Source organism: Stutzerimonas stutzeri, assembly GCF_013522825.1.
In the GTDB taxonomy this organism is placed as follows: domain Bacteria; phylum Pseudomonadota; class Gammaproteobacteria; order Pseudomonadales; family Pseudomonadaceae; genus Stutzerimonas; species Stutzerimonas stutzeri_AK.
The window spans coordinates 1-57,671 of record NZ_JAAMQZ010000017.1; the positions used below are offsets into that span (position 1 = coordinate 1).

The window sequence follows — 57,671 nt, forward strand, 5'->3', positions numbered from 1 at the left end:
CCCGGTTGAGTGGCCGGATGGCCGTGGAATCAGTGGCCGGATGCGCGTGGAATGGGTGGCCGGATCAGCGTGGAATCGGTGGTCAGATGCTCATGGAATGGGTGGCCAGATGACCGTGGAATCCGCAACGTAAAGCACTGATAGACCTTCCACTGGGTGTTGAAGACCTCAGAAGAGGCGGTCTTGGCCCGGATGTAGTGCTTTTCGCGCACCTCATTGACATCGCCTTCAAAATCGCAGCGATTGAGCTCTTCTACGTAGTCTTCGATGGAAAGGCTATGAAACTGAGTGCCACCACCGCCGAAGCCATTGTAGTGGAGCAGGCAGCCTTCCTCGTAGTTCAGTACCTCAGGTGGCGCCATGTGAAGGTCGCTCTCACCACCAGCACGCAGGGTCTGCAAGGCCTCAAACAAGCGATCATCCAGGGCCTGAATCGTGTCTTTGTCCCTGACAGTCTGCATGTTGTCGACCCACGCATAATCCTCCTTGTACGTATCGGCGCCGTACGCATCAAGGATCTCTTCACACTTATCTAACAGATCGTCGGAACCAACTCGGCATGTGATCGAAAGACTGTCCCGCCCGGCTAGGAATTTTGCAAAGTCGGAATTGAGAGGCGTACCGCCGGCGACGCGCGCCAAGTCACGGAGCATATCGACGCCGAAATCCTGGATGTCACTATCGCGGCTAGCCTGTACTCGTTTTTGAAAGGTCACCGCGTCGGGAGTAGCCAAATCCAGCGTTCGAATCCCATCCCGGGGTACCGAATTGAGCGTTACCTTCAGGCCGAAGTGGCGCTCAAATGCGTCGTCATCTAGCGCAAGGTGGATGTGGCCAAAGCAGATCGCCATAAGGCGATCTCGCACAGGAAGTATCAGGAGCGCACCTGCGCCACTCGAGATGATCTGATCCGCGTTGCCATCCATATGCTCCGCCACAAATGGAAGCCAGGAAGGCGGATTCGTATAGAGCTGGCCAACAAAGAGCACAGCCTCCTCGATCCCTATCCAAGCGTACTGCCGCAACGCACCCTTTCCACCGTCAGGCATGTAGGCAATCTTCAGAGCGGCATCAAGCCCCCGCTCTTCTCGCATAAGGCGTACCGACAGAGTTCTTGTTTTCTCTGGACTTGACATCGCGTCTCTCCGTGAGCATGACATGTCCTGCAGAAAATACTAACAGGTGCGTGGCTAACTGCTACTCTGAACGTCCTATGGACCGACAAGGGGAAGCGGATATCCGTAAGCAGCAGCTACCGGCCAAAAGCGAACTGATTTGCTCAAGACTGAAAGGGGCTCACAGGCGCCTCGAAGGTCCTGGCCCTATGGGCCTATGGCATCAGATCATTTTGCTGGAATGTATCTACCCGTACCGATGATGGTGAGGGACTTCGACCCACGCGTCATCGCGACATACAGATGCTTAGCGTCAAGCGAGTCTGCATCAAGGACGACGGCATGGTCGTATTCCAGGCCTTTGACAAGCAGCGTTGTCCCAATGAGCTTCCTGTGGCTGAGAGGCCGCCCCGTATGCCTCATCTCGCGCTGGTACAGGTTTGCGGCCTCTAAGAGAGTTGCTCCTTCTCCATCGATGTGTAGCTTCAGCACGTTGAGTAAGCGATAAAGGAGGTCACGGCGATAGGGCGACGTTTCTGGATTTGACTTCAACGCCAGAAAAAACGACTTGAGGTGACTGCTCGATGGGTTGTTGAGGTAGTCATTCGCCGCATGCAGGATCAAGGGGTACTTTGTGGTTTTACTAAGTTTCGCCACCTCGCCTCTTTGGGTTCCAGCAGTCAAAGCCTTGGTCACGCCAGTAAAACACTTCTTCGCAAAATCCAAGGCGAGAAGAAATCCTGCTTGGGCAGTCTTCGCGGCTCCGAGCTTCTTGATGAATATGTGAAGGTCTTTGCCTTCAACTTCCTCGATAGAAGAAAATCGACCTGCCATGCTTCGGGCTAAAAGGTGGGTCTTGCTCTTGGACTTGGGATCCCCACCATGCAGAGCAATCACGCTCTCGTTGTGACCTAGCTGGCCGTAGAGCGATGAGTACTGTTTTGCCTCCAGGAACGCGGGATCGGTTTCAACTCGAATCACGCCGCGTGGCAGTCCACCAACCAGATCAATTTTCTGCCCTGCCTCAATCTTCTTCCGCGCCTCCTTCAGCCAGGCGCCCAGCTCATGAGCTTCAGCCTTCTTCCAACGCCAAGGGGTCTCTAGCTCGCCCAGGCAGTCGAAGGTGGGATACACGCTTGCGTTCCAGTCCACAGGCTTACCCTCTTCAAAGTCAAAGATGGCCTGCAGGGGATCGCCCAGGATCCGGCAGGGAAAGAAATCTGCTAAGGCGCAGACCAGCGAGTGCTGCGAATCGGAGCAGTCTTGGTACTCGTCTACATAGACTCCCGTGTAAGTGGCCGATACGACATGGCGAATGAACTGCTTCTTTAGCAATCCCAAGCAACTTTCATAGAGCTCGCTCCACTGCTTGCTGGTCGGATTTTCAGTCGCCCAGCCGGAGCTTTTGGGGTAGGCCAAGCAAAGTCGTAGAGCCCAGCTTGCAATCGTATCCACCTGATATTTGAAGGCAGGAACGCCTAGAGACGTCATCTTGGTTTTTATCGAGTTCACGCCCGCAAAGGTGTGAGTCAGGATCAGTTGCCGGCCGCCAGCGGCCCGCACTGCCAACGCAATGAGGTGCGTCTTGCCGTATCCAGCAGGTGCGATAACGTACCCCCGGTTTGGGCAGTTGCTCAGCTTGGTTGCTAGCTCCTCAGACATATTCTGCCCATGCCCAAAGCTTGCCGAGTTCAAGTGCAAGGTTCTTTTTGGCAAAATTAGCGTCGAGGAAGGCTTGGTTTACCGCCTTAAACCATAAGTCACCTCTGGTGGTATCCTTGAACCAGCTGGACTTCTTCGCCGCGACACCTATGGCAGTACGCAGCTCAGGACTGTCTTTCCAGGTGCCAGTGTCCTTTTCTAAATCTCCTGCCAAGAACCTACAACGCACATGGTCGTACACCGGAAATTTCAGTTCGTCTTGAGCGAGCTTTAAACTAGCTAGCACGCTTGGCCACGGAAGATCCTGAAAGGCCCGCTCCTCCAGTGAAAGCTTGTCGCTCCACATCACAACTGGGATGTTCAGATCCGCTAGCTCTTTCTCATCCTTTGGAGAGAACTGATCTTCGGCGTCGCCATCAGCGAGCACCGTCACGTCATAGCCAAGCGATTTGAACGCCTTCGCAAGTGCCTTTACCTTGCTGCCTCCCTTTGCATCTAGCAGCGCAACACCGTGGAAGGAAAATGGATCCTTCTTTCTCTCCATCTGGAAATCGTCAAAGCCTCTCAGGAAGCCGACCTCTGTTGCGCCTTCGCAAACCACCACCTTCTTTGCCAGAAATGCTTCGGTGCTTGATCGAATCTTCCCCTGAACCTCGTGATCCTCGAGGCCTTCTTTGGCAGCGGAAATGATCTGAACCACACCGTCGGTGTTGTGAACTATGTGAAGCTCATTCACGGTGAGTTCGCGCAGCACGACTGGAGAGTGTGTTGTGAGGAAGTACTGCCCTCGTTTGTCATCTCTCACATGCTTGATGAGGCGAGTGATCCGGTGTGGCTCCAGGCCAAACTCCACCTCATCAAACAAGGTGATGTGGCCTTCTTCTAGCCCCACAGTCTGAATGCCACACAGAAGCATGCGGCGCGATCCAAGGCCCAGCTGACGTAGTGGCATGTCGCCGTCGTGCAGCGACAGCCCGCCCACTTTCAGATTTATGGAGCTCAGGTCAAGGTGAGCTTTGTAGGCATCCACCACAGGTACGCCGAGCAGCTTGGCCATATCTTGTGATTTCGCCGCCGCAGCATCGAAGTTCGCAAGATTGACATCACGATCACTGTCCAGCGATGTCCTGGCGTTTCTGGAGACATTCGCCAGCAGCTCATTCAGGCTCTGTGCTTCCGTGATCTTGGCCAGCGCGGTTCCATTCGCCCAGGACAGTTGTTTCTCACTGTACGCGCCGATGAGGCCCACACTGACTTTGTTTCTGTCAGCTTGCTTGAATGGTGTCCCCTCGGGGTTGCGATCGCAGACCACGATCCACTTCGGTTCCAGGTCCTTTTCGACCGTGAGCCGTACGGTCAAAACATTCTCCAGATGGTCGTCCGGCTCGTCCGTGAGAGCCCGAGCTGCCGCGTCCCAGCCCCGGAGGTAGGGGCCGTACTTGTGTAGTGAGCAGAACTCTTCAGCCAGATTGCCAATCGTGACTTCTAAGGTGATGGTGTTCTCGACCTTGCATTGATAGAAGTCTGAATCGCTGAGCGTGAGATTCCACTGCGGGTAGAATGTAAATCGGATTGCCTCCAAGATCGTCGACTTGGAGGAGTCACCCTTCCCTATGAGGCAGAAGATGTCGGATGCAGGAAGGGCCCAGTCAAGCTCTTTCACCCCGCGAAAGTTCTTGATCGAAATTTTTCTGATTTTCACCGAGCAACGTTCTCCATAACTTCGTATATGAAACTGGGGACTCTACTCATGTCACAGTCGCGACAGCTCGTCCTTGGTGGTGCTATTCGCCTTTTTACTCTCTACTCGCAGCATAAGACACCCGACATTGAAAGGAACAATGTGTAGTGGTCAGGCCATGTTCTGAAGGCTTGGGGTAGTCAGGTAATGGTGACAAGGCGAAGGATGCGGTCGACCGGGCGGTACTCCAGGGCCACTACTACACGTTCCGGGTGGCCGCCAACTCGCGGGAACTCAAGCAGGATGTTGAATTTGCTGAGCTGGTGGGTCGGTTGGCTAACCCACTCGAGGTTGTACAGGTAGTTCATCCGCAGCTTGCCTCGGATTGCGGTCTCAAGCTCGGCCTTGGTCAGTTCTGCCAGGCCGGCCTTTTGCAGTTTTCCTAACTTCGTGGTCTGAAGGTACTTTTCGAACTTGGCATCCTCAATGAGGACCGTGAACTCTGCCAGCGGTGCTACAGCAGGCGACATGGCCCTGACCGCGATCTCCAGGTCGTCGTCGATGAGACCGAGCAGCAGGCGTTCAGGCTTGTATGAGAGGAATGTGCCGAAGTAGATCGACTGAATGCTCCTGAGTCGGAAACCCTGTGTCACGTAGTCATGCTGGTGGAGGTTGAAATCCTGCGTGTTCGGTCGATCATCTTCGTGCCCCATGATGACTGTGCCGCCATGCTTGATCAGATAATTCATCAGGTTCAGCGAGGTGAAGGTTTTGGCTGCGCTTGAGTAAGTGCACGGCAAGTAGCCTACGTAGGCAGGAAGCTGCTGGAGTTTGGAGTCGACAGCAGCAATAGCACCTGCGGACAGGTTGTTCACGTACAGGACGAAGCACGTATCGGGCAGATGAAAACTCGGTTTTGTGCTGACCACTGCGGGATCCAGCAGCTTGCGCGCAAGCTTATCGCTCGAGCCGAAAAGCTCTCCACCCAGGATGCTGTGTGTCGTTTGGGCATCCAGCGCGCTAAATAGCGCTTCGGCGCACTCCACTCCAGGCGCGAAGCTACGGGCACAAAGATCCGTATCGAAAAGGAACGCCGCCTCGTGCTTTGTTGGTTGCGGGGTCAGGGCTGTCCTGAGCAAGGCGTAGTCGATGCCCTTGGCTTTAAGGATGCTGACGCACTCACCATGAAAATTCTGTATTTCAGCAAAGGTACGTGCATCGCTGAGGGAAAAGCACTCACGCATTACAGGGAGCAGAACGTTGCCGCGAGCGTTCAGGGTATGAATTGAGGGCATGTCGTAGTACCTACAATGCGAGTGCGTAAGCATACGCTTTCAGGCATCCCATTCCGGAAGCTTGCTCCCGTTACAAACAGGCAGCTATTGGCCGGAAGCTGCCCGTGGGCCTCCACTTTCGTAGCCCAGCCACCCAACAGGTACGCAAGAATTCCGGCGTGAGCGCGGCAAAGCGCTCAAACTATAGGTAGCTACAAGACCACTCCTATTGCCTCACAGGCCATCAGCCGAGCTGCATCTGAACGGTCAAACCAACAGGAGGTACCTCAGCCGTCGGCTATTTCAGACCTACGCTCTCTGTCTCGCTTAACACTAAGGGCCAGCTCAACCGCACGCATTCGCGTGGGCACTGTATCTCTCACCTTTGAGAAATCAGCATCGCTTGCGGGCTTCACCTTAACAGCCTCTGCTCGTCCGGTTCGTTTATCGCCGTACCGGCTAATCGAATCGGTCGCCTGGTGACCCATGACATACGCCATCTCAACCGCAGACATGCCTGAAGCTTTCAAATTTGCTCCGAACTGGTGACGAAGCGTGTACATGCTCGGCACCTTCCTCCTACCGAATAGCTCAGTAGCGACTTGGTGAAGCGCAACGCGTATTGAATCCATACTGCGCGGCTGACATTTGAAAGCAGCGAGAGCATCTCTCAAGATGTTACAGACACCATCGTCAGCCTCGAGCGCTCGGCTAGCGCCGCGTAAACCGTTGTGGCTAAGCTTTGCACCGGATATATGGACGCGCCGGCCATCGATGGAAATGCCGTTAAGCTCGCATGGTCGCGCTCCGGTAAGAGATATCACCATTAAAGCTCCCGCTTCGACAGGCATATCTCGTTCAGCCAGACACCGTAGCCACGCCTCGAAATCAGCGGTAGAAAGCTTCTGCGGACGTCGCTGCTTTTTCTTTCGCGGCAGATTTAACACAGTGACCGGATTGAGCGTCCGATTGATTTCTTGGGCAGCCCAGAAATTTCCTCGACGCTTTTGATCAAACGCCAAAGCGTTACGTAGGCGCCGGTAATAATCCGGGCGGTAATCAGGGGCCGCCCGTAGCAAAGCACCAATAATATTGAGCTCATCAAGCTCAACGCCCTGCATTCGAGTCGCATAGAAATTACTGGCCAAACTAATGTAGGCGCTTTGAGTCTCTGCATTCATACTACTCTTCTTATTATTATTTGCGTGACACATGCCACACAATCAATTATTGCAAATACGAAAACAAAAAAACAACAGCCAGAACATTATTTTTTATATAACCCCAAAAGCCAAATATTGCAAAAATGCAAAAATTCTATTCTTTCTATATTGCATTCCGGACTTTGGTTCGTTGGCCAAGGACGCACCATGTTACCTGACCCCACAAGACGACCCGCCGGGAGCAGCACATAGACCAACTGAACAGCGCTGGGTATGAGCAGGTGCTTCCACTCTTTCAGCCGATTCACATTTTAAAATGCGAGAACCAAGTAGAGTAATTTTAAATTGCGCTCACAGCCTGGGGCGGCGACGGACTGGCGCAATCGCTTACCGAGACACCACTGCCCACGACATACTGCTTATGCCACTGTTAAATTATGGGTTTTGGGCCGGACACTCACTAGATAGCCAGCCGAACGGCCTCCGGGGCGTTAACCATGGACTGTATAAAAATACAGTATAGCCTATTGCCTTTTTTAAGCGGAGCAACTTAGAATAATGAACAGAACAACAACCTGAGGAAAAAACATGTCTATCCTAATTCTTAACCGCGAGCGCGACGAAGTCGGCGGTCAATACCTAGTAGCAAGCATTCACGGTGTGGAACACTGCGTATCACTTGATGATGACTATCCGGAGCAAATCCCAGATTCAGATGATATAGTCCACCGCATTAATGCAGATGACTTCAATGAGCTTTCAGAGAAGGTACGCTCCTACGTGCGCAAGCACAGCATCGCCCCCATTCACTCACTCGATGACGTTAGGCTGCTTGCGATGCAGCTCGGCGATATGAAAGCAAAGACCTACGAAATCGACGAAGAAGGTCTTGGCCTCACGCTCCGCGACTGTAACATAGATAAAGGTGTACGCACCCTAGTTCGTAAATTTAATAGCACATATCAGGCATATCGCTGGCTGACCGAGCAACTGGATATTTTGGATTTCAATGTGCCACGGTAAGCGTGCAAGCGCTAATGTCCCGCCATTGCATTCCTAATCAAAAGCCGCATGCAACCGAGGCGCGCTATAGATAAAGACGTTTACTGACTAAATTGGCTTCAATGCGACTCGGTTAGACGTTGGCTTTATTGTAGCTCGCCTGATTAACTTGAAGGCTGCTCACTTCAAACCTTTACTGTCTCGGTAGCCTTTCATTTACTAATGCCCGGCAACCGACGCACGCTTAAAGATTGCACCAACAAAAGCGCATGGATTATGGTTCATCTACAGCAGACGAACCGTAGTGCAACATTCGGAGATCGCAATACCGCTAGCGTATAAACCACACGCAAAGTATAGAGATAGCGATCACAGGGAACGTAGCGGAGGAAGCGCTTCATCTCATCCTTGAGATGGCGAAGAGCGTGCCTTATGGCGCATCGTGTTTCCATGGAAAAACAGCTCTCACTACACCGTTGTCGCCCTAGCCAATGATTCCTGCATCCGCAGCAATTCTGTTTGCGCCTCAGCCAAGAGCCGATCCCAGTCGTCAGGCGGGTGCCCGCTTTCCAGCATTTTTCGAAACACCCGATAGGCATCGTCGCTACTTTGATAGGCGCGTTTTGTGTCTTCGTCATTCACCCAAGCGAAGACGATCACCTTGCTCGGGGCGTGGTAGCGAAAAAATAGTCGGTACTGCTGAAAGAACTTAGCGCGAAACCAGTGCTTGTGATCGTCACCGAGCGTCCCGCCCTGGCGGTATTCCGGTCGAGTCGGATCTTGTGGGATGACATCAAACGCCAGCTTGATGACCGCAGCCAGTCGTTTACTGGCATTCTTCTTCACATACCCGACGGGGTCTTTTTGCTTAAAGGTCTCGACTTGCAGCGCCAGCGCTTCCATCTGTGCGATGAAAAGTGGATGAGCAAAAACCGTCCAGCCATGAATGACAAAAGGCTCGGGCTTTCCTGCGCTCATTCATCATCCGCCGACAGGACATTATCGAGATCGACATCGACGCCGGCTACCAATGATTGGAGCCGTTGGACGAGCCCAACATCCACAGATTGCAGCCGCTCGGGATGGCGTGTGATGTCAGCAGCCAGAAAGCCGAGGAACTGACCGAGCACTGGGTCGTCGCTGTCGGATGCTTCGACGCGCGTTAGCACCACTTCTCCGCTGGGGCGAATGGTGTAGTGAATCTTGTCGCGCTTGCCCAGCTTGAGAGCACGACGGACGGTTTCCGGCACCGTGGTCTGGTAGCGATCGGTAAGGGTGGATTCGACTTCGAAGGTGGCGGCCATGGCAGTCTCCTGCGGATCGGGTTTGACGCCCGCATGGTAATGCAATCGCATTGCCAGAGCAATACGAAGCATTGTTTTCCTACAGAACTCGTGTGCAACGGATTCGCTGGTCGCCTAGACATCACAGCCGCTGGAATCAACTTTTTCATAAACAACAGCGTCAGATCAAACCGCCCGGCCCTTGGAAAAGCCCGCCGTATCAGCTCAGGCAGCTTTGGGCCGAAGCCAGACCGCGGTCCATCTTGACCAGATGAACCAAAGTCGGCTTTCAACAAAGCAGGCACCACACGAATAAGCTAGATATCAGGCCGTCTCCGCAGGCTGGCTCACTAGAGCCAATGCCAAGGCCTTTGCTCCACCCAAGTCCAAATGCATCGTGGCGTAAGACTGCATGAGTAATGCTGGCGGAAGCACCCAATCCCATTTTTCTTGAGCCATGTTCTGTACGTCCGCCAGAACAGCGGATTCATCAATACCGTCCCACTCGGCGATCTCACGCAGCTTGCTTTCAAGCGACGTCCGATCTCCCTCAACCTCGATGACCAACCCGCTGTTCTCACTGGCTAGTCCGGTGTGCGTCAACAAGATGGCTAGGGCATCGTTTGTCCAATCGCCTCGCCAGCTGAAAAGGTAAGTCTTACCTCCGCTTTCGGTCATGCTCGAATGTGCCAGTCCAAGGTCCGAAAAAGCGCTACGTGCCTGAGCTAGTAGCTCTTGTGCCGTAGTATCAAGATAGGGGTAGACGTCCGCCTCCAACAAGACGCTCCTCATCTCTTGCCGAACCCGATCATGTACACGGGCTCCAAGCCCGTCAAAGGACGGGGGAGCACCACCGGGATCGGATCTCACGACAACGACCCTGGCCTCAGTGTCCACGCTCGTTACCCGCCAGCGGCGCCCAGCAAAGATGATTCGCTGATCGACGGTCAATGGCCTGGAGACGGGCAATGCGCCAAGTGGTTTGCCATCGCATACCAGGCGGAACTCTTCATTACTGACAAATGCACTGTAGAAGTCGTAGTGGTTGATCAGGCGTTCCCCCACTACGCCGGGTAGCAGGAGCCCCGATGTTTCCTGGGTTATCAAATCGCGCTCACCGAGGGCACGAAGCAAACTGAGGAAGCTGCCCTGCTCCACCCCAGTGAACGGACCACTGCGTATCAAGGTGCTCCACAGCTCTGCAGCTGTAGCTCCACCCCGCTGGGCTATCACCGAGAGGCACTGCTGTACCAGCGTCGATAAATGAAGGCCATGAACACGAGGAGGCTCGAACCAGCCCTGCATCAACAACCGGATCATCGCGATGCTTTGCAGCAAACCCTGGCGAAGTCGATCTGACAGGGGCGAGCCATCGTCTAGCTGACGCTCCTTGCAGTAACTTCGGAGAATGGCTGCCTCTCCCGGACGGCGTCCGGATCGCCCCAAGCGTTGACGCAAGCTAGCTACCGATGGCGGAGCCCCGATCTGCACTACCGTCTTGATGCTGCCGATATCGACCCCAAGCTCCAGCGTGGTAGTGCAGACTGCGGTGGCAGGCCGGTCACCGGCTTTCAGCGCTTTCTCGGTTTCCTCTCGAATGTCCTTCGCCAAACTGCCGTGATGCGGCCAGAACTCGTTCGGTACACCATCCTGCTCGCAACGGCGCCGCAGATTGTCAGCGAACCACTCAACCTGAGTTCGACTGTTGGGGAAGATCAGGTTATTGCTGCCCCGTAGCACCTGAAAGAGATGCTCTGCGATGGCATGGTCCGGAGAAAAAACATCGTCACCTTCAGGCTGTACCGGGAGCGCCTTCTTGGACTCCACATACCCTCTGATCTGAACCTTAAGTATCTGGCCACTACCCTTGGATTCGATCACCGACACATGATGAGGGGCATTGGGACGTAAGAAGGCAGCAGCCAGCGTCATGTCGCCCAACGTGGCGGAAAGACCAACCCTGGGCAGGGGGCGATCAATGATTGTTTCAACACGATGCATGAGTGACTGCAGCTGCTTGCCTCGCTCACTACCGATAAAGGCATGGAGCTCATCCACCACCAGGTACCGCAGGTTGGCAAACAATCCCGCTAGGCTGGTTCCCTTGTTCACGAACAGAGCTTCGAGCGACTCCGGCGTGATCAGCAGAATGCCTTCTGGGGACTTGAGGAAGCGATGTTTGCGGCTCGCTGAGATATCCCCATGCCAAGCAATGACAGGAAGCTCAAGCTCATCGCAAAGCCTCGCCAAACGATCCCACTGGTCATTGATGAGAGCCTTCAGCGGGCTGATGTAAAGCACCGCCCCAGGCTTTTCCGTGTCCTGCAAGAGATTGGTAAGGATGGGCAGAAACGCGGCTTCGGTTTTGCCTGCAGCTGTAGCCGCCGCGATGATGACATCCTGGTCGGCCCCCAAGAGCGCAGGGATAGCACGCTCCTGGGCGTCCCGCAGGGAGGTCCAGCCCTCGGTCCATATCCAGCGCTGGATTCGCGGTTCAAGGAGTTCGAAGCCAACCGATTCAGAGCTGGAAGGTGGCAAGCTCATCGTCCGCATCCACTTGGATATCGGCCTCACCGCCTCGATCCGGTGCAATCTCCACGGCACCCAACAGGGTCCGCCAATCAGCGTCAGGATTCTGCTCCAACACCGCTAGCAGGCTGATGAATGCGGTAATGGTCGTCCGCGGGGTACGGAAGTAGGCCTCACCCATCCGCTGGTTGCAGTGGGCCATAAACAGCGGCAATGCTTCGTCGGGTAGCAAATAGCGCTCGCTCACGCCTGCCGCGTATACATGACGCAGTTTCTGCAGCAGCACGTAGAAATCCTCAGGTGTCAGACTAGTGAGGCGTATGACAGGGCCGGACAGATCTACCAGCCCGGACTTGGCGAAGTTATTTTCAGCCAGACGCGACTGCAGCGCCGGATAGCTGTAGAGGCCGCGGCGCGTATCCATGAGAAATTCGGGTGTACCGCCCAGCACAAAACCAAGCCCCTCAGCAGAGCCCTGCAGGGAGTCATTGAGGATACGAAGAATCTGCTCGTAGTTAGCGTTACGAGCTTGGGTGTTGGAAAGTTTGTACAGGTTCACCAGCTCATCGAGACATACCATCAGCCCGCTAAAGCCGGCCAACCGAACAAATCGCGCAAGCAGCTTGAGCTGATCGTAGACCGAACCATCGTCGACGATGGTTCGCACCCCCAGTGCGGTGCGGGCATCTGTCTTGGTAGTGAACTCGCCACGCAACCAGCGGATAGCATCAGCCTTGAGCTGCTCGTTACCCTCTTCGAAGCCTCTGCAATAGGCCGCGATTACATCAGCAAAGTCATAGCCGTTGACCATCTCTGTCAGTTGGTCTAGATGCTCGCGAATCACAGCCTCGCTGTCTTTGCCGGACGCTTTGGCTTCCGTTTTGGCCTGTGCCACGAATTTCTCGACTATTCCTTGCAGAGCGCCGCCATCAGGCTTAGTTCGGGTGGACATATTCTTGGCCAATTCGGCATACAGCGAGCGAGCCTGGCCACCAGTAGCATGGAGACGACGATCCGGGTTCAGATCGGCATGCATGGTGACGAGCTTGCGCTCCATCGCGATAGAGCGAACCAGGTTGAGGAAGAATGTCTTGCCTGCACCATACTCACCGATCACTACGCGGAACGCGGAACCGCTTTCCGCGAGGCGCTCCACATCACGGATGAGTGCTTCCAGCTCCCCGACACGCCCCACTTGAATCAGGTGCTGGCCTGCACGGGGAACGACGCCGGCGCGCAGGGACTGGATGACCGCATCGCGGTCCTTGGCTCTGATGCTGCTCATAGCGGTAGTTTGTCCATAATGTCAGGGTTGACTTCGAAGGGGTCTTCCCCTTCGGTGACTGGCATATCGAAATGCTCAAATGCCATGTCGTTGATCTGCTCCAATGCTCCGTCGAGCATGAGTTCCATATCGCTTGCTACGGCCCCCAACTCGTCACGAGACCACTCGGTACGGGATACGAGTACACGCAGGAAGGCTGAGTGATCGGCGTCTAAGCCACAAACGGAGGAAGTATCCTCAACAGTCTCTTCCACAACTACGTCATCTGGCTCAGCAGTCTTGTCGTCAACGAAAACCTGAGCCAGCAGCGCAGATACCTGTTCCGTTTCACGCTGCAACTGAGCGATGCGCTCCTTGTCCAGAGCAAATCCGCCAACGGGCTTGGACGGAGTTGCTCCGGGTATGGAAGGCGTTGTCTGCGATGAGCCTACGGGGCTGCCACTAGCGGCCACATGAAGGTCGCTGTACAGCGATTGCGGATCCAGCTGCAGGGTCTTGTAGACGCGCTCCAGCAACTTCACCTCTGCGGGGCTAACCTCGCCGTCGACCTGCGCCAAGTGAGCGAGAAAAGCCGCCACAACCCTCTTCGCCGGCTCGGCCAGGGGCTCCAGTTTCTTCTTCAGGCTTTGCAGGGTTGGTGGCTGGTTAAGCTGCAGACGCAGGTGGGCCTTCAGGCGTTTCCGATGAGCACCGCTCAGGTGACTCCAGGAGTCGATATGCTGGGATAGCAGCATAATTTCCTGCGGCGACGTGTCACCATCGGCCGCCGCCACAGCACAAGCAAGGTCCAACGTAACAGAGGCGGCGCTATAAGCCGGCGAAGAACGCAGATCACCATCTTCAGCCTGGGTCGCAAAGAGCGCCACATTGTCCTCTGCCTTGGGTGTTCGGCTGCCTGTCAGCACATCCGGCTCGATACCGATGTGTAAAGACTCCAGAGCGCGGGCGAGCGTCAGAACCTTGTCTCGCGACAGGCTACCTGCACTCTGCAGTCGCCCTGCCAGCTCACCGAAGCTCATGACCACCATGCCGTCACCGATGCGTTGCTTTAGCTCGGCGAGCGCTGTTCGAGCTGCTGGCGGCCACAGGTTTACGGGCAGCTGTAACAGCCCTTCTAGTGCATCAGGAGTGCCGGGGTTGCGGCCGAGATAACGACTGTAGGGCTCCAACTGCACCGTGCATTCGTCAACCAACTGCTGCAGCTTCTTCCGAGCTGCGCTAGTCGCAGTGACATCAGGGATACCGGATAGGCCATCCAGCTCTTGGGGTGGTAGACCCGCAGAAGCGGTGTTGTATTGGAGTCTCAGACGGGTCTTGTTCTGAGGGAGCACCATACCGGCGCCATAACGTTCCTCGTAGCGCATGCAGAACAACTGGGCGAACGCTTCTTTACAGCGGGTTACGGGTGTCCGCTTCCCGATGTTGTGATCAGACAGCACCCAGGCCAACGCCCAGTCAGCCGGCATTGGTTGCTTGTCAGCCGCCAACTGACCCAGGCCAATACGCAGCTCTACAGGCATTTCGTAGCCGTAAGGTAACGGTGCCGGCGGCGCCTTTTGATAGCGCCTGGCGAGTATTTGGCCTTGGCGGAGGAAGTCTACGAAGCGACTGGCGTAGTTATTGAAGGAGTTATTCTTGCCATAGATCGAGAGCAGCCGCTCCACCTCGGCAATTATGATAGGTATGTCGGCCGCGGCAGCCTGATCCGTCTTGGCGTCGACAAAAACCCTACGCTCAAGACCGTAGAAGAATAGGAACACGTAGCCGATGTTGGCATGCGGAGCCTTTCGACCACTGGATAGCCATTGCAAATATGCGCGGCGGGCCTCAGGAGAGATGCTGTCGTAACTGGGCCAGTAAGAGGTGAGACGCTCAGATATATCGACGATGCCCCGTGCGACCTTCAGTTTCGGGTTGATCAGTGACGGTTCCGAAGGTCCATTGCGCCTGTTTTTATCTTCGCCGACGTAGATCAGACCAATTGGGATATTTTCGCCCGCCACTTCGATGGTTTCGCCAGCAGAAAGCCACCGCACGTTGGCACTATTCAGGTTCGCCGGCGCGCTCGGAATTCGGTGGGAAGGCCGCTCAGTGGCCTCCAAAGTTACGGTAAAAAAGCCAGAGACGTCTCGCTTTGCCGAAACCTGCCGGGGCGACGCCGAGACTTGCGCAGGAGCAGAGGGCTCACTTAGTGGCGAGACCTCATCCAATGAAAACGTCAGGCCGGTGCTTATGCCGAGGTCCGAGGAACTTGAACGAGCTCCCCCTTGGGGTGGCCGCATAGTTGTCGCCGAAGACATGACTGACGGTTTGCTGAAGGCCTTTATTACTAGCCACCCGCCTATGCCGACAATGAGTGCTCCGCCCAAGAAAACCCAAACACCCTTGGGAACGGAAGCAAGCCCCCCAATCACTAGGGCACACAGAACCATCGCTCCAGATACACCAGACTTGCTGCTGCGCTTACGCTTCCCTGCCATCGCTTCGACTCCCTATACAAGCATGCTGGCCATTTAGCAGTATCGGCAATTCGGGTGCATCAGCCAATACCTCGCGCCAAGCTACGTGTTGAATCTCTTTATGATGTTATCCAGATGTGTTCCGTATGCACTGGTGAGATGGCGGCTCGATGCGAGCCGGGCGGCCACGGGGTTGAATTGATGAGCAGGCTCAGCGCCGTCCGCCCTACTATGTCGGCTGCCTCGCGCTGAGCAGTAACTGCGCTAACCGTGCCAGATTACGCGCATCGTCGATGGCCCTGTGATGCTCACCCTCCCAGGAAAGGCCTATGCTTTCCACTGCACACTTCAGCCCTAGCGCACGGCAAGCGAAAATCTTCCAAAAGCACTTCTTTAGATTGATATGACGCGCCGGATCCAGCAATACATCTACCCCTGCTCTGAAAGCGTCCTCCTTCAGCTGGTTTCGGTCGTAATCGCCCCAAGAGCACCAGCGCCAGCCTTCTGTATTTCGCGGCCTCAGCCAGTCACCAAGCTGATCTTGTACCTCCGCGAAACGCTTTGCAGTATCGATGTCAGATTGAGATATGCCGGTCAGCCCCGTGCAAAACTCAGTTAGCGTGGGGCGAAGTAGCGGCCGGACAAACTGTCCGAAATGATCGACAACCCTGTACTCCGACTGAACATCCAACAGCGCGATGCCAATTTCGATCGTCTCCATCTCGTCGCGCTGGACCTCCAATACGTGAGCGTTCCGGGCCGCCTCGTTTAGGCCGGCAGGGTAGTCATCGCAAGTCGCTTCCAGATCCACGCAAAGTAACCAGCGACTTTCTCCAAGTTGTTGACGAAGCGCATCAAGCTGCCCCCAACGCTTTACCTGCATGACACCCCGCCCTTCTTTTCCTCAGAGGATATAAACCTACGAGCATCAGCACGGACCGTGGGCTCAGTTTTATAGTAGTGACACGAGAAACGGATCACTGAATCGTTACTGGGGTTGCGTGTATGCCTTTTGCCCTCTGTGCCAACAGCCAATCCAGTGACAGGCGCCCGCCGTCTTCTTTGAAAGTCACAATAACGTACAAGCTGCCCGTGGCGGTAAACAGCGCCCAAAACCCACCATGCTCATGAGCTTTCAGTACATCGGAGGTCCGAACCCGGTGACCGTCCTGGAACCTTCCATACACATCCGCCCGCACGTGACGATGAACCACGCCGATACAACAGCCTGCGATTAAATAAGCGTCCGTGAGATACGCCGTAACTTCCCTACCAAAAGACATATCCATTGCTCGCGACAACGCGTCAGATACATCGCGTGTTTGGTCGATACTTTGTTTAGTTGAACTCATCACGTCAGCACCCAAATTCGGATCAAAACTCGTTGCCCCCCCACTAACGGCTAGCTGTCCAACCAATAATCGTCTCGACCAATACGCCCAAACTTATAGTCTTCATGCTGCGGGGCGTCGCCAAACAAATGATGTATGCGTCGCTCCTGTCGCAGGTACGCCAAGGTCATGAAGAAGCAGGTTTCACACATCCGTACGCGATAACGCTCACCGTCATGTCGCGCGCCGTATCCCCAGTGCGCTTGCAGCACACCGAACTGTTCGCCGTACCCAGGCACTCGCATGGAGGTACCACAGACGTCGCAAGGCACATCGGGGTGTCGGTTGTCTGGTACGTCCATGCCCGCCAATATCTGACTACGCATCAAAAAATCTTCAACACAGTAGTGAGCTCGGCGCTTTTGCGAGCCCCTGGGCCAGCAAGCACATATCGCGTATTGCGCGTTCTGAAAATGCACCCATCGGCAAACTCAATCAGTTGTGTTGTACGCACCCAGTCACCCTCTTGGAAACGGTTGGCACTGTCGTACAACACGCGGCCGGCATACACCATCGCGGGCTGTTGCCCGGACGCCTGTAATGTTTCTCGTATCGCGTCAGGCACGATGAGATCGATCCAGATCCAGTCACGCACAACACAGAAAGGCACCTCGTCATGCAACGCAGCCGCTGAACCACGCGCGCACGCCTCTGCTAACGACATCTCGATACCAGGCATTACCTCACCCGGGGCGTATAACAAATGAGATACTTTCTTTAAATCGTCCATACCATCTCTCTATCTGAGCAATAGATGTTTAGAGGCAGAATCCGGGCAAAACATCCCTACCCTGACAAACCTACCAAGTATGAAAAGCTTATTTCCCAATGAGCGTCAGTTCTGACTATTAATATATGGCCTGACCCTAAAAGGCGAGCAGCACAACCCCCATCAACCTTCATATTAAACTAAGTAATTTATTCATCGATGCAAGCCTATGGCACGCCCCACTACGCTCAGTATTGGACAAAAAAACAGCAACCTGAAACCAATGCAATAAAATAATCCAGCTCCAACCACTGCTCGTCAAGCACTTTTAGAAAAGAAAACGCCAACCACTGACCATCGGTATTTGTAATACGTATATATTGACAAGGATTGCCAAAATTCACGCACCAGAAGAGCAAGAAGATAATCCTTATCGGACTTACCCTGGGCGCGGTCAATGACTATTTGAGATCAAGACATATCTCCACGGACGATGCGAGGCTGATCCAACCGGCTCGGAGTCGTCTTTTCGAATTTTGAAATTTCGCACCGTTGGTAATCACCACAAGCGAGGCGCGTCTGTGACGCGGAAGGGTACCGCGGCTCCTCGCGACTGCTTAATTGCAAACGAAAGCGGATGATCTGAGTAATTTGTAGCGAGGGGCAGGTTCGAGAAAGTCGGCGTACGCTGAGATCTGCTCACCAACACCTAGCTACCTATCTAGTGCATGCACGAAGCGCGTCACGCGTCGAGCGGTACGGCGGGGCCACAAAATGATGGAAATTATGGCTCAGCAATAATTATGGCTGAGCCATAATTCCATATAACCGCAGCGTCACGGAAAAACCGCAATTATTTACAGCCTGCAATTGACCATGACAGCTGCCCCTCCAACGAGGGGAAAGACTAAGTAGGTTAGCTAACTCGGGGCTGTGGAGATGATCGAGGATCGCGCCAATGAGCTGTTCATCAGCGCCGCTAGCATCTGGGAAATCGGCCAAAACGCGATGGGCAAAGCCAGCTTTCAGTTCAATTCAGGAGTACTAAGAAGGTCTCTTCTGGACGGCGACTACAAGGAGCTGTCCATGACCAGCCGACACGCCATTACGGCTGCGGCCTCGCCTCTCCTTCACAGCGCCCATTTGATCGGATGCTCATTGGACAAGCAGCTTCGGAAGGCTTCATCCTAGTGACCAATAATCATGCTATAGCGAAGTATTCGGGGCCAATCAAGCACGTCGGTTGAATGCGCCAGCCTTCGATACCCTGTCGTAACGGGATGTCTAATGACCATACAAGCCGTCATTTTTGATGCTTTCGGGACACTGACAAAGATTCAAAATGGGTCGCATCCGTACCGACAGTTGATGAAGATCGGAAAGGCGCATGGGCGGCGCCCCCGCCCGGACGACGCGTCTTTCCTGATGAAATCTGCGATAACGTTGACGCAAGCCGCAGCGCATTTGGGGATCACTGCAAGCCCTGAACTATTGAGCACTCTGGAAACTGTCCTGGCAGATGAGATCGCAGCCGTTGAGGCATATCCTGACGGGCTCGAAGCGGTGAAACTGCTCCAAGAGCAAGGCATTCGAATCGGTGTTTGCTCGAATTTGGCTTTCCCGTACCGGCAAGCCGTCCTGCGTTGCTACCCCATGCTAGACGCATATGCATTTAGCTGTGATTTAGGCGTAATGAAGCCCGAACCCACCATCTACAGTTGGATTTGCGATCAGCTTGGGGCGTCCCCGACCGCATCGTGGATGATCGGTGACTCCCAACGTTGCGACCGAGATGGGCCAACGGCAGTAGGCATCCGAGGCTTTTTTGTTGACCGAAACAGCACCAACGGTGACTGCCCTGAATTGGTTACGTTCGCTCGTAAGGTATTGGCAACCGCGCCTTGAGCGAGCGATGTCAGCCCCATCCATTTCGCACCTCGCGATTGAAACCTGGAATCACACCAGGCAATCCTGCTCCATGAACCTCGAACCGCAGTCAAGATAAGACCGTAAATTGAGTTGAGGTGATTATGATCGGGTGCCAACGGGAACACCTTAGAAACCCAAGACGCCTCCCTAGATCATCGGTAACTTCAAACTCAGGAGCGTTTGGCTTCAACGCAGCCTAAACCCAACCGACTGCGGGCAGCTCTACTCGCCAACGCACGCAAAGCCACTCTCACAGATAGGTGAATGCGATGCTTGACAAGACTCAAAAGGTTCATATACTCGCGCTCACTGTGAGCAATCCAACAAATCAAAATTTCTTGCACAATGCGCTGAAGCCTTGATTTGGCCGGGATATTGAAGTTTGGGATTCAAATCCCCCCGGCTCCACCAATCAAAGCAAACATAAGCCCCTGACTTTCTTAAAGAATTTCAGGGGTTTTGTGTTTTCAGGGACTGCGACGTCCCGAAAGTGTCACACCTGCCAGCGGGTTGAGCTTTACCGCTTCCGCCAAATGCTCCGGCGCCAAATGTGCATACTGCATGGTCATAACCAAACTGGAATGACCAAGAATCTTTTGAAGCGTGAGAATGTTGCCGCCGTTTTGTATGAAGTGGCTGGCGAACGGATGCCGCAGCGCATGACTGGCCTGCCCGCGTGGCAGGACGATTGAAGTCCGACCCAACGCACGCCGAAACGATGTTATCGACCCGGTGAACGGTCCGAACTGGTCCCAATGCTTGCGCAGTTGCCGCTCCAGGGCAGCAGATATTGGAACAGACCGGACACGCCCGCTTTTGGTACCACTGAACGTAACGACCCCACCGCACACGGAAGACGGCTTGAGCCGCTCAGCTTCAGACCACCGCGCCCCTGTCGCCAAGCCCTTGCCTGACACCCTTTCTTAGCGCCTATGCGCGCGTGAGGTTATTTCCTTGCAGAAGATCTGCCGGTATGCCGACGGCGTCGTGCCCAAATGGGCCGCGAACTGCTGACGCAGCGACAGCGCTGTTCCGAAACCGACCTCGGAGGCAACGCAGTCGATCGGCATTTGAGTAGTCTCCAGAAGCTGCTGCGCCCGGGCGACCCGCTCGGCGTTGATCCACTTGATGAACGTGGTACCCGTGGTTTCACGAAAACGCCGAGTAAAGGTGCGACGGCTCATCTTGGCGATATCGGCCAGGGTATCGAGCGACAACGGATCGGCCAGGTGCTCTCTCGCCCACTCCAGAACCCCGGGTAGTCGGCTCTCGCTTGCCAGCTGCGGAACGGGTTGCTCGATGTATTGAGCCTGACCGCCCTGGCGATGCGGCGGAGTGACCAGCAGCCTGGCCATTCGGTTCGCGACATCGGCGCCGTGTCGCTGCCTCAACAAGTGCAGGCAGCAATCGATGGCCGCGACCGTTCCGGCCGACGTGACAATGTTGTCGTCGGCGATATACAGCACATCGGGGCGGAAATGACTCTTCGGAAAGCGCTGGGCGAACAGATCGCGGGCGACCCAGTGCGTGGTCGCTTCCCGACTATCCAGCAACCCCGCGTCGCCCAACACGAACGCGCCAAGGCACAGGCCGACTATCAGGGATCCACGTTCATGACTGCGGCGCAGACCGTCAATCAGCTCGGCCGAGGCTGGCTGACTGGGATCGCTCCACGCCGGCACAATGACGATGTCCGCCCGATCCAACGCCTCGAGGCCGTCGGGAACCTCGATCACTACGCCTTGGTCGCTGCGAACCTTTCCAGGGGTCGTGGCGCAGTACCGAACCTCGTATCGGGGAAGATCCGGTGCGTCTTTGGCGGCGCCAAAGACCATGCCCGGTACGGAGAGATGAAACAGGCTCACACCTTCGAAGGCAAGGACGGCGACACGCAGAGAGGTCATAGGAGTGTTTTTCGGCACGCTCAAGATGGCCTAAAAACTAGCTTACATGTCCTTTCAGGTCAATCGCTTGTCGTCAAGCCTCTTCGCCAACGCAGAACGGCAAGCGGGGTCAGGCGTCAGGACGACGCGGCTGTGGAGTTGGACATGAGTGATAGGGGCGTGATGGACATGTCACAGATAGCCGTCATCGAGACCGGGTACTGCTTTACCGCCGCCGTTTCAGCGCAGCAACGTCTAGCTAGCGAGCAGTGGAACCGGGTTGCGTAATTGGCATCAGCCCTAAGTTTGATGAAAAGCGGAACATTGGCCCGATATTTTCGGAGATTGTCCTCCGGGCCGATGTTGCCGCCATCGTATCGCCCTCACAATGCGCCCCGTTCAACAATGACTTAGGAGTCGCAACATGCAATTCGCGAAAATCGCTAGTTCACTTGCCTTGGCGGTTAGCCTTTCCATTACCGGGGTGTTCGCAGCCGAGCTGCCGGCCAAGCAGGCTTCCCAGCAAGATGCGCAAATCCAGCTGCAGCAGATCCGTAACGCGACCGTGAAAATCACCTTCGCGGGCACGACTTTCCTGATCGACCCGATGCTTGCCAAGAAAGGCGCTTACCCTGGCTTCGAGGGGACCTATCGCAGTGAGCTGCGCAACCCGCTCGTTGACCTACCGATGTCGGAAGCCGACGTAATGGCCGGGGTCGATGCGATCATCGTCACTCACACCCACCTCGACCATTGGGACGATGCTGCGCAGAAACTGCTGCCCAAGAACATCCCACTGTACGTACAGAACGAGTCGGATGCGGAAATCATTCGCGACCAGGGCTTCGACGACGTACGGATCCTGAAGGATCAGGCCGAGTTCCAGGGCGTGACGTTGACCAAGACCGGCGGCCAGCACGGCACCGACAAGATGTACCAGGTCCCTCAGTTGGCCGAGTTCCTGGGTGTCGCGATGGGCGTGGTATTCCAGGCGCCGGGCCAAAAGACGCTGTATCTGGTAGGCGACACGATCTGGCGTAACGAGGTGGATCAAGCGCTGACTAAGTACAGCCCCGAAGTGATCCTGATCAACGCCGGTTATGCACGCGTAACGGGCTATGACGGCGCCATCATCATGGGTAAGGACGATGTGGTTCGAGCCAGCAAAGCCGTGCCGGACGCGACTCTAGTTGCGACCCACATGGACGCAATCAACCATATGGGGCAAACCCGCAGCGAGCTCAAAGAGTACGTCGAGCAGCAAGGCATCGCGGAACGTGTCGAAATCCCGGAAGACGGCGCAGTCGTAAAGCTCTGATCAAGCTGAGGCCGCCTATCATGGCGGCCCTCGACCAGGTTGAAACGATCATAACCTGCCAGGCATTCACTGCCCGGCAGGTCTTTTATATTGGCCAGATTCTATCTCGCCAAGTCCCATTTCCCCGTATCGCCTGCGCTGCGCCCTTGGAAAATAGAGGTTATCGCATCGCTATCTTCAGCCACCTGGGTGTGAGCCGGTGGCATGGTTCCGATTGGTCCTAACCCAGAATAATCACAGAACGGGTTCTACACGTTACAAGGACACTTTCAGTAAGCTCACGTCGAGAAGTGTTCAAGCACAAGAAATACAGCCTCGAGTACAAAGGGAAATTTTCGAGCTGGTTCGCCGTTTAAAAGAGAATAGCTTTTGGCGGCGTCCCGGTATTGGAAGATATTTCCTCCAACGAACTGCTCCCGACCGATACCTGGCCCATCAGGTATCAGCCATGCCCTGGGGGCACGACCAGGCGCTCGCGCGGATCGGCGATCTGGATGCCCAGCTCGCGGAAGTGTTCGAAGATGCGCCGGTTGAACTCGCGCTGCACGCCCCAGCGGCCCTTGTCGACACAACGCATCTGCCCGGCCAGCGTCACCATCGAGCCATCCACCGAGTCGACACCCCAGACGGCCAGGTCGTCGATGATCAGGTTGGCGAACGCCGGGTTCGCGCGCAACTCCGCGCCGATCTTCTTCAGTTCTGCGATCGCCTGGTCGATGTCGGTGTCGTAGCCGACACTGATCCGCACCGCCGCGTTGCCGATACCGCGGTTGGTGTTATTGACCGTGGACACCGAGCTGAACGGAACGATGTGCAGCGAGCCGTCGCCCGCGCGCAAGCGCACGGTGCGGATCGACAGATTTTCCACCGTCCCGGAAACGCCCGCGACCGTCACCCAGTCGCCCACCTGCATGGCGTTTTCCATCAGCAGGAAGATGCCGGTGATGAAGTCCTGGACCAGCTTCTGCGAACCAAAGCCCAGCGCGACGCCGATGATGCTCGCGCCCGCCAGCAGGGGCGTCGTATTGATGCCGACCTCGCTGAGTGCGGTCAGGCCGACGACCAGCATGATCATGATCATCAGCCCCGTACGCAGCATCGGCAGCAGCGTGCGCAGCCGCGCTGCCCGCATCACTTCCCCACTTTCGCTCCAGCGGGCGATACGCCGCTCGAGCACGGCATTGGTCAGTTGCCAGACCACCAGCGCCAGGATCACCGCAATCGTGATCGTCATCACGGCGCTGGCCAGGCTGCGACCGATGGTTCCCGCCGCGAACCAGCTGATCGCATCGAAGCCCCAGGCCTGGAAGAGCGCGACCAGTACGCAGACTGCGATCAACAATGACATGAGCCAGCGTACCAACGGATACAGCTGCTCGACCAACCGGCTGCGTACGCCATCTGACGTTTGTGCCGCATCGGTACCGCTATCTCCATCCTGATCGCCGACGAACGCCCGCTCCAGGGCACCGAGTACCAGCACCGCAGCCAGGCGGCCGAGCACCACGATGCCACCGGTCATCCCGATGAACTCGATCAGCCTCGGGAAACCGTTCTCGACGCCAAGCGCCCAGACCACCCACATGCCCATGACGAACACGGCGGCAGCGATGGCCCAGATCTGTGCGGCCCAGTGACGAAGGATCGCGATAGGCCCGCTGCTGCCCGCCTTGGGCGCGATGGCATCGCGCACCGGTCGCCGCAGCCTGAAGATGAGCATGACGATCATCAGGTGAGCGAGCAGCGAGACGAACTTCAGGATCGCGGTGCGCCCTGCCGCCCCGCCGCCGAGCGTCTGCAGCGCATCCGCCATGGCGATACCGAAGGCTGCCAGCGCCACGAAGTACAGCGCCCAGTGATTCAGCAGTCGAGAGGTCTCGCCGCCTAACCGGAAAACCCGCAGGCCATAGCCACCCGGCGATGTCAACAAGCGCACCACCGCCATGCTCAGGCGGGTGAACAGGTAGGCGAGAACGAATACGCCAGCGACCTCACGGGTCCGCTCGTCAAGGCTGGGATACAGATGCATGACCAGTGCGGCGACGCAGAAAAACAGGGCCAGCGGCAGCAGGTCCAGAAGAAAGATGCCAAGCGCGAACGGCAGGTGCCTTAGCGCACCGCGATGTTCGCCGATCCTGCCGTCACGCCGGGCCTTGGCCTTGCGCTCCGTCGGGGCCGGTTCCGCCACCGCGCTTCTATCCGGCTCAGCCACTTTCTGCTCAGGAGCATTTATGGGAATGGCCTCGACCCTCTCGATACCGTCTCGGATGGTCTGCACCAGCGCGACGCCGGGCTGCTCGGGCTGGGTGGCGGCGGCCACCGCCGCGCGCTCGGCATCGATCTGTCCGGTCTGTTGCCGGCCAGGCAGTGAGCCCTCGACCACCTCGGCGACGCGCGCACGCTCCTCAACTTGCCGCGCATGCTCCTGCAAGGCCAGGCAAGGTCTGCGCAGCATTCGCCGCAGCGCCCACTCCACCAGCAGGCCGAGAACAAAGACCACGGCCAAGGCTATCAGCGCATCGACAAGCAACGCCCGCCCCGCCTGTGACCGGAAAATCGAATCGAACCATGCGGGAAGCTCCAGCAAGGCCCCCCTGACCTGCCCCACCTGCTGGCCAAGGCCATCGGCCCAACGCGCGACCTGACCCAGCATCCGTGCAATCAGACCGCCCTCTTCCAGCGGCGTTATCACCGGCTCCGGTTCAGTCGCAAGCGGAGCCTCGGCTGGCGCCACTTCACCCTCAGCATCGCCCGCTGCCGGCACCGCGGCAGCGTCGTCCGCGATCACTCTGAGCGTCGTCAGCACGTCGGCACGCCGCACCTCGTCCTGAAGCACCTCGGCAGCACGCCGTGCATCCTGAGGTGATACCCGCGACGAATCACTCTGAGCCTGCACCGGCCCAGCCAGTTGCAACAGAACGGCAATGAACGGAACACAAAGAAATCTATACATGAGTCGAATAAGACCTTGAGGCATGCTGAAACAAGGAGCGGCATTCCCAACAGAACTGGCGGCAAGCCTGGTGGCCGTTTCGAATTGGGCATCGATGGAGGCACTGAGTTTCAAGCAATGTGCAACCTCATCGCGCGCTCCGTTTTCTTCAGCTTCTTTCCCCCTCGGACTACCTCCAGGCTTTCCGCTACAATGCCGCCCTGTTTTTTACCTGCCCAGACGCCGCCGTGAGCCACGATCCAGATCGCCTGTTCGCCCAGCCCCTCGCCCAGCCCCAGGATTTCGTTTTCAACGAGGACGTGGTGCGGGTTTTTCCCGACATGATCAAGCGTTCGGTGCCCGGCTACCCCACCATTGTCGAAAATATCGGCGTGCTGGCAGCGCAGTTCGCCCAGCCCAATACGCAGCTGTACGATCTCGGCTGCTCGCTGGGCGCCGTGACGCAGGCGTTACGCCGGCACGTCAAGGCTGACAATTGCCAGGTGATCGCCGTGGACAACTCCGCCGCCATGGTCGAACGCTGTCGCGAATACCTGCATGGTCAGGATTCGATGTTTCAGGAGCTGCTGCCGGTCGAGGTGATCGAGGCGGACGTCCTCGCGCTGCAGTTTCGACCCGCTTCGCTGGTGGCGCTGAACTTCACCCTGCAGTTCATTCCGCCCGAGCAACGCCCCACCCTGCTGGCCAACATTCGCCAGGCACTGGTTCCGGGTGGCGCGCTGATCCTTTCGGAGAAGCTGCGCTTCGAGGACGAACAGGAGCATGAGCTGCTCACCGACCTGCACGTCGCCTTCAAGCGCGCCAACGGCTACAGCGAACTGGAAATCGCCCAGAAACGCAGCGCCATCGAGAACGTGATGAAGCCCGACAGCCTGGAAACTCACCGCCAGCGTCTGCTGGATGCCGGCTTTTCCAAGGTGGTGCCCTGGTTCCAATGCCTGAATTTCGCCTCGCTGATCGCCCTGCCATGAATCTCGACCTGACACCCCTCGCCTGGCGCCTGGCCGGCACTCCGCTGGCCGCCTGGGCCAACGGCCTGCAGCAGCAACTGGAGGCCAAGCTTGCCATCGGCCACGGCGACCTGCCGCGCTGGCGCCGTGCGGTCGATGCGCTGCCGGATATCCAGCCCGTTTCCGTCGAGCTGCGCGAGGCCTTCCGCCTGGAAGGCGATTGCAACGAGGCGACGCGCGCCGCCACCCATGACGCACTGTTCGGCCTGTCGCCGTGGCGCAAGGGGCCTTTCGACGTCTTCGGCGTGCACGTGGATACCGAATGGCGTTCGGACTGGAAGTGGGAGCGCGTGTCGCCGCACCTCAACCTTGCCGGCAAGCGCATCCTCGACGTCGGCTGCGGCAACGGCTACTACATGTGGCGGATGCTCGGAGCCGGCGCCGATTCGGTGGTGGGCATCGACCCGAACTGGCTGTTCTTCTGTCAGTTCCACGCCATGAAGCGCTACCTCCATAACTTGCCTGCATGGCACCTGCCGATGGCGCTGGAAGAGCTGCCGGCAAAACTCGAAGGCTTCGACACGGTGTTTTCCATGGGCGTGCTCTATCACCGCCGCTCACCGGTCGACCACCTGCTGGAGCTGAAGGATTGCCTGCTCAGGGGCGGTGAGCTGGTGCTGGAAACCTTGGTGGTCGAAGGTGACGAACACACCGCTCTGGTCCCGGAAGATCGCTACGCGCAAATGCGCAACGTCTGGTTCCTGCCTTCGGTGGCGGCGCTGGAGTGCTGGCTGCGCCGCGCGGGTTTCGCCGACGTGCGCTGTGTCGATGTCAGCGTCACCAGCACCGACGAGCAGCGCAGCACGGACTGGATGCGCTATCAGTCGCTGTCTGATTTTCTCGACCCGCAGGACCACGGCAAGACCATCGAGGGCCTGCCTGCGCCGATGCGTGCGGTATTGATTGCACGCAAGCCCTGAGCCTGCCTCAGCCCCTACTGCCGCAGGTCAACTGCTTCATTTCGCTGACGGCCTGCTTGAAGCCGACGAACAGCCCCCCTCACGAACGCGCGCAAAACCGCACGACGATTGTCGTGCGCGCTTGTGGAGGCAAGAATCAGCCTCAGAAAAACCTGCACTCCACCCGAGGAAAACTGATGCCCACGCACCGTTCGCTACTGCTCGCCTGCCTGCTTTGCTGCGCCCCGCTCTGGTCGGCGCTGGCCAAGCAGCCAAGTGTGGTCGAGGTGTCCCACTGGTGGGTGTCAGAGGGAGAGCGCGCCAGCATCGACGTGATCCGCCATCACACCGAAGCAAAAGGGCTGGCCTGGTATGAGACAGTCTTCGCCGGCAGCGGCACCAGCCGCTATATGGATATGCTCAAACAACGTGCCGCCAACGGCCAGCCACCCATGGCGGCGCAGGTGATCGGTTACGACATCCATGACTGGGCCAGCCAGGGCAAACTGGTGATCCTCGACGACATCGCCGCCGCCGAAGAATGGGATGAGGTGGTGCCCTACGGCATCCAGCATCTTTCCAAATACCAGGGCCACTGGGTCGCCGCGCCGATCAACGCCCATTCGACCAACTGGCTGTGGATCAACCACGCACAGTTCGCCCGCCTCGGCCTGGAAGCACCCGACACCTGGGCCGACCTGCTCGGCATGCTCGACAAGGCCAAGGCCGCCGGCCTGATCCCCCTGGCCATCGGTCACGAGGCCTGGGAGCACACCCTTCTGTTCGAATCGGTGGCAGTCGGCGCCGGCGGCGCGGAGTTCTACCGCCGCGCCTTCCTTGAACTGGACCCGAGTGCCCTCGACGAGGACCTGCTACGTCTCATCTTCCAGCGCATGAGCCAGTTGCGCGGCTACCTCGACCCCGGCTTCGCCAGGCGCAGCTGGGATCAGGCCACCGACCTGGTACGCAACGGCCAGGCCCTGCTCCAAGTACAGGGCAGCTGGGTCGATGGCGAATTCCACTTCCATGGCCTGCAGCCGGGGCGCGACTACGAGTGCCTGCGCTTCCCCGATACCCAAGGCGTGTTTCTCTTCAACAGCGACCAATACATGCTGCTGAGCGACCACCCGGCGGACCCAGACACCCGCCGCACCTTCGTCAGCACGCTGATGACCATTGCACTGCAACGCGATCTGAACCTCGCCACCGGCGCCGCACCAGCGCGAGTCGACGTACCGCGTGACAGGTTTGACGTCTGCGGTCGCCAGGCCATCAGCGACCTGCGCGGAGCCAACATGCGTCGCACTCTGATGGGCTCCATCGCCATGGGTAATGCCAATCCAGGCCCGGTCAAGAATGATATCTACCAAGTGGTCAGCGACCACCTCTACAGCCGTATCGACGATGCCGAGGCCAGTCGGCGCCTACGCGCCGTCATTGCCGCCGCGCGCGCCAACGCCACTCAGGAAATCCAGCCATGAAATTCCTCGACTGCCTGAGCGTCACCAGCAAGAGCGTGCTTCCAGTGATCCTGCTGGGCACACTGTCGGCGATCATCACCTTCTATTCGATGCTCAACCTGCGCGCGGTGAACCGCGACTACAGCGCCCTGCTGGAGCGCGACGCCCGCGCGGCCATGCTGATCGACGCCTCATTGCTCGACCTAAGCGACGCCAGCCGTCTGGTATTCAGCGTGCTGACCGAGCAGGAAGTGGCCCGCATGCGCGCCACCCAGGAACGCCTGGCGCAGCAGCAGGCGGCCTTCCGCGACAAGATCGATGCCATCGTACCGCTGATCGACGAGCCCACGCTGCGGCTGGCGAAAATCCGCGAACAGGAGCGCGAAGTGTTCGCTCTCGCCACGGACATCATCGAGGCGGCAACGCGCTGGCGCGGTGATCGCGCCCTGAACATCATCCACACCCGCTTCGACCCCGGACTGCAAGCACTGCGCAGCGAAATGGACACGCTGCGCAGCGCCATCGCCAATCACTTTCAGCAGTCCTCGGAGCGCATCGGTGCCACCTCCCGCGCCACCTTGCGAAATACCGCGCAGGCCTTCGGCCTGGCTCTGGCGACCTTCATCGGTCTGTCCGCCTGGCTGGCACTGACGCAGATCTCGCGACCGATCAACCAGCTGACCCAGGCCATGAGCCGCCTGAGCCAGCGCGACTACCAGCACCCCATCGCCCATACCGCGCGGCGCGACGAACTCGGTCGCATGGCGCGCACGCTGCTGGGGTTCCGCGACGACATGCAACGCGCCGACCGCCTGGAGCTGGAAGTGGCCGCCAGCGCCGAGGTACGCCGCCTGTCACAGCAACTGATGGACCTCACCGACGCCATGCCCGGCGCGCTATTCCAGCTGCTGGTACGCGCCGACGGCAGCCAGCACTTCGTCTTCCTCAGCGGCAAGGCCGCTGGCTTCATCGGCCCCCAGCGGCTCGGCCCAACGCCCTCGGGCCTGCTGCTGGACGAGGTACGCGCACCACTCACCGCCGAGACACTGGTGGCTATCGAACAGCTCATAGCCCACAGCCGCGCCAGTCTGGAACCGCTCGACTTCGACCTGCTGGTGACCCTGGACGGGCGGCATTTCTGGCTTAAAACCCTGGCCAGCGCTCGTCGCACGGAAGATGGCGGCACCCTGTTCAATGGGGTGTGGCTGGACGTCAGCGAGAGCAAGGCACAAGCCAGTGCTCTGGAACATGCCAAGGAGCAGGCCGAGCAGGCAGCCCAGGCCAAGACCGCCTTCCTCGCGACCATGAGTCACGAGATCCGTACGCCGATGAACGCCATCATCGGCCTCACGCAACTGAGTCTGCGCCACCCTCTGGAGCCTGAACTGTGTGGGCGCCTGGAAAATATTCTGCGCGCCGGCCAGCACCTGCTCGGCATCATCAACGACATTCTTGATTTCTCGAAAAGCGACAGCGGCCACCTGCAAGCCGAACGGATCGCCTTCGTGCCCCAGCATATTCTTGACGGCGTGCAGCAGATGGTCGCCGAGCACGCCGGTGAAAAGGGCCTGGAGCTGCGAATCGAACCGGCCGGGCACCTGCCAACGCTGCTCGGCGACCCGCTGCGCATCAGCCAGATCCTGCTCAACTACGCCAACAACGCCGTCAAGTTCAGCACGCATGGCGTGGTTCACCTCAGCCTCGACCTGCGGCACAGCGCGCAGGGATCGGCCTACCTGTATGGCGAGGTCAAGGATCAGGGGATCGGCCTCAGCGAGGAACAGCAGATCCATCTATTCCAGCCTTTCCAGCAAGCCGACAGCAGTATCACTCGACGCTTCGGTGGCACCGGTCTGGGTCTGGCCATCTCGCGTAATCTGGCGCAACTGCTGGGCGGCGAGGTAGGCATGTGCAGTCAGCCTGGCGAGGGCAGCACCTTCTGGTTCCGCGTGCGGGTCGAAGAGATACCGCCAGTCACCGTCGAAGCCCCGCAGGAACCAGCCCCGATCTCGCCACAAAACCTGCAAGGTCTGCGCCTGCTGCTGGTGGACGACAATGAGCTCAACCGACTGGTGGCCAGCGAACTGCTACGCGAGGCCGGCATCCAGCTCGACCAGGCCCAGGGTGGCCGGCACGCGCTCGACCTGCTGCGTCAGTCTCCGGACAACACCTACGCAGCCGTGCTGATGGACATGATGATGCCCGAACTGGATGGTCTAAGCGCCACCCGCCAGCTACGCCGCGAGCCGCGCTTCGCCCAGCTGCCAGTGATTGCCATGACAGCCAATGCCAGCCAGGAGGACGTCGAGCAATGCCTGGCCGCCGGTATGAACGCCCACGTAGCCAAGCCCATCGACGAACAACTGCTGTGGAAGGCGCTGATCCGCCATTGCCTGACGCCGCAAGAGGTTTCCGAATGGGTGCCGCCGCCCCCGCCGGTACGTCCTGCAACCCCCGTCGTCGACTTCGACCCAAGGCCACTGGAACATCTGCGCCAGCTGATCAGCAACGAGCGTTTCAGCCGCATGCTGGAAATGCTGGTCGAGGACTGCGAGCGACGCGGCGAGCTGTTCGGTGCCATTGCCATCGGCCAGGCCTGCGATCCGGCAACACTACGGCAGAACGCCCACGACCTGATCGGTACCGCCGGACACGCCGGCCTCCAGCACCTGGGCCAGCTGGGCCGCGCCCTGCACGAGGCACTACGCGACGCCGATCAGGACGAGGTGCGCCGCCAGGCACTGGCGATTCAGCAAGCCGCGAATGACGCTGCCGAAGCCCTGCGGCGGCACTTCACCTAGTGGCGCGCGCGGCCTGTCATTCGCGTACATACACCTCTGCCGAGGGGTCAGGAAACTACGCACTCGAACCCAGCCTCAGCCCAGTTTCATCTCCCTCGCAATAGGGCCGGGCTGAGGGTCACCGGACTGACCACACAGTCGCTCGATACAGGACAACAACTCCTCGGCGCTGACCGGCTTGAGCAGCTCGGCGTCGAAACGCAGCCGCTCGCCGTTGTTCTCGGCGCGTGCCGGCGAGGCCGAGTAGAGCAGCACCGGCAGGCCCGGTCGATGGCGGCGCACCTCACGCAGCAGCGCCCAGCCGTCCATGCCCGGCATGAACTGATCGGTGATCACCAGATCGACGTCCGCCCAGGCGATGGACGCCAGCGCCTCTTCGCCGCTGCCCGCCAGGGTCACGTCATAGCCGTGGCCGGCGATCAGGTCGCCAAGAAACTCCCGTGTCAGCTCGACGTCTTCCACCAGCAGGATGCGCCGCCCCGCACCATCACTGGCCGTTGCGTGAGCGTCGTGAAAGACCTGCTCCACCGCTTCCTCGGAAGCGCTCTGCACCCGCAGCACGAAGCTGAACAGCGTGCCGCCGCCGGGCCTGTCCTCGAAGGCCAGCGTGCTGTCCATCTGTCGCAGCAAGTCGTCGACTATCGCCAGGCCAAGACCGAACCCCTCGACACCGTGGACGTTGCCGCCGCGCTGGAACGGTCGCAGCAACTGCTCGCGAACGTCCGCCGTCAGCCCGATGCCATTGTCCGCCACGCTGAAACGCAGGGAGAAACCTTGTTTCTCGGCCCCGAGATTCTCCACCCGCAGCACGATCAGCCCCTCGCGGGTGAACTTGCTGGCATTTCCCAGCAGGTTGACCAGCACCCGGCGCAACTGCCGGAAGTCGGCCTGTACCAGCAGCGGCAGATCGGTCGCGAACTGGCAATCCAGGCGATTACCCTGGCGCTGGGCAAGAAAATGCGCCTCGCTGCCGATCTCGTGCAGGAAGCCGTAGAGGTAACCCGGCGCCAGTACCAGCTCCTCCTGTGACAACTCGCCCCGTGAAAACTCCAGCAGCTCGTCGATCAGCTCCAGTTGCAGACGCGCGTTGCGCTCGATGCGCTGCGGGTAGTCCTGGATACCCTCATCGTTGATCAGGCGGGTATAGTTGATAATGCCGCTCAACGGCGAACGCAGGTCATGGCTGATCCGCGCCAACAGCGCGCTGCGCGCCTTCAGCGATTCGCGCAACTGCTCGGTTCGCCGCGCCACCGTGCTTTCCAGATGCTGCTGCTCGGCTGCCCGCAACGCTTCCAACTCGGCGCTGACGAGCCGGGCATCACGCCGGGTACGGGTGAATTCCGAGATCAGGGTAAAGAACAACAGCACCGCCCCCATCAGCCCCGAAGCCAGATCAAGCTGATCCTCGCCATACGACCAGGGCGCAGGCTGGCCATCGAGGAACAGCAGTGGCATGAGTCCCTGGACCACCAGCAAGGCAGTCAGCGCCCAGCCCAGCCAACTCAGCCGCAGCCCGTGCCACCAGACGCCCAGGCACAGCAGCGGCACCAGCATGTAGAAACCCCAGCGCAACGTACTGAACAGGTTGCGGCTGCCGACAAAGTCGAACACCGTGCCGCCCAGCAACAGTACGCCCACCGCCAGCGAGTAGAGAATCAGCGGCGCGCGCCAGAGCGGCGGCAAACGAGGCACCTGGAACAGGATGCCTATGTAGAGCATGAACAGTAGCGCGGCGCAGCCGGACAGCACGCCCACCAGCTCGCGCGACCAGGGCAACAGCGCCGGCAGGTAGAACAGGTAGCCGTTGACCACACCGGTCAGCAACAGGTAGGCCAGGCTCGACAGCGCATTGGCCAGCAGCAGCATGGAACGTATCTGCACGCCGACGATCAGGCCGAACGGCACGATCAGCAACATGATCCCCAGCACCACACCATCGATCAGGCTGGCACGCTCGCCGCTGCGCAAGCGTTGCTCCTCACTGTGCAGGCGTGGCGCCACGGCCAACAGGCTGCGGCTGGCGACTCTCACCATTACCTCGCGCTCTTCCCCGGCCATGACCAGTAGCGGGAACAACGGTTGGCGCTGCTGCACGCTCCATTCCGGCAACGGATAAACACTGCCGGCGCGCATCTCATGCCATTGCCCGTCCTGGTGCTGGAAGACCTGCACCTGCTCCAGACGCGGCTCGCCGACCTGCAGCCAGGCATGACAGAACTCCGTGCCCGGATTGCGCACCTGCAGGCGCAACCAGAAGGCCGAATAGCTGAAGCTGTACGGGAAGGCACCCCGATGCAGCGCCTGGAAGCGCTCCGCAGGAAGCCGGCTCACGACGTCCACCGTCAGTGCGCCGCCGGGGTCCTCGAACAGTAGCACTGTCTCTTGCAGCGCCAACCGGCAATCGCTATCCCCCGCCTGTGACGGCAGCGACGCGGACAACAGCAGCAACAGCAACAACAGTCGGCTCATGTATGGCTTCGCAGCCGCTCGCGGAACTGACTCGGCGTCACACCGTGGCGCGCACGGAATGCCGTCGTGAAGTTACAGGCACTGCGAAAACCGATCTGCTCGGAGATGTCTTGCACACTCATGCCGCTGTCGGCCAGCAGCTCTTGACCTCGGCGCATTCGCAGCTCGCGCACATAGGCGAACACCGAGGTTCCCAGATGACTGCGGAAGATGGTCGACAGGCGTTTGTCGTGAGTACCGACCTTGCGCGCGATATCCGCCAACTGCGGCAAGTCCGCAAGTTCCTGAGCGATCAGACGTAGCGCCGCTTGCAGAATCAACTGTTCTGCATCCACCACATCCGACTGCTCTTGCGCGGGCTGAGCCGGTCGGGCGCGACGTGCCAGTTGCAAGTGCACGCGCATGCGAGCCAGCACCTCGGCTGGCTCGAACGGCTTGAGTACGTAATCCACGCCACCCAGCTCAAGCCCTTCCAGGCGCTCCTCAAGCGAGCCGGCCGAGGTCAGGAAGATCACCGGCACATCGCGAGAGGTCGGCGACTCGCGCAACAGACGACACAGGGTGAAACCGTTCATCTGCGGCATATGCACGTCGAGCAGGATCAGGTCGGGGCGCAGCGCCAGAGCCCGTTGCAGTCCCTGGCGGGCCTCACTGGCCAGCGACAGCCGCCAACCCTGGGCGCGAATCTGCTGCAGCAGCAGTTTCAGCCCCTCTGGCGTGTCGTCGATTACCAGGATCAGCGGGGTATGGCCAATATCTTTGCTCGCGAACATGACAACTTGTTCTCTCAAGTCGAAGGGCAGGTTCTTCGGCGATGTCCTCCTCTGGCAAAGGTCACGCCCTCTTATTCAAAAGCCCAGATGCAAAGCGGCAAATAAGATAGCGCAATAATACGGAGGGAATAATGAGCGAACGTTCTCCCAGGGCGAACAGAGCGTCCCAAAAACAACAACCAAAAACCTCGACTACAGCAAGAACCCTGGGCGATCTCTACTGGTACGCCCAAGTCGTCGAAGCCGGGAGCTTTTCTGGCGCAGCCGAACGCACCGGGATCGCCAAATCCAGCCTCAGCCGGCGCATCGCCCAGCTCGAACAGGTACTCAAGGTGCAGTTGCTCAACCGCAGCACCCGCCTGTTTGCCATGACCACGGTCGGTGAGCAGATCTATCGGCACGCACTGGAGATGATCTCAGCCCTGGAGGCTGCACTTCAGTGCGCAGTGGAAACCAACAACACGCCATCCGGCTTGATTCGGCTGGCGGCTCCCAGCGCACTAGCGGATTGGGTTCTGGGCGCTATGGCTGAATTCCAGCGTAGCCACCCGAGAGTACAGTTCGCGCTGATCCTGGAAGACCGGCCAGTGGATCTCGCCACCCAACGCCTCGATCTGGCACTGAACCTGAACGAGGTACCCGAAGACAGTAATATCGTAGCCCGCCCACTCGCCGAATTATCCATGGTGATCGTGGGCAGCCCCGCATTGCTGACGAGCCTGGGCAACCCATCAACGCTGGACGGCATCGCTGACAACAACCTCTTGACGCTCGGAGCCAACACTCAGCCCCAAGCCTGGCGACTACAGAGTGGGCCACGAGAAATCCATCAGCCAGCATTGCTCGCCGAAAATACCCAGACACTACTCAAAGCCGCCCGTGCCGGGCTGGGTCTGGCCTGCTTGCCACTTTATGCCTGCAGTACAGACTTGGCCGCACAGAACCTGAAACTGGCCTGCCCCAGTGAGCATTTACCACCTGCCACTCTTTACGCCCTGACACCACCATACAAAGGCATTACTTCTACGGCCCGACAACTGATTGAGAGTATGCGTCACGCTCTTACCAACGATCTTCAGGGTATCGAATTCAACTCCAGAGGCAGTGATCAACCGACCTGCTGGAGCTGAAAGACTGCCTGCTCAGGAGCGATGAGCAGGTGCAGAAACTCCGGGTGACCGAGGCAACGAAAGCACCACGCTGGCGCCGGAAGATCACCGCGCACAGATACGTGCGGTGCTGATCGCGCGCAAGGCCTGAGCCTGCGCGCCAAAAGCATCAAGCCCGCGGCGCAGCGGCCAGGATCAGCTGCTTCATCTCCATAACGGCCTGTTTGAAGCCGACGAACAGCGCATGGGCAACGATCGCATGGCCGATGTTCAGCTCGTTGATGCCCTCAATCGCAGCGATGGCTTCGGCATTGTGGTAATGCAGCCCGTGGCCGGCATTGACGATCAGGCCATGGCCCAGCCCCGCTTCCACGCCCTCGCGAATGCGCGCCAGCTCGACGGCACGTTCGGCGGCACCCTGGGCATCGGCATAGCGCCCGGTATGCAGCTCGATGGCCGGCGCGCCCAGGCGGGCGGCGGCCTCGATCTGACGCGGATCGGCGTCGATGAACAGCGATACCTGCGCACCACAGGCAGTCATGCGGTCGATGGCGTCACGGATGCGCGACTCCTGCCCCGCCACGTCCAGCCCACCTTCGGTGGTGAGCTCCTGCCGGGTTTCCGGGACCAGGCAGACATGCTCCGGTCGCAGCTGCTCGGCGAAGGCGAGCATGGCCTCGGTAACGCCCATCTCGAAGTTCATCCGCGTCTGCAACGCATCCTTCATCATCAGAACGTCGCGCTCTTGGATATGTCGGCGATCCTCGCGCAGATGCACGGTAATGCCGTCCGCGCCGGCCTCCTCGGCATCCAGGGCGGCCTTGAGCGGGTCGGGATAGCGGGTGCCGCGCGCCTGGCGCAGTGTCGCGACGTGATCGACGTTGACACCGAGCAGAATTCGATTGGCTTCAGTCACGCGGGGACTCCTTCATGTTCATGAACAATTCACGGCTGACCAGGGGTCGACCGCCCAGATGGGGCGCCAGCGCCTGACGCATCAGCCGCTTGGCCGCCGCCAGTGCGCCGGGAACGTCCCAGTCAGCCTCAGCCATCGCCAGTAGCTCCGCACCGTTGAACAGCCCCGGCTGAAAATGACCGACGGGCTCCAGTCCGGTATCCGGCACAAGCCGATACAGCCCGGCGCTGGCGATAGGCTGCCCGCAGACGTCCCGATCAAGCGCAAAACCATAGCCCAGTTCACTTAGCAAACGCCATTCGAATGAGCGCAGCAGGGGTTCCAGCGGACGTTTCGCCGCCAGCGCCGCCAGGGTTTGCAGGTAATGCTCGAACAGATCAGGGTGGGCATCTTCAGCCGGCAGCAGCCGAATCAGCAATTCGTTGAGATACATGCCGGCAAACAGCGCACTGCCTTCGAGCCAGTGCGCCAGCCCATTGGCCTCCAGTCGCCCGACGTTCTTCAGCTCGCCACGCCCCCGAAACTCCACCTCCAGCGGCACGAAGGGCCGCGCCAGCGTACCGGCCTTGCCTCGCGCGCCCCGCAACACGGCCCGCAGCCGCCCCTGAGGCGTAAAAAAATCCACCAGCGCACTGCTCTCGCGATAGGGGCGACTGTGCAGGACAAAGGCGGATTGGGAGGGGATGGAATCCATATGGGCGGGACTATGGGGGCTGTGCGGGGTTTATGCATTCACATGGCAGGTTTTCTCTGGCCCCACCGGCGCTCGTCGGGTCGATGAAGCGTGACCCGACCTACAAAGCGTCGTAGGTCGGATTAGCCGAAGGCGTAATCCGACAATCCGAAGGCGCCCTCACAGCGCCTGACCATCCGCACGATGAAGACTCACCCATCAGCTTTTTCGTCCAGCCTCCAGCGCCCTTCTCGCCTTCTCGCTTACTGGTAGCCCAGCGAATGCAGCGCACGTTCGTCATCGGACCAGCCGCTCTTGACCTTCACCCACAGGTTCAGCATGACCTTGGAGTCGAACAGCACTTCCATGTCCTTGCGGGCTTCCTGGCCGATGCGTTTGATGCGCTCGCCCTTGTCGCCGATGATGATTTTCTTCTGCCCGTCGCGCTCGACCAGAATCAGCGCATGGATATGCAGAACATGCCCTTGCTGTTTGAAGTCCTCGATCTCGACGGTGATCTGATAAGGCACTTCCGCCCCCAGCTGGCGCATGATCTTTTCGCGCACCAGTTCGGCGGCAAGGAAACGGCTGCTACGATCGGTGATCTGGTCTTCAGGGAAAAAGTGCTCGCCTTCAGGCAGATGCGAGGCCACCAGTTTCTCGAACACATCGAGATTCTGCCCGTGCTGGGCGGAAATCGGCACGATCTCGGCATTGGGCAACTGCTGCGCCAGCCACTCGAAGTGCGGCAGCAGCTCACTCTTGTCTTCGACGCGATCGGTCTTGTTCACCGCGATGATCACAGGCCCCTCGACATACTGAACACGTTCGAGTACCAGCTGGTCTTCCTCGGTCCAACGCGTGCGATCGACGACGAACACCACGACATCGACATCCTTGAACGCCGATGAGGCCGTGCGGTTCATATAGCGGTTGAGTGCTGTCTCGCCATTCTTGTGCATGCCGGGGGTGTCGACATAGACGGCCTGAACGGCGCCTTCGGTCTTGATTCCGAGCATGTTGTGGCGGGTGGTCTGCGGTTTGCGCGAAGTGATGGCGAGCTTCTGCCCGAGGACGTGGTTGAGCAGCGTCGACTTGCCAACATTGGGGCGACCCACGATGGCCACATAACCGCAGCGGCTTACCGCATCTTCTGTCTGTTGTTCAATCATGTCCATTCTCCACGCCCAGCGCGATGAGTGCCGAAGCAGCGGCAACCTGTTCGGCAATGCGCCGACTGGCACCCTGCCCCTGTGTCTTCTCGTTGAGCAGCGCTACCTGGCACTCGACGAAGAAGGTCCGGCAATGCGGCTCACCCTCGATAGCCACCACTTCATAGCGCGGCAGCTCACAGGCACGCGATTGCAGAAACTCCTGCAGACGGGTCTTCGGGTCCTTGTTGGTGTCGACCAGCGTCAGCCCCTGCAGTTCGTTGGCCAGCCAGGCCAGCACACGATCACGCGCGGTTTCCATGCCGGCATCCAGGTAGATCGCGCCGATCAGGGCCTCCAGCGTGTCGGCCAGGATCGATTCGCGGCGAAACCCGCCGCTCTTCAGTTCACCCGAACCCAGGCGCAGGTATTCGCCCAGCTCGAAGCCACGGGCCAGTACCGCCAGCGTCTCGCCCTTGACCAGGCGCGCGCGCAGACGGGACAGCTGCCCTTCCTTCGCCTGGGGGAAGTGTGTGAACAACGCCTCCCCGGCGATGAAGTTGAGAATGGCATCGCCAAGGAATTCCAGACGCTCATTGTTGCGTCCGGCATAACTGCGATGAGTGAGAGCCAGGAGCATCAGCTCCTGATCCTTGAATTGATAACCGAGCTTGCGCTCGAGACGGGCTAACGAAGTGCTCACGGCATCCTTAGGCGATATTCTTTGTCGAAGTTCGCCACCAGATCCAGATTGCGGATCAGGGGCTCGCGCTTTTCGTAATTCAGGTGAACCCTGAATTCATTGTTTTCAATCACGACCTTCAGCGCCTCTTCCAGATTCAGGTCGCGAATGCCATTGACGTCCATGCCCCGGCGAACGTGACTGTAGAAGTCACGCACGCTGCGCACTTCCGTAGTTTGGTCACTTTCTACCCCGGAAATGATCTTGTCCATGGACATATAGTCGAAGTAATGCGGCAGCATCTTGAATGCCGTGCTGGCGAAAAACGCCACCAGCGCCAGCACCATGATCCAGCTCAGCATGGACAGCCCTTTTTGCGAACGAGCGAAACTCATGTCGACCTCTACGTCGTGCATTACCCACCGATCGGGGCTGGATAAATATAGCGGGACGGGCCGCAGGAACCGGGCCGTGATTCACAGACTCAGTGAATCAGGCCGACTCGGGAAAAGTGTGGTAGATTGCTGAGCTTCGGATCGGACCAACTCATCCATATCGCAAAGGCCTTGCCGACGATATTGCGGTCAGGAACCATGCCGGCGAGCTCAGCGGGAATCGCCGCACCCTGCCAGTAGCGGCTGTCGTTGGAGTTGTCGCGGTTGTCACCCATCATGAAATAGTGACCCTGCGGCACGCGCCACTCGCGATCAGGCTCTACCTGATACCGCCGCATTTCCTTGCGAATCATGTGCTCGGCTTCGCCCAGTTTTTCCCGATACAGCCTGGCGCTGCCCAGGCTGCCAGGCTCGTCACCCACCAGCATTTCGGGCACCGACTGACCATTGATGGTCAGGCGCCTGTCGCTGCCATAGCGAATCACATCGCCCGGCAGGCCAATGACACGCTTGATGTAGTTGATATTCGGATCGTTGGGATAGCGAAACACCATGACATCGCCACGTTTCGGATCGCTGACGTCGATGATCTTGGTATCGACCACCGGCAGCCGAATCCCGTAGGCGAATTTGTTGACCAGGATGAAATCGCCCACTTCCAGGGTCGGGATCATCGACCCGGACGGAATCTGGAACGGCTCGATCAGAAAGGAACGCAACACCAACACGATGGCCAGCACGGGAAAGAAGGATTTGCCATATTCGATCAGTACCGGCTCCCGGCTCAAGGCCTCCAGCGTGCTCTGATCGAGCTCGCCGGCACTGCGCTCGTAGCTGGCTATCGCCGCCCGCCGACGCGGTGCAAAAAACACCAGATCGAGAAGCGCGAGAAAACCGCATAGCGCAACGGCAATCACCAGCAACAGCGGGAAATTGATCGACATATCAACTATCTACCTTGAGCACCGCGAGGAATGCTTCCTGCGGGATTTCCACGTTACCCACCTGCTTCATGCGTTTCTTGCCCGCCTTCTGCTTCTCCAGCAGCTTGCGCTTGCGGCTCACGTCGCCGCCGTAACACTTGGCCAGAACGTTCTTGCGCAAGGCTTTCACGGTGCTTCGAGCAACGATCTGACCGCCAATGGCAGCCTGAATCGCGACGTCGAACATCTGTCGGGGGATCAGCTCCTTCATCTTCTCGACGAGCATGCGACCCTTGTAGTGCGCATTGTCGCGATGCACGATCAGTGCCAGCGCATCGACTTTCTCGCCGTTGATGAGGATATCCAGACGGGTCAGGTTGGCCGATTGGAAGCACTCGAAGCTGTAGTCCAGAGAGGCGTAACCACGGCTGACCGACTTCAGACGATCGAAGAAGTCCAGCACCACTTCGCTCATCGGCAGGTCGTAGCGAACCTGTACCTGAGAGCCGAGGAACTGCAGATCGCGCTGCACGCCACGCTTCTCGATACAGAGGGTGATGACACTGCCCAGATGCTCCTGCGGTACCAGGATATTGGCACGCACGATCGGCTCGCGCATGTCTTCGATGGCGGACAGGTCCGGCAATTTCGACGGACTGTCGACGTAGATGGTTTCGCCGTTCTTCAGTGCCAGTTCGTAGACCACGGTCGGCGCGGTGGTGATCAGATCCAGGTCGTATTCGCGTTCGAGACGTTCCTGGATGATCTCCATGTGCAGCATGCCGAGGAAGCCGATACGGAAGCCGAAACCGAGGGCATCGGAGCTTTCCGGCTCGTACTGCAGGGCGGCATCGTTGAGGGTCAGCTTCTGCAGCGCGTCGCGGAAGTCTTCGAAATCATCTGAACTGACCGGGAACAGGCCGGCATAGACCTGTGGCTTGACCCTTTTGAAGCCGGGCAGCATCTCGACGTCCGGGGTGTTGGCCAGCGTCAGGGTATCGCCTACCGGTGCCCCTAGAATGTCCTTGATGCCGGCGATGATGAAGCCCACTTCGCCGGCTTTGAGGTCGGTCGTACTGGTGTGTTTCGGATTGAACACGCCAACGCTGTCGACCTGATGCGTCTTGCCGGTGGATTTGACCAGCACCTTGTCGCCTTTCTTGATTCGACCGTGACGGACACGGACTAGCGAGACGACGCCTAGGTAGTTGTCGAACCAGGAGTCGATGATCAACGCCTGCAATGGCGCATCGACTTCACCAGTGGGCGGCGGAATGGTCGCGACCAGGCGCTCCAGCACCTCATCGACGCCCATGCCGCTCTTGGCGCTGCAGGCAACGGCATCGGTCGCATCGATACCGATGATGTGCTCGATCTCGTCCTTGACCTTGTCCGGGTCGGCCTGGGGCAGATCCATCTTGTTCAGGACGGGCATGACTTCCAGGCCCTGCTCGATGGCCGTGTAGCAGTTGGCAACCGACTGCGCCTCGACACCCTGCCCTGCATCGACCACCAGCAGCGCACCTTCACAGGCCGCCAGCGAGCGGCTCACCTCGTAGGTGAAGTCCACGTGGCCGGGGGTGTCGATGAAGTTGAGCTGATAGGTCTTGCCGTCACGCGCCTTGTAATGAAGGGTCACGCTGTGGGCCTTGATGGTGATGCCGCGCTCGCGTTCGAGGTCCATGGAGTCGAGGACCTGGGAAGCCATTTCACGCTCTGTCAGGCCACCGCACATCTGAATGAAGCGGTCGGCCAGGGTCGACTTGCCATGATCAATGTGCGCGATGATGGAAAAATTGCGGATATGACTCAGGTCACTCACAGCTAAACACTCGAATATGCCGCAGGCCGATTGCCCGCCGAAAAATAGCCGCGGATTGTACCTGATCGGTCTTTTCAGCGCCACGCCGAGTCAGGACCTCCTGGCTGGCACGGCGGCAGCGCCGACAAGGGCGACCGAGTCGCCCTGATATCGGATGCAGCGCTCTACTCGGCAAGCTTGAAGGTGATGAAGCTGGCGCGCCCCTGACGCAGCACGCGCATGGACACCGAGCGGTTTTTCGGTAACTGCTCGGCAACACGAGCAAATGTGGAAGCGGAGTCGATGGCCTGGTTGTTCAGATGAGTGATCACATCACCGGGCCGCAGACCGATCATCGCCGCCGGGCCATTGAGCACTTCGGTGATCACGACACCACCGGAGAGGTCGAGACTGCGCTTCTGTTCGTCAGTGAGTTCCGACACCTTCACGCCCAACCGGTTGTTGCTCTTTTCCGCACGACTGCTCGCCGTCGCGACCTCCTCACCCTCTTCCGGCAATGCGCCAACGGTGATCGTCAGCGTCTCGCGACTGCCCTCGCGCACGATGCCCAAACGAGCCTCGGTATCAGGCTTTATAGTGCCGATCAGGTGTGGCAGATCGGCAGACATGTCGATGGCGTTGTCATTGACACTGAGAATCACATCACCCACCCGCAAGCCGCCCTTCGCCGCCGGCCCGCCATCCATGACCTGGGCAACCAGCGCGCCTGTCGGACGCTCGAGCCCGAAGGACTCGGCCAGATCCCGGTTCACTTCCTGGATGACCACGCCCAGCCAGCCTCGGCTGACCTTGCCATCGGTGCGCAGCTGCTCGGAGATATCCATCGCGACATCGATGGGGATGGCAAACGACAATCCCATGAAGCCACCCGAGCGGGTAAATATCTGCGAGTTGATGCCAATGACTTCACCCTGCAGATTGAACAGTGGCCCGCCGGAGTTGCCCGGATTGATCGCGACATCGGTCTGAATGAAGGGCACATAACTTTCATTGGGCAGGTTACGCCCCGTAGCGCTGACGATACCCGCCGTCACCGTATGGTCGAAGCCGAACGGAGAGCCAATGGCCAGAACCCATTCACCCGCCTTGAGCGTGCTGGATTTGCCCAGCTTGACGGTCGGCAGGTTCTCGCCGTCGATCTTGAGCAGCGCCACATCGGTACGGGGGTCGGCGCCCACAAGCGTGGCTTCCATTTCACTGCGATCCGGCAGACGCACGATGATCTCGTCGGCATCAGCCACCACATGATTGTTGGTCAGCACATAACCATCAGCCGAGATGATGAAACCGGAACCCAGCGACTGTGCTTCACGCCGCTGCCCCCCGCCTGGCAGGCCCGGAATGCTGTGTTCGAAAAATTCGCGAAAGATGGGCGGCAGGCCTTCCAGGTCAGGCAGTTGCGGATGGGCGCGAGCCGGCACTTTCTGCTTGGTGCTGATATTGACTACCGCCGGCGAGGCGCTTTCGACCAGGGGCGTGAAATCAGGCAGCTGAGCCTGTGCCAGCGTCGCCTGCCCCAGAAAAAGCAGCGCAGCGACGAACGCGAAGCAGCTAGTGCGTTGAACCTTCAAGATCATTCCCCCTTGGCGAAAACGAACCGACCGCCGCATCAGCGCCGGCCACGGCCAGCATGACGCGCAGTACAACCGGTTGCAGTGCGCAGTCTCCTGCCGCTCGCCGGCTGCGCGCACGCACGACCAGCCATGAAACCAGGAAACCGCCAAGCCCGGCCAGTATCACGTATGGCTCCGGCGCCGACAGCCCGGAGGCCGCCAGCGCGGAAGCGAACAGTACGATGAGCGGGAAAAGATAAACAAGGACCGCACCGCGCAGCAACACATCTTCGCGGATGCCGATAACGACCGAATCACCCACCTGCAGGCGCTGATCGCAGAGGGCGCGGATCAGCCCGCGCCGCTCACGGACGCCCAGCCGGTCCATCAGCCCCTGACCGCAACCATTCCTGGCGGAGCAACCGGAGCAGGTGCTCTTGCGCTGCGTCTCGACCCAGACGGCGCCGGACTCCACAGCAATCACACGCCCAGGCTCTTCTATCATCGCGACGCCTGGTCTGCCCCGGCGCGCATCGACAGCGCGACCCGTTCGGCGGTTCCGAGCGGAACCTCGCCGACAACCGTCACCATCACGTCGCCATCAGCGGTCGTGAGACGTTTCGACACCGCGACAGTAGGCCCCATCTGGTTGCGCGCATCCTCGACGACCGCGCCCCGCAATGGCTCAAGAAACACCGAGAAGCGCGCCAGACCGTCCCCATAGGACAGCCATGTCACGCGCTCATCCGAAGCGGGGCTGGGACGTACATTGGAGTCGAGCAGTTGAAAGCCTTCCGGCAGCCAGTCGGAGCGCCACTGCGGCGCAACCGCTTCGCCTTCGGTAGCCAGGGAAACGGGCTGGCATGCCGCACCTGTCTCGACATCAGCAGGCTGAACGGCATCGGGTGAAAAATGAACGAACTGGAAGCGTTCAAGCAACTGCCCGCTTTCACTGAGCAGCAACGATTTGAGCGGCAGCGCCGTTTCGCGGTCGAGATGCAATTCGAATCCGTAGCGGTGCTGATCCTTTGGCCGTACGGCAAGCGCCACGGTTGGCCTTCCGGCTACTCGTGACTCACCAAGCAACTGGAAATCATACCACTGGCCGAGCGCCTTGGGATCGAGCTGCGCTTGCTGCCACGGCTGCACATCCCTGACCTGGGAGGCCAGCTGCTCGCTGGCGCACTGCACTCGACCATCCACCAGCAGAACTTCCGCCGCAGGTCCGTCAAGCTGCAACAGGCGCTCATGACGCCTGTCCTTTTCGATCAATTGCCAGACGGCATGACTGGAAAAGCTGCCGTTGCGTTCATACATGAAGGTGCCATGGTAGCTCTGCTTCTTTTCAGACATCGCAAAACGCTGCAACCAGGCATCGGCATCAGCAGCAAAGGCCGGCATCGACAGCCAGCCTCCGAGCACCACACAAAGCGGTATTACACGCATGTTGTTCCTTAACGATCTTCCATACTGGCGGCGCGCGCATAGGGCAACGCACTTTCAGACTCGCTACCAAAGGCAGCCTGTTGCGCATGCTGGCGTACATACGCAGGCAGACGCTGTTCATGCCAGCCTTCGGCAGCGGAAGCCTCGGCGTCCATCGCTCCGGCATTGTCACTGCCGCTATAGCCAGCCAATACCGCCGGCCCCTGAGCAGCTTGCGGTACGGCAATGCTCGGCTGGGCAGCCTGTTGCGCCATCTGCGGCCCGGCGACTTCGCTCTGATTGTACAGACGAACACCCGCCAGTACAGCCACGGTCACCGAGGCGGCAACCGCCAGGCGACCCATATTGCGCCAGGCGGACTTCTGCGGCTTGACGACACTGATGGTCGGCTCATCGGCCAGGGCAGCGGATACCGCCGAAGCAATATCCATGCGGGGCTCGATCAACTCCCTGTGCATGGCGGCACGCGCAATCTGATAACGCGACCAGGTTGCACGCATCTCGCTATCGCCATCCGCTGCGAGCACTCGACGTAATTCTAACTCGTCCGCTTCGTTATCCATCACTGCGGACAGCGATTCATGCAGGGCTTCACGACTCATGGCGGTTCCTCTCTTGGCTGTCGCCGCTGTCTCAGGACTCATGCAACAAGGGTTGCAACGATTTATCTATGGCTTCCCGCGCCCGGAATATCCGAGAGCGGACTGTACCCACCGGACACTGCATGACGTTTGCAATGTCCTCATAACTGAGACCATCGAATTCGCGCAGTGTTAGAGCCGTGCGCAAATCTTCCGGAAGCTGCTGTATGGTTCGGTGGACCGTATCTTCGATTTCATCCCTGAGAAGCGCTCGCTCCGGCGACTCGATGTCCTTGAGGGCGTGATCGCCGTCGTAGAACTCCGCATCTTCGGAACTGACATCACTGTCCGGTGGCCGTCTCCCTCTGGCCACCAAATGATTCTTCGCCGTGTTGATTGCAATACGATACAGCCAGGTATAAAAGGCACTGTCGCCGCGAAAATTCGCCAGCGCCCGATAGGCCTTAATGAAGGCTTCCTGCGCAACATCCTGCGCCTCATGGGAGTCATGCACGAAACGCACGATCAGCCCAAGGATCTTGTGCTGGTATTTCAATACCAGCAAATCGAAAGCCCGCTTGTCTCCTCGCTGTACTCGTTCGACCAGTTGCTGGTCCTGCTCCTGGGTTAGCATAAACACTCCTTCATGACCCGGAAGGGGTGCTGCTCCTGCCAGCGAGCTGACCTGCCAGAATAGACCCGGGCTTTGCGCAAAAGTTCTCCCCCTTCCTAGCAAGCTGTACTGCACACGCCTGACGGCATTGGCAGGCAACGCGGAAAACCTGATCGGTTGACGCTGCCTCCCGGTATTTCACAGCAAAAGCCTTCCGCCCACTTTCTTCGGTGAGCACCCGGCTTGTATCCACAACTATCTATAGAAAGGGCCTGGCATGAAAAGTTCCTGAGCAACCTAAGAAAATGCGCGAGCGCTTTTTTGCCGCCACAGACACTCTATATACTGCCCGCGCCTCCAAAGCGAGATCTCAAATGAGCCAGCATCATCAATACGACGTTCTTGTCATCGGCAGCGGCGCCGCTGGCCTTACGCTGGCACTGAACCTGCCAACGACGCTACGCGTCGCCATACTCAGCAAGGGCGACCTGGCCAACGGATCGACTTACTGGGCCCAGGGTGGTGTCGCTGCCGTGCTGGACACCACCGACACGGTGGAATCCCATGTCGCCGATACCCTCGTCGCCGGCGCCGGCCTTTGCGATGAAGACGCCGTGCGCTTCACCGTCGAACACAGCCGCGAAGCCATCCAGTGGCTGATCGAACAGGGCGTGCCGTTCACCCGCGACGAGGCCGACCGCGAGGACGGCAGTTTCGAATATCACCTGACGCGCGAAGGCGGCCATAGCCATCGCCGCATCATTCATGCGGCTGACGCCACGGGCGCGGCAATCTTCAACACCCTGCTCGCCCGCGCCCAGGACAGAACCAATATCGACCTGCTGCAACAACGCGTCGCGGTCGATCTGATCACCGAGTACAAGCTCGGTCTGCCCGGCAGGCGCTGCCTGGGTGCCTATGTGCTGAACCGCGCCACGGGTGAAGTGGATACCTTCCGGGCCAAGTTCGTCGTGCTGGCAACCGGCGGGGCGGCAAAGGTCTACCTGTATACGAGCAACCCTGACGGCGCCTGTGGCGATGGCATCGCCATGGCCTGGCGCGCCGGCTGCCGGGTCGGCAACCTGGAGTTCAACCAGTTCCACCCGACCTGCCTCTATCACCCCAGGGCCAAGAGCTTCCTGATCACCGAGGCGCTACGAGGCGAAGGTGCCCTGCTCAAGCTACCCAACGGCGAACGCTTCATGCCGCGCTTCGACGAGCGCGCCGAGCTGGCCCCGCGCGACATCGTCGCACGCGCCATCGACCATGAGATGAAGCGGCTCGGTATCGATTGCGTCTACCTGGACATCAGCCACAAGCCATCCACCTTCATCCGTGAACACTTTCCCACCGTCTACGAGCGCTGCCTGGAATTCGGCATCGACATCACTCGCGAACCCATCCCGGTAGTGCCCGCCGCGCACTATACCTGCGGCGGCATTGTCGTCGACCAGGCCGGCAGGACCGACATTCCGGGGCTCTACGCCATCGGCGAAACCAGCTTTACCGGCCTGCACGGGGCCAATCGCATGGCCAGCAATTCGCTGCTGGAGTGTTTCGTCTACGCCCGCTCCGCCGCGCAGGACATGCTCCGCGAGTTGCCGAGCATCGAAGAGCAAGGCGCACTGCCGAGCTGGGACGCGAGCCAGGTGACCGACTCGGATGAAGACGTGATCATCGCGCACAACTGGGACGAACTGCGGCGCTTCATGTGGGATTACGTCGGCATCGTCCGCACCAACAAGCGCCTGATGCGCGCCCAGCACCGGGTACGCATGCTGCAGGGTGAGATCGACGAGTTCTATTCCAACTACAAGGTCAGCCGCGACCTCATCGAACTACGCAACCTGGCCCTTGTAGCCGACCTGATGATTCGCTCGGCGATGCAGCGCAAGGAAAGCCGCGGCCTGCACTACACCCTGGATTACCCCGAGGCGCTGCCCGAAGCCGTCGACACTATTCTGGTGCCGCCCACCTACGTCGACTGAACTTCAGCCGTACCCGCAGGCGTCGATGCTGCTCCGGCGGCATCGCGTCCCGCGCGACGCAGAGACCACGGGCAAACCACTGCCCCGGCGCCCTGAAACGCAGGATAACCATCGATGGCAGCGCAAGGCTGTCGGGCCGCAACTGCACGGGCTGCCAGCCGCCGCGCCGGTTCCACAGGGACCAGCCCTGCTGATCCTGACGCAGGCCACGCCAGGACGCATCACGCGCAAGCAGAATGCGCGACGGGATCACCCAGCCGGCATGCAGCAGGCACAGCAACAGGCCGGACGTTCGCAGCCACGGCGGGACCGGCAGCACCAGCAGGGTGACAACCGCCAGTACCAGCACCGCCAGATAAAGCGCCAGCAACAGGCGCGACGCCCGCCAGTGGCACTCGAACGGCTGACTATTTGGGCTGGACACGATCGAGGATCATGCGAACGATGAGGCGCAAGTCCTCGTCATCCGGTTCGGAGCGCTCCATGAACCAGCCGAACATGTCCTGGTCTTCGCAGCTCAACAACTGGCGATAGCGGCGCTGATTCTCTTCATCCAGCTGCGGATAAACCTCCTGGGTGAAAGGCACCAGCAGGACATCCAGTTCAAGCATGCCGCGACGGCTCTGCCAGAACAGACGATTGAGTTCGGATTGTTCGACCATGCCCATGTTCCTCGTTTGAAGCCCGGCATTATAGCCACAGGCGCAGCGCCCGACACGCTCTTGCGCGAAGGTCTGGCTGAGCGCAGTGCCAGCTGGCGCACGCTGTGTTTTCAAGCGGTCCTGCTATGATGCTCGCCTGATTCAGCACGGCGACCGATCATGACCGACACTGCTTTTTTCTGCGTCCTGTCGCACGAAGGCATCCTGGCCGTACGCGGCCCGGATGCCGGCAAATTCCTGCAGGGGCAGCTGACCTGTAACCTCAACTACCTCGACGCCCGACATTCGAGCCTGGGCGCACGTTGCACACCCAAGGGGCGTATGCAGTCGAGCTTCCGCATCGTTCCGAAAGGCGACGGCTACCTGCTGGCGATGGCCAGGGAGCTGGTGGAACCGCAGCGTGCCGATCTCGCCCGTTTCGCGGTATTTTCCAAGTCGAAACTGCATGACGAAAGCACGGAGTGGGTGCGCTTCGGCCTGCGCGGTGGCGACGGTGCCCTGGTCAGTCTGGGCCTCGATCTGTCGCAAACAGCCGACGAGGTGGCGACCGCGCACAACCTGATCGCCATCCGCCTGCCTGATGGCCGCGCAGAGCTCTGGGCGCCTGCGGCAGAGGCCGAAACCATCCGGCAGCGACTCGCCGCCCAACTGGCCGAAGCCTCGCTCGATCACTGGCGACTGGCGCAGATTCGCGCCGGTATCGGCCAGGTGTTCGGCGAAACCCGCGAGCTGTTCATCCCGCAGATGATCAATCTGCAAGCACTGGGTGGCGTCAGTTTCAAGAAAGGCTGCTACACCGGTCAGGAAATCGTCGCACGCATGCAGTACCTCGGCAAACTCAAGCGCCGCCTGCATCGTCTGGCCTTTCAGAATAGCGAGGCGTCAATGCCTGCGGCAGGACAGGAACTCTTTTCACCGGTTCATAACTCCAGTGTCGGCGAGGTGGTCATGGCGGCCCGAGCCGACGGAGCACTGGAACTGCTCGCCGTGCTGCAGCAAGACGCGGCCATCGATGGGCGCATATTCCTCGGCTCGGTCGATGGCGAGCCTCTGGACCTGCTCGATCTGCCGTACACCCTGGATGCGGACCGGGAAATCCAGCGCTGACAGGCCGTTCAAAAACGCCTGTCAGCCATCGGCGACTACCTTTATTGGAATCAGAAGGAATCACATGAGCACCCTCGCCGACAAAGTCCAGCAGGAACTGATCAAGGCCATCGAAAATGACGAACTGGTCCTGCCAACCCTTCCGGAAGTCGCCTTGCGCGTACGCGAGGCGGCGGAGGATCCCAGCGTCAGCATTCCCACGCTGTCCAGGGTGATCGGCAACGATACCGCGCTCACGGCCCGTATCATCAAAGTGGTAAACAGCCCCCTGCTGCGTACCCATCAGGAAATCAACGACCTGCAGACGGCGATCAGCCGTCTCGGCATCAATTACACGGCCAACCTGGCAACCGGCCTGGCCATGGAACAGATGTTCCAGGCGACTACCGACGCCGTGGATCGCAAGATGCGCGAGGTCTGGAACAAAAGTACCGAGATTGCGGCAATCAGCCATGTGCTGTGTCGCAACTTTACCCGCCTGCCGGCGGACCAGGCGACCCTTGCCGGCCTGGTCCACCAGATCGGCATCCTGCCGATCCTGACCTATGCCGAAGAACACGGCACACTGCTCGGCGATTCCATCAGCCTCAACCACGTGATCGAGCGGATTCACCCGATCATCGGCGAGAAGATCCTGCGCACCTGGGAATTCCCGGACCCGATCGCCGCGGTCCCCGGTCAGTACCTGGACTTTTCACGGGTATCGGACAAGGCCGACTACGTCGATATCGTCCAGGTCGCCACCCTGCAAAGCCATATCGGCAGTACCCACCCCTACACACAGCTCGACTGGAACCGGATTCCGGCATTCGCCAGGCTGGGACTGGAGCCCAGCACCCTGCTGCAGGAAGACGAAGACCTGTCAGCGGCAATGGACGCCGCCATGAGCATGCTGCAGTAGGAAAGCCATTGCTCCCGCTCGCCCTCGCACCTGGAAGGAACCGCTACCGTGCACCCCAGTCTTAAAAGGGGACGGCATCCTGCCGCTCAGGTGATTGAAGGAGAGCATCGTGAACAGCACAACCAAAGCGTTCCTATCGGGCACTACCGCACTGTTCTTCGGCATGGCTGCAAACCTTGCCCTGGCTGTCGAAGGTGAGAACTTCGTTGACGAAGCCTCTGCCAAAGGCATCGCGGAAATCGAAACCGCCAAGCTGGCGCTGGACAAGAGCAACTCCGAAGACGTCAAGACCTTCGCTCAGAAAATGATCGACGACCATACCCAGGCCAACCAGAAACTCGCTGAACTTGCCGGACAACATGACGACCTGGAGCTTTCCGACGAGGCCACGCTGATGGACAAGGCGAAAGCCATGATCCTCAAGTTCCGCGAGGGCGACAATTTCGACAAGGCCTATGCGAACAACCAGGTCGTGGCCCACGAGCAGACCATCGAGCTGTTTCGTGAGTACGCCCGGAACGGCGAAAACGCCGAACTGAAGCAGTTCGCCGAATCGACACTGCCGAAACTTGAGCAGCATCTCCAGCACGCCCAGGAACTGGCCTCGAAGCATGGCGCCAATCCGTAATTCCCCTCGGCGGCGTCAAGCCTGACGCCGCCTCATACCTCTACCGGCAACTGCCAGTCGATAGGCTCCAGGCCGTGTTGCCTGAGAAACTGATTGGCACGGCTGAAGTGTCCGTTGCCGATAAAGCCTCGATGCGCCGACAGCGGCGATGGATGAACGGACTTGAGCAGTAGATGCCGAGTCGGGTCGATCAGCTTCGCCTTGCTTTGCGCATGGGCGCCCCAGAGCATGAAGACGACATTCGAGCGCTGCTCGCTGACAAGCTCGATAATCCTGTCGGTCAGTCGCTGCCAGCCCATTTTCGCATGCGATCCGGCCAGCCCCTGCTCCACCGTGAGCGAGGTGTTGAGCATCAGTACGCCCTGATCCGCCCAGTGCTGCAAATAGCCGTGACGGGGAATCTCCAGATTCAGATCGCGCTTGAGTTCCTTGTAGATGTTCTGCAGCGACGGCGGTGGTGCGACGCCCGGCTGGACCGAAAAACACAGGCCATGGGCCTGGCCGGGACCGTGATAGGGGTCCTGACCGAGAATGACCACCCGCACCTGCTCCAGCGGCGTGGAATCCAGCGCGTTGAAGATCAGCGGGCCGGGGGGATATATGACCTTGCCGGCGGCCTTTTCCCGACGAAGAAAATCGCCCAGTTCGCGCATGTACGGCTGTGCAAACTCATCTTTCAAGGCCGCTTTCCAGCTCGCTTCGAGCTTGACGGGATGATCCTGACTCATAGTCGCTCCTGCAGCAGTGACGATACAAAATGTCGAGTTTCAAAGTGAGCCGGCCGGCAGAGAGCTTGATCCAGCGCACTACCGCTCACCAGCAGGCTTCGATAATGTTGCCCACCGCACGCCTGTGAGTTCTACGACCATTGAAAGGGTGACGGAGTGGCGCAGGCCGCTGTACAACAGCGTCTCTGCCGACAAAAAAACAAAAAAGGATCCTGCGATGAAACGGATTACCCTCTTGGCTCTGGGGCTGGGTTTCTGTCTTGCTGCCCAAGCTGCGGACCCGATCACACTTGGCCTGAATTATCCCCGCACTGGCAGCTATAAAGAAGAAGGACTGTCGCAAATGCGCGGCGCCTTGCTTGCCATCGACGAAATCAATGCGCGTGGCGGCGTACTCGGTCGTCCGCTGCAGCTCATCAGCCGCAACACGGCTTCGCGCCCGGAAAAGGCGGTGGTCAACGTCGACAGGATGGCCGATGAAGGCGTAGCCATGCTCTTCGGCGGTGTCTCCAGCGCTGTGGCAATCGCCGCCAGCAAGCGCGCCAAGGAACGAGGCCTGCTCTACTTTGGCACCATTACCTATTCCAACGACACCACCGGCAAGGACGGCCACAGGTACATGTTCCGCGAATGCAACAACGCCTGGATGAGTGCGCGGGTGCTGGGGCAATACCTGAACGAAACCATGCCGAACAAGCGTTATTTCTACCTCACCGCCGATTACACCTGGGGCCATACCAGCGAAAGCTCGCTGCGTCAGGCAACCGGGACCACCGATCAGTCCCAGCATCCGGGCACCAAGACCCCCTTCCCCGGCGCGCGCCTTTCCGATTTCCGCAAGGCATTGCAGCAGGCCGAGCAGAGCGGCGCCGACGTGCTGGCGCTGGTGCTCTACGGTGAGGACATGGTGCGCGCGATGCGCATCGCCGACGAATTGGGCCTGAACAAGAAAATGCAGATTGCGGTACCCAACCTGAGCATGACCATGGTCGAGTCCGCCGGCCCCGATATCATGCGCGGCGTACTGGGTACCGAACCCTGGACCTGGCGCGTCCCGGAGATTGAAGGGTCCGAGCATGGCAAGGCCTTCGTGAAGAACTTCGGTGAGCGCTATCAGTCCCACCCCTCCAGCTCTGCAGCCATCGCCTACACCATCGTTTACCAATGGGCCGATGCAGTCACCCGCGCCAAGAGCCTCGACAGCGAAAAGCTGATCGCGGCTCTCGAAGGCCATCGCTACACGCTGCTCAAGGATGAACAGTACTGGCGCCCCTTCGATCACCAGAGCGTACAGACAGTCTATGCTGTGAGAGTGAAACAGCGCGAAGAGGTATTGAAGGACAAATACAGGCAAGACTACTTTGAAATCGTCCACCGCCTGTCCGGCGAAGAGGCGGCGCCGACCCTGGCCGAATGGCAGGAAGAACGGCGCTCAGCCAACCAGCCGCTGCAACTGCAATAACAGGCACAGCGGGAATGGCAGAACCCGCCATTCCCGCTTCCGCCACCAAGGGAACTGCAACCCCGACGCCTCGACGGACTCTGCATAGCAGGTCGTTGAAAAATGCAGGCGAGGCAGGCAAGACGAGGCAAAAACAGCCGAAGAACGGACTGGGCTCGCATACGAGTTTAGTTTTCTAAATGAGCATTCTGAGGCTGTTTTTAACGACGTATTGCCAACGCAGGTAATTTTTCAACGATTTGATAGAGTCCTGACCTCCCTGCGAGGATTCCTGCCATGAGCAACGCACTCGAACCCTACAAGCCCGGCATCTTCGACCTGACCCACAAGCTGACCGTCGAAAAGCACGGCCATACCGCACTGATCACTATCAACCATCCGCCGGCCAATACCTGGGACCGGGAGTCGCTGATCGGCCTCAAGCTGGTGATCGAACACCTCAACCACGACGACGATATCTATGCGCTGGTGATCTGCGGCCAGGGCGAAAAGTTCTTCAGCGCCGGCGCCGACCTGAAACTCTTCGCCGATGGCGACCGGCTGCGCGCGCGGGAAATGGCACGTCGCTTCGGCGAAGCCTTCGAGGCCCTGCGCGATTTTCGTGGCGTTTCCATCGCCGCCATCAACGGCTTCGCCCTGGGCGGCGGGCTGGAGTGCGCGCTGGCCTGTGACATCCGCATTGCCGAGCGCCAGGCCCAGCTGGGCTTGCCGGAAGCCTCGGTGGGCCTGCTGCCCTGCGCCGGCGGCACCCAGGCGCTGGCCTGGCTGGTAGGCGAAGGCTGGGCCAAGCGCATGATTCTCTGCGGTGAGCGTCTCGACAGCGAAACCGCATTGCGCATCGGCCTGATCGAGCAGATCGTCGAGCCCGGAGAGTCCCGCGGACACGCGCTGTTGCTGGCCTCACGAGTCGCACGACAAAGCCCGGTGGCAGTCCGCGCCATCAAACCCCTGATCGACAGCGTGCGCAGTCGCGGCCCCAATACCCTCGCAGCCGCCGAGCGGGAAGCCTTCCTCGGCCTGTTCGAAGCCCAGGACACCCTTGAGGGCGTCAACGCCTTCCTGGAGAAACGTGAACCACACTGGCGAAACCGCTGAATCAGCCGGCCTCAGTTGCGCCGGTAACCTCGCTGATTGAAGTCGCGCCGCTGCGGTGGTCGGTAATCAAGCCCCTGCCGCGGGCCGTGGTCTCGACGATAGCCCTCTGTCCGCCGCTCATGCTGCCAGCGCGACGGATGATCCATGCGGGGCTGACGCCCCTTGTTCCAGCGCTGTGGGCGATCGACACCGCGATGCCGCTCGTAATACTGCGGCGGCAACTGCCCCTGAAAGCGCGGCGGCAGATTCTGCTGATACTGGCGATGCTGCGGGTAAGGACTGCGTGGGTCGTACCGATACGGACCACTGCCGATGCGATAGCTGTTGCCGTCCGGCTGATAGACCCAGACGCGTCCCGGCGCATCGGCCTGCACCGGCAACGCCAGGCTCAGGCCCAGCAGCAGTAAAAGGGCTCTGACATTCATCGGGAACCTCCGCAAACGAAGCCGCGACAATCGTCCACGGCACTTTCAATCAGACCACAGCCTGAGCACATACGAGCAGCCAACAGACAGCCGGCGCAGCCTGCGACAGCCAGTCGCGACTTGTATGGCCGCGACCGCTTGCCGATAATGGCGGCCTTTTAGCCTCGGGCTCATACAGAGCACCACAGGAACCCGCATGACCGAACTCGCCCTGATCATGGTTAGCGCCATCCTGGTCAACAATTTCGTGCTGGTACAGTTTCTCGGCCTGTGCCCGTTCATGGGCGTCTCGAAAAAGATCGAAACCGCCATCGGACTCTCCCTGGCCACCACCTTCGTGCTGACATTGGCGGCGATGTGCAGCTATCTGGTACAGCAATATGTACTCAAGCCGCTGGATCTGGAATTCCTGCGCACCATCAGTTTCATCCTGGTGATCGCCGTGGTGGTGCAGTTCACCGAAATGGTGGTGAACAAGACCAGTCCGCTGCTTTATCGCGTGCTGGGCATCTTCCTGCCGCTGATCACCACCAACTGCATCGTGCTGGGCGTGGCCCTGCTCAATGCCAACAAGTCCGAATTCACCTTCATCACCGCGACCGCCAACGGCTTTGCCGCCGGCCTGGGCTTTTCCCTGGTGCTGGTGCTGTTCGCCGCCATGCGTGAACGCATCGCCATTGCGGACGTTCCCCGCTCGTTCCAGGGCGCGGCCATCGGCATGGTCACCGCCGGCCTGATGTCGCTGGCATTCATGGGCTTCACCGGGTTGATCAAGCTATGAGCCTGGTTCTGATTGCCGTACTCGCGCTGCTGGCGCTGTGCCTGGTGTGCGGCGCGATCCTGGGATTCGCGGCAGTGCGCTTCCGGGTCGAGGGCGACCCGATCGCCGAGCAGATCAACGCCCTGCTGCCGCAGACCCAGTGCGGCCAGTGCGGCTATCCAGGCTGCAAGCCCTACGCCGAGGCCATCGCCGGCGGCGACAAGATCAACAAGTGCCCACCGGGTGGCGAGTCCACCATCCAGGCACTGGCCGACCTGCTGGATGTCGAGCCGGAGCCGCTGGATGCCGTGGAAGGCGAAGTGCCGCCGCGCGTCGCCTACATTCGCGAAGCCGAGTGCATCGGCTGCACCAAGTGCATCCAGGCCTGCCCGGTGGATGCCATCGTCGGCGCGGCCAAGCAGATGCACACGGTGATCGTTTCCGAATGCACCGGCTGCGACCTCTGTGTCGAGCCCTGCCCGGTGGACTGCATCGACATGATCGAACTGGGCAGTAACCTGCAGAGCTGGAAATGGGACCAGCCGCTGGCGCCGGGCCAGCTGATCGCCAGTGACCGGGAGCAGGCCGCATGACCTCGTTGAACGTCTGGAACATCCACGGCGGCATCCATCCGCCGGAGCGCAAGGAGCTGTCCAACCGCACGCCGGTCCGGCAGATGCCGCTGCCCGCGCGGCTGATCGTGCCGCTTGCCCAGCACCTGGGCGCGCCCGCCGAACCCTGCGTCACCCTCGGCGAGCCGGTGCTCAAGGGCCAACTGATCGCCGAGGCCAGCGGCTTCGTCAGCGCGCCGCTGCATGCGCCCACCTCGGGCACCGTCAGTTTCATCGGCCCACAGCCCTACCCGCACGTCTCGGGCATGACCGCGACGGCCATCGTCATCGACAGCGACGGTCGGGACCAGTGGATCGAACTGCAGCCACGCACCGATTACCGCCAGCTGCCGCCTGCCGATCTGCTGGAAATCATCCGTCAGGCCGGTATC

General features: G+C 59.3%; 53 protein-coding genes (1 of these 53 running past the window's edge). 18 read left to right on the forward strand and 35 right to left on the reverse strand.

What is annotated here, in order from left to right; all coding sequences use genetic code 11:
• Positions 1-29: 29 nt before the first annotated feature.
• The 5 genes from G7020_RS12245 to G7020_RS12265 all read right to left on the reverse strand — a co-directional run bounded on the left by G7020_RS12245 (position 30) and on the right by G7020_RS12265 (position 6,913).
• Positions 30-1,136, reverse strand: a complete 1,107-nt coding sequence (locus G7020_RS12245) for a DUF6119 family protein (RefSeq protein ID WP_181084780.1) — start codon at positions 1,134-1,136, stop codon at positions 30-32.
• Positions 1,137-1,343: 207 nt separating this feature from the next.
• Entirely contained in the window at positions 1,344-2,777 is a 1,434-nt protein-coding gene (locus tag G7020_RS12250; RefSeq protein ID WP_181084782.1) for a UvrD-helicase domain-containing protein, read from the reverse strand.
• Entirely contained in the window at positions 2,770-4,479 is a 1,710-nt protein-coding gene (locus tag G7020_RS24290; protein ID WP_181084784.1) for an AAA family ATPase, read from the reverse strand. The genes G7020_RS12250 and G7020_RS24290 overlap by 8 nt, the downstream gene beginning before the upstream one ends.
• Positions 4,480-4,658: 179 nt before the next feature.
• On the reverse strand, positions 4,659-5,753 hold the full coding sequence (locus tag G7020_RS12260) for a hypothetical protein (protein WP_181084786.1): 1,095 nt from the start codon (positions 5,751-5,753) through the stop codon (positions 4,659-4,661).
• Between the two features lie 266 nt (positions 5,754-6,019).
• A complete protein-coding gene (locus tag G7020_RS12265; RefSeq protein ID WP_096269046.1) occupies positions 6,020-6,913 on the reverse strand; it encodes a site-specific integrase in 894 nt (297 codons plus the stop codon).
• A gap of 570 nt (positions 6,914-7,483) precedes the next feature.
• On the opposite strand from G7020_RS12265, the gene G7020_RS12270 reads away from it, so the two are divergent.
• Positions 7,484-7,918: a hypothetical protein gene (locus G7020_RS12270; RefSeq protein WP_181084788.1), complete on the forward strand. Its 435-nt coding sequence runs from the start codon at positions 7,484-7,486 to the stop codon at positions 7,916-7,918.
• 447 nt (positions 7,919-8,365) lie between these two features.
• Here the strand turns inward: G7020_RS12270 and G7020_RS12275 are convergent, their stop codons facing one another.
• The 9 genes from G7020_RS12275 to G7020_RS12310 form a co-directional block, all read right to left on the reverse strand.
• A complete protein-coding gene (locus G7020_RS12275) occupies positions 8,366-8,875 on the reverse strand; it encodes a type II toxin-antitoxin system YhaV family toxin (RefSeq protein ID WP_058076943.1) in 510 nt (169 codons plus the stop codon).
• Positions 8,872-9,201 (reverse strand): type II toxin-antitoxin system PrlF family antitoxin, encoded by a 330-nt coding sequence (locus G7020_RS12280; protein ID WP_058076952.1) that lies wholly within the window; start codon positions 9,199-9,201, stop codon positions 8,872-8,874. Before G7020_RS12280 ends, G7020_RS12275 begins: the two co-directional genes overlap by 4 nt.
• Before the next feature lie 303 nt (positions 9,202-9,504).
• Positions 9,505-11,724, reverse strand: coding sequence for a DEAD/DEAH box helicase (locus G7020_RS12285; protein ID WP_181084790.1), 2,220 nt, complete (start codon positions 11,722-11,724; stop codon positions 9,505-9,507).
• Entirely contained in the window at positions 11,699-12,994 is a 1,296-nt protein-coding gene (locus tag G7020_RS12290) for an ATP-binding protein (RefSeq protein ID WP_181084792.1), read from the reverse strand. The genes G7020_RS12285 and G7020_RS12290 overlap by 26 nt, the downstream gene beginning before the upstream one ends.
• Positions 12,991-15,474: a TerB N-terminal domain-containing protein gene (locus tag G7020_RS12295; protein ID WP_181084794.1), complete on the reverse strand. Its 2,484-nt coding sequence runs from the start codon at positions 15,472-15,474 to the stop codon at positions 12,991-12,993. The genes G7020_RS12290 and G7020_RS12295 overlap by 4 nt, the downstream gene beginning before the upstream one ends.
• Positions 15,475-15,682: 208 nt before the next feature.
• Positions 15,683-16,336, reverse strand: coding sequence for a 3'-5' exonuclease (locus G7020_RS12300; protein ID WP_181084796.1), 654 nt, complete (start codon positions 16,334-16,336; stop codon positions 15,683-15,685).
• 94 nt (positions 16,337-16,430) lie between these two features.
• Positions 16,431-16,805 carry a hypothetical protein gene (locus G7020_RS12305; protein ID WP_181084798.1) on the reverse strand — a complete coding sequence of 125 codons (375 nt, stop codon included), beginning with the start codon at positions 16,803-16,805 and terminating at the stop codon, positions 16,431-16,433.
• A gap of 50 nt (positions 16,806-16,855) precedes the next feature.
• The gene (locus tag G7020_RS24060) at positions 16,856-17,170 is read right to left on the reverse strand and encodes a hypothetical protein (RefSeq protein ID WP_241694889.1); all 315 of its coding nucleotides are present in this window, start codon (positions 17,168-17,170) and stop codon (positions 16,856-16,858) included.
• The gene (locus G7020_RS12310) at positions 17,170-17,574 is read right to left on the reverse strand and encodes a DUF6957 family protein (RefSeq protein WP_017246334.1); all 405 of its coding nucleotides are present in this window, start codon (positions 17,572-17,574) and stop codon (positions 17,170-17,172) included. Before G7020_RS12310 ends, G7020_RS24060 begins: the two co-directional genes overlap by 1 nt.
• A 918-nt stretch (positions 17,575-18,492) precedes the next feature.
• On the opposite strand from G7020_RS12310, the gene G7020_RS12315 reads away from it, so the two are divergent.
• Together G7020_RS12315 and G7020_RS12320 are read left to right on the forward strand one after the other, a co-directional pair.
• Positions 18,493-18,744: a hypothetical protein gene (locus G7020_RS12315; RefSeq protein ID WP_181084800.1), complete on the forward strand. Its 252-nt coding sequence runs from the start codon at positions 18,493-18,495 to the stop codon at positions 18,742-18,744.
• Positions 18,745-18,840: 96 nt separating this feature from the next.
• Entirely contained in the window at positions 18,841-19,458 is a 618-nt protein-coding gene (locus tag G7020_RS12320) for an HAD family hydrolase (RefSeq protein WP_096269077.1), read from the forward strand.
• A gap of 491 nt (positions 19,459-19,949) precedes the next feature.
• On the opposite strand, the gene G7020_RS24295 is transcribed toward G7020_RS12320, so the two are convergent.
• Entirely contained in the window at positions 19,950-20,399 is a 450-nt protein-coding gene (locus tag G7020_RS24295; protein WP_181084802.1) for a tyrosine-type recombinase/integrase, read from the reverse strand.
• A gap of 6 nt (positions 20,400-20,405) precedes the next feature.
• Positions 20,406-21,386, reverse strand: a complete 981-nt coding sequence (locus G7020_RS12330; RefSeq protein ID WP_181084804.1) for a GlxA family transcriptional regulator — start codon at positions 21,384-21,386, stop codon at positions 20,406-20,408.
• A 403-nt stretch (positions 21,387-21,789) separates the two neighbouring features.
• Between G7020_RS12330 and G7020_RS12335 the strand changes: the two genes are divergently transcribed.
• Positions 21,790-22,683, forward strand: a complete 894-nt coding sequence (locus G7020_RS12335; RefSeq protein ID WP_181084806.1) for an MBL fold metallo-hydrolase — start codon at positions 21,790-21,792, stop codon at positions 22,681-22,683.
• A 442-nt stretch (positions 22,684-23,125) separates the two neighbouring features.
• Here the strand turns inward: G7020_RS12335 and G7020_RS12340 are convergent, their stop codons facing one another.
• Positions 23,126-25,636 (reverse strand): mechanosensitive ion channel domain-containing protein, encoded by a 2,511-nt coding sequence (locus G7020_RS12340; protein WP_258189336.1) that lies wholly within the window; start codon positions 25,634-25,636, stop codon positions 23,126-23,128.
• Positions 25,637-25,863: 227 nt separating this feature from the next.
• Here G7020_RS12340 and cmoA point away from each other — a divergent pair, with 227 nt between their 5' ends.
• The 4 genes from cmoA (at position 25,864) to G7020_RS12360 (ending at position 31,806) form a co-directional block, all read left to right on the forward strand.
• Positions 25,864-26,607, forward strand: a complete 744-nt coding sequence (cmoA, locus tag G7020_RS12345) for a carboxy-S-adenosyl-L-methionine synthase CmoA (protein WP_181084808.1) — start codon at positions 25,864-25,866, stop codon at positions 26,605-26,607.
• Complete coding sequence (gene cmoB, locus G7020_RS12350) at positions 26,604-27,566, forward strand: tRNA 5-methoxyuridine(34)/uridine 5-oxyacetic acid(34) synthase CmoB (protein ID WP_181084810.1); 963 nt, start codon at positions 26,604-26,606, stop codon at positions 27,564-27,566. The genes cmoA and cmoB overlap by 4 nt, the downstream gene beginning before the upstream one ends.
• Positions 27,567-27,742: 176 nt before the next feature.
• Positions 27,743-29,026, forward strand: coding sequence for an ABC transporter substrate-binding protein (locus G7020_RS12355; RefSeq protein ID WP_181084812.1), 1,284 nt, complete (start codon positions 27,743-27,745; stop codon positions 29,024-29,026).
• Entirely contained in the window at positions 29,023-31,806 is a 2,784-nt protein-coding gene (locus tag G7020_RS12360; RefSeq protein ID WP_181084814.1) for a hybrid sensor histidine kinase/response regulator, read from the forward strand. Before G7020_RS12355 ends, G7020_RS12360 begins: the two co-directional genes overlap by 4 nt.
• A 75-nt stretch (positions 31,807-31,881) precedes the next feature.
• Here the strand turns inward: G7020_RS12360 and G7020_RS12365 are convergent, their stop codons facing one another.
• Both G7020_RS12365 and G7020_RS12370 read right to left on the reverse strand, forming a co-directional pair.
• A complete protein-coding gene (locus G7020_RS12365) occupies positions 31,882-34,275 on the reverse strand; it encodes a hybrid sensor histidine kinase/response regulator (protein ID WP_181084816.1) in 2,394 nt (797 codons plus the stop codon).
• Entirely contained in the window at positions 34,272-35,048 is a 777-nt protein-coding gene (locus G7020_RS12370) for a response regulator transcription factor (protein WP_181084818.1), read from the reverse strand. Before G7020_RS12370 ends, G7020_RS12365 begins: the two co-directional genes overlap by 4 nt.
• A gap of 131 nt (positions 35,049-35,179) precedes the next feature.
• On the opposite strand from G7020_RS12370, the gene G7020_RS12375 reads away from it, so the two are divergent.
• Positions 35,180-36,178 carry a LysR family transcriptional regulator gene (locus G7020_RS12375; protein WP_181084820.1) on the forward strand — a complete coding sequence of 333 codons (999 nt, stop codon included), beginning with the start codon at positions 35,180-35,182 and terminating at the stop codon, positions 36,176-36,178.
• Positions 36,179-36,326: 148 nt separating this feature from the next.
• On the opposite strand, the gene pdxJ is transcribed toward G7020_RS12375, so the two are convergent.
• From pdxJ to rpoE, 12 genes are all read right to left on the reverse strand, one after another.
• Complete coding sequence (pdxJ, locus tag G7020_RS12380) at positions 36,327-37,073, reverse strand: pyridoxine 5'-phosphate synthase (RefSeq protein ID WP_181084822.1); 747 nt, start codon at positions 37,071-37,073, stop codon at positions 36,327-36,329.
• Complete coding sequence (recO, locus tag G7020_RS12385; RefSeq protein WP_181084824.1) at positions 37,066-37,767, reverse strand: DNA repair protein RecO; 702 nt, start codon at positions 37,765-37,767, stop codon at positions 37,066-37,068. Before recO ends, pdxJ begins: the two co-directional genes overlap by 8 nt.
• A 242-nt stretch (positions 37,768-38,009) precedes the next feature.
• A complete protein-coding gene (gene era, locus G7020_RS12390) occupies positions 38,010-38,918 on the reverse strand; it encodes a GTPase Era (protein WP_181084826.1) in 909 nt (302 codons plus the stop codon).
• Positions 38,911-39,600: a ribonuclease III gene (rnc, locus tag G7020_RS12395; protein ID WP_181084828.1), complete on the reverse strand. Its 690-nt coding sequence runs from the start codon at positions 39,598-39,600 to the stop codon at positions 38,911-38,913. Before rnc ends, era begins: the two co-directional genes overlap by 8 nt.
• Positions 39,597-39,974, reverse strand: a complete 378-nt coding sequence (locus G7020_RS12400; RefSeq protein WP_181084830.1) for a DUF4845 domain-containing protein — start codon at positions 39,972-39,974, stop codon at positions 39,597-39,599. The genes rnc and G7020_RS12400 overlap by 4 nt, the downstream gene beginning before the upstream one ends.
• Positions 39,975-40,063: 89 nt before the next feature.
• A complete protein-coding gene (lepB, locus tag G7020_RS12405) occupies positions 40,064-40,918 on the reverse strand; it encodes a signal peptidase I (RefSeq protein ID WP_181084832.1) in 855 nt (284 codons plus the stop codon).
• Between the two features lies 1 nt (position 40,919).
• Positions 40,920-42,719 carry a translation elongation factor 4 gene (lepA, locus tag G7020_RS12410; protein ID WP_181084834.1) on the reverse strand — a complete coding sequence of 600 codons (1,800 nt, stop codon included), beginning with the start codon at positions 42,717-42,719 and terminating at the stop codon, positions 40,920-40,922.
• A gap of 164 nt (positions 42,720-42,883) precedes the next feature.
• Positions 42,884-44,290: a DegQ family serine endoprotease gene (locus G7020_RS12415; RefSeq protein WP_258189337.1), complete on the reverse strand. Its 1,407-nt coding sequence runs from the start codon at positions 44,288-44,290 to the stop codon at positions 42,884-42,886.
• Positions 44,271-44,777, reverse strand: a complete 507-nt coding sequence (locus G7020_RS12420) for a SoxR reducing system RseC family protein (protein ID WP_181084838.1) — start codon at positions 44,775-44,777, stop codon at positions 44,271-44,273. Before G7020_RS12420 ends, G7020_RS12415 begins: the two co-directional genes overlap by 20 nt.
• The gene (locus G7020_RS12425; RefSeq protein WP_181084840.1) at positions 44,774-45,718 is read right to left on the reverse strand and encodes a MucB/RseB C-terminal domain-containing protein; all 945 of its coding nucleotides are present in this window, start codon (positions 45,716-45,718) and stop codon (positions 44,774-44,776) included. The genes G7020_RS12420 and G7020_RS12425 overlap by 4 nt, the downstream gene beginning before the upstream one ends.
• Before the next feature lie 8 nt (positions 45,719-45,726).
• On the reverse strand, positions 45,727-46,320 hold the full coding sequence (locus G7020_RS12430) for a sigma-E factor negative regulatory protein (protein WP_181084841.1): 594 nt from the start codon (positions 46,318-46,320) through the stop codon (positions 45,727-45,729).
• Between the two features lie 31 nt (positions 46,321-46,351).
• A complete protein-coding gene (gene rpoE / locus G7020_RS12435) occupies positions 46,352-46,933 on the reverse strand; it encodes an RNA polymerase sigma factor RpoE (RefSeq protein ID WP_014851841.1) in 582 nt (193 codons plus the stop codon).
• 353 nt (positions 46,934-47,286) lie between these two features.
• Here rpoE and nadB point away from each other — a divergent pair, with 353 nt between their 5' ends.
• A complete protein-coding gene (nadB, locus tag G7020_RS12440) occupies positions 47,287-48,900 on the forward strand; it encodes an L-aspartate oxidase (protein WP_181084843.1) in 1,614 nt (537 codons plus the stop codon).
• Here the strand turns inward: nadB and G7020_RS12445 are convergent.
• Positions 48,869-49,324, reverse strand: a complete 456-nt coding sequence (locus G7020_RS12445; protein WP_181084845.1) for a protein YgfX — start codon at positions 49,322-49,324, stop codon at positions 48,869-48,871. The two genes, nadB and G7020_RS12445, sit on opposite strands and share 32 nt — an antisense overlap.
• Complete coding sequence (locus G7020_RS12450; RefSeq protein ID WP_181084847.1) at positions 49,308-49,562, reverse strand: succinate dehydrogenase assembly factor 2; 255 nt, start codon at positions 49,560-49,562, stop codon at positions 49,308-49,310. The genes G7020_RS12445 and G7020_RS12450 overlap by 17 nt, the downstream gene beginning before the upstream one ends.
• 159 nt (positions 49,563-49,721) lie before the next feature.
• Here G7020_RS12450 and G7020_RS12455 point away from each other — a divergent pair, with 159 nt between their 5' ends.
• From G7020_RS12455 to G7020_RS12465, 3 genes are all read left to right on the forward strand, one after another.
• Positions 49,722-50,669 (forward strand): YgfZ/GcvT domain-containing protein, encoded by a 948-nt coding sequence (locus G7020_RS12455; protein ID WP_181084849.1) that lies wholly within the window; start codon positions 49,722-49,724, stop codon positions 50,667-50,669.
• 64 nt (positions 50,670-50,733) lie between these two features.
• Positions 50,734-51,570 carry an HDOD domain-containing protein gene (locus G7020_RS12460; protein WP_181084851.1) on the forward strand — a complete coding sequence of 279 codons (837 nt, stop codon included), beginning with the start codon at positions 50,734-50,736 and terminating at the stop codon, positions 51,568-51,570.
• A 109-nt stretch (positions 51,571-51,679) separates the two neighbouring features.
• Positions 51,680-52,198, forward strand: coding sequence for a DUF4142 domain-containing protein (locus G7020_RS12465; RefSeq protein WP_336509719.1), 519 nt, complete (start codon positions 51,680-51,682; stop codon positions 52,196-52,198).
• Positions 52,199-52,230: 32 nt separating this feature from the next.
• Here G7020_RS12465 and ung read toward each other — a convergent pair whose 3' ends face one another.
• On the reverse strand, positions 52,231-52,926 hold the full coding sequence (ung, locus tag G7020_RS12470; protein WP_181084853.1) for a uracil-DNA glycosylase: 696 nt from the start codon (positions 52,924-52,926) through the stop codon (positions 52,231-52,233).
• A 217-nt stretch (positions 52,927-53,143) separates the two neighbouring features.
• On the opposite strand from ung, the gene G7020_RS12475 reads away from it, so the two are divergent.
• Together G7020_RS12475 and G7020_RS12480 are read left to right on the forward strand one after the other, a co-directional pair.
• Positions 53,144-54,388 carry a substrate-binding protein gene (locus G7020_RS12475; protein ID WP_181084855.1) on the forward strand — a complete coding sequence of 415 codons (1,245 nt, stop codon included), beginning with the start codon at positions 53,144-53,146 and terminating at the stop codon, positions 54,386-54,388.
• A 276-nt stretch (positions 54,389-54,664) separates the two neighbouring features.
• Positions 54,665-55,483 carry an enoyl-CoA hydratase gene (locus tag G7020_RS12480; protein WP_181084857.1) on the forward strand — a complete coding sequence of 273 codons (819 nt, stop codon included), beginning with the start codon at positions 54,665-54,667 and terminating at the stop codon, positions 55,481-55,483.
• 11 nt (positions 55,484-55,494) lie between these two features.
• Here the strand turns inward: G7020_RS12480 and G7020_RS12485 are convergent, their stop codons facing one another.
• The gene (locus tag G7020_RS12485) at positions 55,495-55,908 is read right to left on the reverse strand and encodes a hypothetical protein (protein WP_181084859.1); all 414 of its coding nucleotides are present in this window, start codon (positions 55,906-55,908) and stop codon (positions 55,495-55,497) included.
• Positions 55,909-56,104: 196 nt separating this feature from the next.
• Here G7020_RS12485 and rsxA point away from each other — a divergent pair, with 196 nt between their 5' ends.
• The 3 genes in view from rsxA to rsxC are tightly spaced (each overlapping or abutting the next) and all read left to right on the forward strand, a layout consistent with a single transcriptional unit that may run on beyond the window.
• Positions 56,105-56,689, forward strand: coding sequence for an electron transport complex subunit RsxA (gene rsxA, locus G7020_RS12490; RefSeq protein ID WP_014851830.1), 585 nt, complete (start codon positions 56,105-56,107; stop codon positions 56,687-56,689).
• Positions 56,686-57,261 carry an electron transport complex subunit RsxB gene (rsxB, locus tag G7020_RS12495; RefSeq protein WP_181084861.1) on the forward strand — a complete coding sequence of 192 codons (576 nt, stop codon included), beginning with the start codon at positions 56,686-56,688 and terminating at the stop codon, positions 57,259-57,261. Before rsxA ends, rsxB begins: the two co-directional genes overlap by 4 nt.
• On the forward strand, positions 57,258-57,671 hold the start of the coding sequence (gene rsxC / locus G7020_RS12500; protein ID WP_181084863.1) for an electron transport complex subunit RsxC. Its footprint extends 2,052 nt past the window's final position; the window shows 414 of its 2,466 coding nt (coding positions 1-414); the start codon lies at positions 57,258-57,260; its stop codon lies off the right edge, out of view. Before rsxB ends, rsxC begins: the two co-directional genes overlap by 4 nt.

Bases quoted from the DNA above. Each gene is read 5' to 3' on its own strand.
- G7020_RS12245 (WP_181084780.1), bottom strand. From the start codon at position 1,136: ATGTCAAGTCCAGAGAAAACAAGAACTCTGTCGGTACGCCTTATGCGA.
- G7020_RS12250 (WP_181084782.1), bottom strand. From the start codon at position 2,777: ATGTCTGAGGAGCTAGCAACCAAGCTGAGCAACTGCCCAAACCGGGGG.
- G7020_RS12260 (WP_181084786.1), bottom strand. From the start codon at position 5,753: ATGCCCTCAATTCATACCCTGAACGCTCGCGGCAACGTTCTGCTCCCT.
- G7020_RS12265 (WP_096269046.1), bottom strand. From the start codon at position 6,913: ATGAATGCAGAGACTCAAAGCGCCTACATTAGTTTGGCCAGTAATTTC.
- G7020_RS12270 (WP_181084788.1), top strand. From the start codon at position 7,484: ATGTCTATCCTAATTCTTAACCGCGAGCGCGACGAAGTCGGCGGTCAA.
- G7020_RS12275 (WP_058076943.1), bottom strand. From the start codon at position 8,875: ATGAGCGCAGGAAAGCCCGAGCCTTTTGTCATTCATGGCTGGACGGTT.
- G7020_RS12280 (WP_058076952.1), bottom strand. From the start codon at position 9,201: ATGGCCGCCACCTTCGAAGTCGAATCCACCCTTACCGATCGCTACCAG.
- G7020_RS12285 (WP_181084790.1), bottom strand. From the start codon at position 11,724: ATGAGCTTGCCACCTTCCAGCTCTGAATCGGTTGGCTTCGAACTCCTT.
- G7020_RS12290 (WP_181084792.1), bottom strand. From the start codon at position 12,994: ATGAGCAGCATCAGAGCCAAGGACCGCGATGCGGTCATCCAGTCCCTG.
- G7020_RS12295 (WP_181084794.1), bottom strand. From the start codon at position 15,474: ATGGCAGGGAAGCGTAAGCGCAGCAGCAAGTCTGGTGTATCTGGAGCG.
- G7020_RS12300 (WP_181084796.1), bottom strand. From the start codon at position 16,336: ATGCAGGTAAAGCGTTGGGGGCAGCTTGATGCGCTTCGTCAACAACTT.
- G7020_RS12305 (WP_181084798.1), bottom strand. From the start codon at position 16,805: ATGAGTTCAACTAAACAAAGTATCGACCAAACACGCGATGTATCTGAC.
- G7020_RS24060 (WP_241694889.1), bottom strand. From the start codon at position 17,170: ATGCGTAGTCAGATATTGGCGGGCATGGACGTACCAGACAACCGACAC.
- G7020_RS12310 (WP_017246334.1), bottom strand. From the start codon at position 17,574: ATGGACGATTTAAAGAAAGTATCTCATTTGTTATACGCCCCGGGTGAG.
- G7020_RS12315 (WP_181084800.1), top strand. From the start codon at position 18,493: ATGATCGAGGATCGCGCCAATGAGCTGTTCATCAGCGCCGCTAGCATC.
- G7020_RS12320 (WP_096269077.1), top strand. From the start codon at position 18,841: ATGACCATACAAGCCGTCATTTTTGATGCTTTCGGGACACTGACAAAG.
- G7020_RS12330 (WP_181084804.1), bottom strand. From the start codon at position 21,386: ATGACCTCTCTGCGTGTCGCCGTCCTTGCCTTCGAAGGTGTGAGCCTG.
- G7020_RS12335 (WP_181084806.1), top strand. From the start codon at position 21,790: ATGCAATTCGCGAAAATCGCTAGTTCACTTGCCTTGGCGGTTAGCCTT.
- G7020_RS12340 (WP_258189336.1), bottom strand. From the start codon at position 25,636: ATGTATAGATTTCTTTGTGTTCCGTTCATTGCCGTTCTGTTGCAACTG.
- cmoB (WP_181084810.1), top strand. From the start codon at position 26,604: ATGAATCTCGACCTGACACCCCTCGCCTGGCGCCTGGCCGGCACTCCG.
- G7020_RS12355 (WP_181084812.1), top strand. From the start codon at position 27,743: ATGCCCACGCACCGTTCGCTACTGCTCGCCTGCCTGCTTTGCTGCGCC.
- G7020_RS12360 (WP_181084814.1), top strand. From the start codon at position 29,023: ATGAAATTCCTCGACTGCCTGAGCGTCACCAGCAAGAGCGTGCTTCCA.
- G7020_RS12365 (WP_181084816.1), bottom strand. From the start codon at position 34,275: ATGAGCCGACTGTTGTTGCTGTTGCTGCTGTTGTCCGCGTCGCTGCCG.
- G7020_RS12370 (WP_181084818.1), bottom strand. From the start codon at position 35,048: ATGTTCGCGAGCAAAGATATTGGCCATACCCCGCTGATCCTGGTAATC.
- G7020_RS12375 (WP_181084820.1), top strand. From the start codon at position 35,180: ATGAGCGAACGTTCTCCCAGGGCGAACAGAGCGTCCCAAAAACAACAA.
- recO (WP_181084824.1), bottom strand. From the start codon at position 37,767: ATGGATTCCATCCCCTCCCAATCCGCCTTTGTCCTGCACAGTCGCCCC.
- era (WP_181084826.1), bottom strand. From the start codon at position 38,918: ATGATTGAACAACAGACAGAAGATGCGGTAAGCCGCTGCGGTTATGTG.
- G7020_RS12400 (WP_181084830.1), bottom strand. From the start codon at position 39,974: ATGAGTTTCGCTCGTTCGCAAAAAGGGCTGTCCATGCTGAGCTGGATC.
- lepB (WP_181084832.1), bottom strand. From the start codon at position 40,918: ATGTCGATCAATTTCCCGCTGTTGCTGGTGATTGCCGTTGCGCTATGC.
- G7020_RS12420 (WP_181084838.1), bottom strand. From the start codon at position 44,777: ATGATAGAAGAGCCTGGGCGTGTGATTGCTGTGGAGTCCGGCGCCGTC.
- G7020_RS12425 (WP_181084840.1), bottom strand. From the start codon at position 45,718: ATGCGTGTAATACCGCTTTGTGTGGTGCTCGGAGGCTGGCTGTCGATG.
- G7020_RS12430 (WP_181084841.1), bottom strand. From the start codon at position 46,320: ATGAGTCGTGAAGCCCTGCATGAATCGCTGTCCGCAGTGATGGATAAC.
- rpoE (WP_014851841.1), bottom strand. From the start codon at position 46,933: ATGCTAACCCAGGAGCAGGACCAGCAACTGGTCGAACGAGTACAGCGA.
- nadB (WP_181084843.1), top strand. From the start codon at position 47,287: ATGAGCCAGCATCATCAATACGACGTTCTTGTCATCGGCAGCGGCGCC.
- G7020_RS12450 (WP_181084847.1), bottom strand. From the start codon at position 49,562: ATGGTCGAACAATCCGAACTCAATCGTCTGTTCTGGCAGAGCCGTCGC.
- G7020_RS12455 (WP_181084849.1), top strand. From the start codon at position 49,722: ATGACCGACACTGCTTTTTTCTGCGTCCTGTCGCACGAAGGCATCCTG.
- G7020_RS12460 (WP_181084851.1), top strand. From the start codon at position 50,734: ATGAGCACCCTCGCCGACAAAGTCCAGCAGGAACTGATCAAGGCCATC.
- ung (WP_181084853.1), bottom strand. From the start codon at position 52,926: ATGAGTCAGGATCATCCCGTCAAGCTCGAAGCGAGCTGGAAAGCGGCC.
- G7020_RS12475 (WP_181084855.1), top strand. From the start codon at position 53,144: ATGAAACGGATTACCCTCTTGGCTCTGGGGCTGGGTTTCTGTCTTGCT.
- G7020_RS12480 (WP_181084857.1), top strand. From the start codon at position 54,665: ATGAGCAACGCACTCGAACCCTACAAGCCCGGCATCTTCGACCTGACC.
- G7020_RS12485 (WP_181084859.1), bottom strand. From the start codon at position 55,908: ATGAATGTCAGAGCCCTTTTACTGCTGCTGGGCCTGAGCCTGGCGTTG.
- rsxA (WP_014851830.1), top strand. From the start codon at position 56,105: ATGACCGAACTCGCCCTGATCATGGTTAGCGCCATCCTGGTCAACAAT.
- rsxB (WP_181084861.1), top strand. From the start codon at position 56,686: ATGAGCCTGGTTCTGATTGCCGTACTCGCGCTGCTGGCGCTGTGCCTG.